At 39.3% G+C, this 57,671-nt stretch carries 58 protein-coding genes and 1 tRNA gene (2 of these 59 cut by a window edge); 20 read left to right on the top strand and 39 right to left on the bottom strand.

Going from position 1 to position 57,671, the window contains the following annotated elements; all coding sequences use genetic code 11:
• The 6 genes from I6J02_RS08075 to I6J02_RS08050 all read right to left on the bottom strand — a co-directional run.
• Positions 1-806, bottom strand: partial view of a nucleotide sugar dehydrogenase gene (locus tag I6J02_RS08075; protein ID WP_236582358.1) — the 5' portion only. 478 nt of this gene lie to the left of the window's left edge; only the first 806 of its 1,284 coding nucleotides appear in the window; the start codon lies at positions 804-806; its stop codon lies off the left edge, out of view.
• A gap of 42 nt (positions 807-848) precedes the next feature.
• Positions 849-1,301 carry an adenylyltransferase/cytidyltransferase family protein gene (locus tag I6J02_RS08070; protein WP_201681215.1) on the bottom strand — a complete coding sequence of 151 codons (453 nt, stop codon included), beginning with the start codon at positions 1,299-1,301 and terminating at the stop codon, positions 849-851.
• A 605-nt stretch (positions 1,302-1,906) separates the two neighbouring features.
• Positions 1,907-3,046, bottom strand: coding sequence for a GDP-mannose 4,6-dehydratase (gmd, locus tag I6J02_RS08065; RefSeq protein ID WP_201681214.1), 1,140 nt, complete (start codon positions 3,044-3,046; stop codon positions 1,907-1,909).
• Between the two features lie 115 nt (positions 3,047-3,161).
• The gene (locus I6J02_RS08060) at positions 3,162-4,124 is read right to left on the bottom strand and encodes a GDP-L-fucose synthase family protein (RefSeq protein WP_201681213.1); all 963 of its coding nucleotides are present in this window, start codon (positions 4,122-4,124) and stop codon (positions 3,162-3,164) included.
• Between the two features lie 60 nt (positions 4,125-4,184).
• Complete coding sequence (locus I6J02_RS08055) at positions 4,185-4,796, bottom strand: 3'-5' exonuclease (protein WP_201681212.1); 612 nt, start codon at positions 4,794-4,796, stop codon at positions 4,185-4,187.
• A 209-nt stretch (positions 4,797-5,005) separates the two neighbouring features.
• Positions 5,006-6,286 carry a replication-associated recombination protein A gene (locus I6J02_RS08050; protein WP_201681211.1) on the bottom strand — a complete coding sequence of 427 codons (1,281 nt, stop codon included), beginning with the start codon at positions 6,284-6,286 and terminating at the stop codon, positions 5,006-5,008.
• Between the two features lie 93 nt (positions 6,287-6,379).
• On the opposite strand from I6J02_RS08050, the gene I6J02_RS08045 reads away from it, so the two are divergent.
• Entirely contained in the window at positions 6,380-7,510 is a 1,131-nt protein-coding gene (locus I6J02_RS08045) for a tetratricopeptide repeat protein (RefSeq protein WP_236582357.1), read from the top strand.
• Positions 7,511-7,605: 95 nt separating this feature from the next.
• On the opposite strand, the gene I6J02_RS08040 is transcribed toward I6J02_RS08045, so the two are convergent.
• The gene (locus I6J02_RS08040) at positions 7,606-8,346 is read right to left on the bottom strand and encodes a dienelactone hydrolase family protein (RefSeq protein ID WP_201681210.1); all 741 of its coding nucleotides are present in this window, start codon (positions 8,344-8,346) and stop codon (positions 7,606-7,608) included.
• A 240-nt stretch (positions 8,347-8,586) separates the two neighbouring features.
• On the opposite strand from I6J02_RS08040, the gene I6J02_RS08035 reads away from it, so the two are divergent.
• A complete protein-coding gene (locus I6J02_RS08035) occupies positions 8,587-10,698 on the top strand; it encodes a carboxy terminal-processing peptidase (RefSeq protein ID WP_236582356.1) in 2,112 nt (703 codons plus the stop codon).
• Between the two features lie 318 nt (positions 10,699-11,016).
• Here the strand turns inward: I6J02_RS08035 and I6J02_RS08030 are convergent, their stop codons facing one another.
• The 8 genes from I6J02_RS08030 to I6J02_RS07995 form a co-directional block, all read right to left on the bottom strand.
• A complete protein-coding gene (locus tag I6J02_RS08030) occupies positions 11,017-12,543 on the bottom strand; it encodes a DUF5689 domain-containing protein (protein ID WP_236582355.1) in 1,527 nt (508 codons plus the stop codon).
• A gap of 26 nt (positions 12,544-12,569) precedes the next feature.
• Entirely contained in the window at positions 12,570-14,099 is a 1,530-nt protein-coding gene (locus I6J02_RS08025) for a SusD/RagB family nutrient-binding outer membrane lipoprotein (RefSeq protein WP_201681207.1), read from the bottom strand.
• Positions 14,100-14,110: 11 nt separating this feature from the next.
• Positions 14,111-17,359: a SusC/RagA family TonB-linked outer membrane protein gene (locus I6J02_RS08020; RefSeq protein ID WP_201681206.1), complete on the bottom strand. Its 3,249-nt coding sequence runs from the start codon at positions 17,357-17,359 to the stop codon at positions 14,111-14,113.
• Positions 17,360-17,737: 378 nt separating this feature from the next.
• Positions 17,738-19,180, bottom strand: a complete 1,443-nt coding sequence (locus I6J02_RS08015; RefSeq protein WP_201681205.1) for a M28 family peptidase — start codon at positions 19,178-19,180, stop codon at positions 17,738-17,740.
• A 69-nt stretch (positions 19,181-19,249) separates the two neighbouring features.
• Complete coding sequence (gene trmB / locus I6J02_RS08010) at positions 19,250-19,903, bottom strand: tRNA (guanosine(46)-N7)-methyltransferase TrmB (protein ID WP_201681204.1); 654 nt, start codon at positions 19,901-19,903, stop codon at positions 19,250-19,252.
• Between the two features lie 73 nt (positions 19,904-19,976).
• On the bottom strand, positions 19,977-20,486 hold the full coding sequence (locus I6J02_RS08005) for a hypothetical protein (RefSeq protein WP_201681203.1): 510 nt from the start codon (positions 20,484-20,486) through the stop codon (positions 19,977-19,979).
• Positions 20,461-20,877, bottom strand: coding sequence for a hypothetical protein (locus tag I6J02_RS08000; protein ID WP_002998088.1), 417 nt, complete (start codon positions 20,875-20,877; stop codon positions 20,461-20,463). The genes I6J02_RS08005 and I6J02_RS08000 overlap by 26 nt, the downstream gene beginning before the upstream one ends.
• A gap of 164 nt (positions 20,878-21,041) precedes the next feature.
• The gene (locus tag I6J02_RS07995) at positions 21,042-21,311 is read right to left on the bottom strand and encodes a YtxH domain-containing protein (RefSeq protein ID WP_002998090.1); all 270 of its coding nucleotides are present in this window, start codon (positions 21,309-21,311) and stop codon (positions 21,042-21,044) included.
• Positions 21,312-21,540: 229 nt separating this feature from the next.
• Here I6J02_RS07995 and I6J02_RS07990 point away from each other — a divergent pair, with 229 nt between their 5' ends.
• Positions 21,541-23,079, top strand: a complete 1,539-nt coding sequence (locus I6J02_RS07990; protein ID WP_201681202.1) for a YifB family Mg chelatase-like AAA ATPase — start codon at positions 21,541-21,543, stop codon at positions 23,077-23,079.
• A 3-nt stretch (positions 23,080-23,082) separates the two neighbouring features.
• Here I6J02_RS07990 and I6J02_RS07985 read toward each other — a convergent pair whose 3' ends face one another.
• From I6J02_RS07985 to rsfS, 5 genes are all read right to left on the bottom strand, one after another.
• Positions 23,083-23,505, bottom strand: a complete 423-nt coding sequence (locus tag I6J02_RS07985; protein ID WP_201681201.1) for a hypothetical protein — start codon at positions 23,503-23,505, stop codon at positions 23,083-23,085.
• A 56-nt stretch (positions 23,506-23,561) separates the two neighbouring features.
• A complete protein-coding gene (locus I6J02_RS07980) occupies positions 23,562-24,188 on the bottom strand; it encodes a rhomboid family intramembrane serine protease (protein WP_201681200.1) in 627 nt (208 codons plus the stop codon).
• 1 nt (position 24,189) lies between these two features.
• On the bottom strand, positions 24,190-24,837 hold the full coding sequence (locus I6J02_RS07975) for a lactate utilization protein C (protein ID WP_201681682.1): 648 nt from the start codon (positions 24,835-24,837) through the stop codon (positions 24,190-24,192).
• A 76-nt stretch (positions 24,838-24,913) separates the two neighbouring features.
• Positions 24,914-26,983 carry an ATP-dependent zinc metalloprotease FtsH gene (gene ftsH, locus I6J02_RS07970; protein ID WP_201681199.1) on the bottom strand — a complete coding sequence of 690 codons (2,070 nt, stop codon included), beginning with the start codon at positions 26,981-26,983 and terminating at the stop codon, positions 24,914-24,916.
• A gap of 41 nt (positions 26,984-27,024) precedes the next feature.
• Positions 27,025-27,399 (bottom strand): ribosome silencing factor, encoded by a 375-nt coding sequence (gene rsfS, locus I6J02_RS07965; protein ID WP_201681198.1) that lies wholly within the window; start codon positions 27,397-27,399, stop codon positions 27,025-27,027.
• Positions 27,400-27,507: 108 nt separating this feature from the next.
• Here rsfS and I6J02_RS07960 point away from each other — a divergent pair, with 108 nt between their 5' ends.
• The 4 genes from I6J02_RS07960 to pfkA all read left to right on the top strand — a co-directional run bounded on the left by I6J02_RS07960 (position 27,508) and on the right by pfkA (position 31,561).
• Positions 27,508-28,224: a biotin--[acetyl-CoA-carboxylase] ligase gene (locus tag I6J02_RS07960; protein ID WP_236582353.1), complete on the top strand. Its 717-nt coding sequence runs from the start codon at positions 27,508-27,510 to the stop codon at positions 28,222-28,224.
• A gap of 128 nt (positions 28,225-28,352) precedes the next feature.
• Positions 28,353-28,802 (top strand): protein-disulfide reductase DsbD domain-containing protein, encoded by a 450-nt coding sequence (locus I6J02_RS07955; protein ID WP_201681196.1) that lies wholly within the window; start codon positions 28,353-28,355, stop codon positions 28,800-28,802.
• 84 nt (positions 28,803-28,886) lie between these two features.
• On the top strand, positions 28,887-30,563 hold the full coding sequence (locus tag I6J02_RS07950; RefSeq protein ID WP_201681195.1) for a protein-disulfide reductase DsbD family protein: 1,677 nt from the start codon (positions 28,887-28,889) through the stop codon (positions 30,561-30,563).
• Positions 30,564-30,586: 23 nt separating this feature from the next.
• Positions 30,587-31,561: a 6-phosphofructokinase gene (gene pfkA, locus I6J02_RS07945; RefSeq protein WP_201681194.1), complete on the top strand. Its 975-nt coding sequence runs from the start codon at positions 30,587-30,589 to the stop codon at positions 31,559-31,561.
• Positions 31,562-31,596: 35 nt separating this feature from the next.
• Here the strand turns inward: pfkA and I6J02_RS07940 are convergent, their stop codons facing one another.
• The 5 genes from I6J02_RS07940 to I6J02_RS07920 form a co-directional block, all read right to left on the bottom strand.
• Positions 31,597-32,079, bottom strand: coding sequence for a hypothetical protein (locus I6J02_RS07940; RefSeq protein WP_236582352.1), 483 nt, complete (start codon positions 32,077-32,079; stop codon positions 31,597-31,599).
• A gap of 40 nt (positions 32,080-32,119) precedes the next feature.
• The gene (locus I6J02_RS07935; RefSeq protein ID WP_201681193.1) at positions 32,120-33,250 is read right to left on the bottom strand and encodes a TlpA disulfide reductase family protein; all 1,131 of its coding nucleotides are present in this window, start codon (positions 33,248-33,250) and stop codon (positions 32,120-32,122) included.
• 93 nt (positions 33,251-33,343) lie between these two features.
• On the bottom strand, positions 33,344-34,183 hold the full coding sequence (locus tag I6J02_RS07930; RefSeq protein WP_201681192.1) for a TPM domain-containing protein: 840 nt from the start codon (positions 34,181-34,183) through the stop codon (positions 33,344-33,346).
• Entirely contained in the window at positions 34,183-34,617 is a 435-nt protein-coding gene (locus I6J02_RS07925; RefSeq protein ID WP_201681191.1) for a TPM domain-containing protein, read from the bottom strand. The genes I6J02_RS07930 and I6J02_RS07925 overlap by 1 nt, the downstream gene beginning before the upstream one ends.
• 70 nt (positions 34,618-34,687) lie before the next feature.
• Entirely contained in the window at positions 34,688-35,266 is a 579-nt protein-coding gene (locus I6J02_RS07920) for a LemA family protein (protein WP_003009126.1), read from the bottom strand.
• A 184-nt stretch (positions 35,267-35,450) separates the two neighbouring features.
• On the opposite strand from I6J02_RS07920, the gene I6J02_RS07915 reads away from it, so the two are divergent.
• The 3 genes from I6J02_RS07915 to I6J02_RS07905 all read left to right on the top strand — a co-directional run bounded on the left by I6J02_RS07915 (position 35,451) and on the right by I6J02_RS07905 (position 37,715).
• Entirely contained in the window at positions 35,451-36,995 is a 1,545-nt protein-coding gene (locus I6J02_RS07915) for an NAD(P)/FAD-dependent oxidoreductase (protein WP_201681190.1), read from the top strand.
• A 56-nt stretch (positions 36,996-37,051) separates the two neighbouring features.
• Positions 37,052-37,124: transfer RNA gene (locus I6J02_RS07910), tRNA-Gly, on the top strand.
• 234 nt (positions 37,125-37,358) lie between these two features.
• Positions 37,359-37,715 (top strand): PH domain-containing protein, encoded by a 357-nt coding sequence (locus I6J02_RS07905; protein WP_201681189.1) that lies wholly within the window; start codon positions 37,359-37,361, stop codon positions 37,713-37,715.
• Positions 37,716-37,752: 37 nt separating this feature from the next.
• Here the strand turns inward: I6J02_RS07905 and sufD are convergent, their stop codons facing one another.
• The 3 genes from sufD to sufB form a co-directional block, all read right to left on the bottom strand.
• Positions 37,753-39,057, bottom strand: a complete 1,305-nt coding sequence (gene sufD / locus I6J02_RS07900) for a Fe-S cluster assembly protein SufD (protein WP_236582351.1) — start codon at positions 39,055-39,057, stop codon at positions 37,753-37,755.
• Between the two features lie 48 nt (positions 39,058-39,105).
• Positions 39,106-39,864, bottom strand: coding sequence for a Fe-S cluster assembly ATPase SufC (gene sufC / locus I6J02_RS07895; protein ID WP_037460381.1), 759 nt, complete (start codon positions 39,862-39,864; stop codon positions 39,106-39,108).
• A 108-nt stretch (positions 39,865-39,972) separates the two neighbouring features.
• Positions 39,973-41,424 carry a Fe-S cluster assembly protein SufB gene (sufB, locus tag I6J02_RS07890; RefSeq protein WP_201681187.1) on the bottom strand — a complete coding sequence of 484 codons (1,452 nt, stop codon included), beginning with the start codon at positions 41,422-41,424 and terminating at the stop codon, positions 39,973-39,975.
• A gap of 332 nt (positions 41,425-41,756) precedes the next feature.
• Between sufB and I6J02_RS07885 the strand changes: the two genes are divergently transcribed.
• Positions 41,757-42,227: an Lrp/AsnC family transcriptional regulator gene (locus I6J02_RS07885; RefSeq protein WP_002998128.1), complete on the top strand. Its 471-nt coding sequence runs from the start codon at positions 41,757-41,759 to the stop codon at positions 42,225-42,227.
• Between the two features lie 3 nt (positions 42,228-42,230).
• Complete coding sequence (locus tag I6J02_RS07880; protein WP_201681186.1) at positions 42,231-43,313, top strand: DUF6695 family protein; 1,083 nt, start codon at positions 42,231-42,233, stop codon at positions 43,311-43,313.
• Here the strand turns inward: I6J02_RS07880 and ung are convergent.
• Positions 43,310-43,990 (bottom strand): uracil-DNA glycosylase, encoded by a 681-nt coding sequence (gene ung / locus I6J02_RS07875; protein ID WP_201681185.1) that lies wholly within the window; start codon positions 43,988-43,990, stop codon positions 43,310-43,312. The two genes, I6J02_RS07880 and ung, sit on opposite strands and share 4 nt — an antisense overlap.
• Before the next feature lie 100 nt (positions 43,991-44,090).
• Here ung and I6J02_RS07870 point away from each other — a divergent pair, with 100 nt between their 5' ends.
• Positions 44,091-44,630: a DUF2892 domain-containing protein gene (locus I6J02_RS07870; protein ID WP_201681184.1), complete on the top strand. Its 540-nt coding sequence runs from the start codon at positions 44,091-44,093 to the stop codon at positions 44,628-44,630.
• A 17-nt stretch (positions 44,631-44,647) separates the two neighbouring features.
• On the opposite strand, the gene I6J02_RS07865 is transcribed toward I6J02_RS07870, so the two are convergent.
• Complete coding sequence (locus I6J02_RS07865; protein ID WP_201681183.1) at positions 44,648-45,115, bottom strand: hypothetical protein; 468 nt, start codon at positions 45,113-45,115, stop codon at positions 44,648-44,650.
• A 230-nt stretch (positions 45,116-45,345) separates the two neighbouring features.
• Between I6J02_RS07865 and I6J02_RS07860 the strand changes: the two genes are divergently transcribed.
• Complete coding sequence (locus I6J02_RS07860; RefSeq protein WP_037460383.1) at positions 45,346-46,125, top strand: NYN domain-containing protein; 780 nt, start codon at positions 45,346-45,348, stop codon at positions 46,123-46,125.
• A gap of 32 nt (positions 46,126-46,157) precedes the next feature.
• Here the strand turns inward: I6J02_RS07860 and I6J02_RS07855 are convergent, their stop codons facing one another.
• Positions 46,158-47,228 carry a fatty acid desaturase family protein gene (locus tag I6J02_RS07855; RefSeq protein ID WP_201681182.1) on the bottom strand — a complete coding sequence of 357 codons (1,071 nt, stop codon included), beginning with the start codon at positions 47,226-47,228 and terminating at the stop codon, positions 46,158-46,160.
• A gap of 379 nt (positions 47,229-47,607) precedes the next feature.
• Between I6J02_RS07855 and I6J02_RS07850 the strand changes: the two genes are divergently transcribed.
• The gene (locus I6J02_RS07850; RefSeq protein ID WP_002998145.1) at positions 47,608-47,799 is read left to right on the top strand and encodes a cold-shock protein; all 192 of its coding nucleotides are present in this window, start codon (positions 47,608-47,610) and stop codon (positions 47,797-47,799) included.
• 79 nt (positions 47,800-47,878) lie between these two features.
• Here the strand turns inward: I6J02_RS07850 and I6J02_RS07845 are convergent, their stop codons facing one another.
• The 5 genes from I6J02_RS07845 to I6J02_RS07825 form a co-directional block, all read right to left on the bottom strand.
• Entirely contained in the window at positions 47,879-48,391 is a 513-nt protein-coding gene (locus I6J02_RS07845; protein WP_201681181.1) for a CinA family protein, read from the bottom strand.
• A gap of 21 nt (positions 48,392-48,412) precedes the next feature.
• Entirely contained in the window at positions 48,413-49,300 is an 888-nt protein-coding gene (locus I6J02_RS07840) for an SDR family oxidoreductase (RefSeq protein ID WP_201681180.1), read from the bottom strand.
• Positions 49,301-49,473: 173 nt separating this feature from the next.
• Positions 49,474-49,686 carry a hypothetical protein gene (locus I6J02_RS07835; protein WP_201681179.1) on the bottom strand — a complete coding sequence of 71 codons (213 nt, stop codon included), beginning with the start codon at positions 49,684-49,686 and terminating at the stop codon, positions 49,474-49,476.
• Positions 49,687-49,826: 140 nt separating this feature from the next.
• A complete protein-coding gene (locus I6J02_RS07830; RefSeq protein ID WP_002998156.1) occupies positions 49,827-50,486 on the bottom strand; it encodes a response regulator transcription factor in 660 nt (219 codons plus the stop codon).
• Positions 50,487-50,488: 2 nt separating this feature from the next.
• Entirely contained in the window at positions 50,489-51,589 is a 1,101-nt protein-coding gene (locus tag I6J02_RS07825) for an ATP-binding protein (protein WP_201681178.1), read from the bottom strand.
• Positions 51,590-52,013: 424 nt separating this feature from the next.
• On the opposite strand from I6J02_RS07825, the gene I6J02_RS07820 reads away from it, so the two are divergent.
• Positions 52,014-52,646: a hypothetical protein gene (locus I6J02_RS07820; protein ID WP_201681177.1), complete on the top strand. Its 633-nt coding sequence runs from the start codon at positions 52,014-52,016 to the stop codon at positions 52,644-52,646.
• A 28-nt stretch (positions 52,647-52,674) separates the two neighbouring features.
• Here I6J02_RS07820 and I6J02_RS07815 read toward each other — a convergent pair whose 3' ends face one another.
• Positions 52,675-53,352 (bottom strand): DUF421 domain-containing protein, encoded by a 678-nt coding sequence (locus I6J02_RS07815; RefSeq protein WP_201681176.1) that lies wholly within the window; start codon positions 53,350-53,352, stop codon positions 52,675-52,677.
• A gap of 5 nt (positions 53,353-53,357) precedes the next feature.
• Positions 53,358-53,573 carry a hypothetical protein gene (locus I6J02_RS07810; RefSeq protein WP_201681175.1) on the bottom strand — a complete coding sequence of 72 codons (216 nt, stop codon included), beginning with the start codon at positions 53,571-53,573 and terminating at the stop codon, positions 53,358-53,360.
• A 190-nt stretch (positions 53,574-53,763) separates the two neighbouring features.
• Here I6J02_RS07810 and I6J02_RS07805 point away from each other — a divergent pair, with 190 nt between their 5' ends.
• On the top strand, positions 53,764-54,297 hold the full coding sequence (locus I6J02_RS07805) for a type 1 glutamine amidotransferase domain-containing protein (protein WP_201681174.1): 534 nt from the start codon (positions 53,764-53,766) through the stop codon (positions 54,295-54,297).
• Positions 54,298-54,373: 76 nt separating this feature from the next.
• On the opposite strand, the gene I6J02_RS07800 is transcribed toward I6J02_RS07805, so the two are convergent.
• Complete coding sequence (locus tag I6J02_RS07800; protein WP_201681173.1) at positions 54,374-54,892, bottom strand: pyridoxamine 5'-phosphate oxidase family protein; 519 nt, start codon at positions 54,890-54,892, stop codon at positions 54,374-54,376.
• A 300-nt stretch (positions 54,893-55,192) separates the two neighbouring features.
• Here I6J02_RS07800 and I6J02_RS07795 point away from each other — a divergent pair, with 300 nt between their 5' ends.
• From I6J02_RS07795 to I6J02_RS07785, 3 genes are all read left to right on the top strand, one after another.
• Positions 55,193-55,654, top strand: a complete 462-nt coding sequence (locus I6J02_RS07795; protein ID WP_201681172.1) for a ferritin-like domain-containing protein — start codon at positions 55,193-55,195, stop codon at positions 55,652-55,654.
• A 67-nt stretch (positions 55,655-55,721) separates the two neighbouring features.
• The gene (locus I6J02_RS07790; protein ID WP_201681171.1) at positions 55,722-56,213 is read left to right on the top strand and encodes a hypothetical protein; all 492 of its coding nucleotides are present in this window, start codon (positions 55,722-55,724) and stop codon (positions 56,211-56,213) included.
• A 390-nt stretch (positions 56,214-56,603) separates the two neighbouring features.
• Positions 56,604-57,671 carry the 5' portion of a glycosyltransferase family 4 protein gene (locus I6J02_RS07785; protein WP_201681170.1) on the top strand. It continues 141 nt past the right edge of the window, so 1,068 of the gene's 1,209 nt are visible here — the first part of the coding sequence; it begins with the start codon at positions 56,604-56,606; its stop codon lies off the right edge, out of view.

Here is a 57,671-nt window from a genome sequence, read left to right as displayed (position 1 = left end):
TCTACAGAAATACAATGTCCACCGACCAATCCGGGCTTATATTTTAAAAAGTTATATTTTGTTCCGGCAGCTTCCAATACCTCATTAGTATCTATTCCCATGCGATCAAAGATCAACGCCAACTCATTTACAAAAGAAATATTGACATCTCGTTGTGCATTCTCAATAGCCTTAGAAGCTTCCGCGACTTTGATAGAAGGAGCAAGATGTGTCCCGGCTGTAATAATCTGCTTATATAACTGATCAATAAAAACGGCTATTTCAGGTGTGGAACCGGAGGTTACTTTTACAACTGAAGACAAGGTGTTTACTTTATCTCCCGGATTAATTCGTTCAGGCGAATATCCCACAAAAAAGTCTCTATTAAATGTGAGTCCGGATTCTCTTTCCAAAAGAGGCACACATTCTTCTTCTGTACAGCCCGGGTAGACAGTAGATTCATAGATTACAATATCTCCTCTCTTTAATACACTCGATACAAGACGTGTAGCGGATAAAAGAGGTTGCAGATTCGGGGTATTAAAGGCATCAACTGGCGTAGGTACAGTAATAATATATACCTGCGCATTTCTTATATCCGTAAGATCACAACTGGCAGAATAACCTATAGCGACAGATGAAGTATTTTCATCTTTAATCAGCTTGAGTAGTTCCTCTTTAGAAATTTCCAAAGTACGATCATATCCGCTATTAAGTTCAGCAACTCTTGTTTCATTGATATCAAATCCGATAACCTGATGGTATTTTGAAAAGGCCAGCGCCAAAGGTAACCCCACATATCCCTGTCCGATAACGGCGATGTTCATACTATCCTGCATATCCGTGTATTATGATTGTACAATCAAGACTTATGATTGTGTGTTTTGCGCTTCCTTCTCCGCTACAATACGACGAAGACCTGAGCTTGAGAACCGGTGGTCACGGCTATTGAAATAGAGCTCAATACCATTCTCTTCACAATATTGGCGCCCGGTAAAATCACGCTCTCTGTATTCATCTCCTACAATACGGACATCAATTTTAAATGCTCGCAAAATATCTTCCAGATCCTGTTCTGTAGCATAGGGAACAATCTGATCGACATATTTACACCCTTTAAGTTGGATATAACGCTCTACAACAGTTTGCGTAGGTTTATTTTTCTCCGGACGATCTATAGTAGGATCTGTCTGCAGTCCGCAGATCAGAAAATCACACTGACGCCGGGCGTCTTCCAGCATTTTGATATGACCGGCATGAAGCAGATCAAATGCACTAAATGTAATGCCTATACGGAGATCTTTATGTTGTATATCTTTCATTTTAATCTTATATCATCTTTTTAAAGTATAAAATTACCGCTTTATACTAATCCACTTATCAAAAGTCCAACAGCAATAAGCAAATTATATGCCTTATATACGCATTTAATAAATAAAGATAATTTAATCTCTTTCAATTGTAAAGTTAGCAATAATGAATTGATTAATTGGCCACGGAATAAGTGAAAACAGCACGTATCTTGCTGAAGCAGCTGCTTAGCTCTCATTCATGAATAGTCAGATTAACAACACTTAGCTCATGGGCCAGCTTAGGCTTCCCCTGTTGTCCTCGCCAATGGAAGTATTGAGGTGAATGACACGCTTGATACGAACAGGATTTAAGCCTTCCTGATAAAAAAGAGGAGAGAAAAACTAATTCGCGAAACCGTTGTCGCTTCTATGACGGGCGTCTATCGACGCCTTTATAGTCTATAACTATACTAAAACCTCTCTGCCCTGCGGGCATCTCTCCTTGAAAAGGAGAGAATTAATCTGGTTTGATCCTTGTCACTTCTTTGGCACAAGTGTCTACTATTGTCTAATCCATTAAACACCCGGATCACAAGCACCGCTTCGCTTATTCTTGCGTTATATAAAATAAAAACTTACTCCGCCTGATTAACAACTTTATGCCCGGCTTTCATCAGTTCGCAGTCTCTTTTAAATAAATCTACGTCTGATGCAACCATCTCCTGTACTAATCCGGCCAGGTCGTATTTAGGTTTCCAGCCTAATTGTGTATTCGCCTTTGTAGGGTCGCCAATCAGCAAATCTACTTCTGTAGGACGGAAATATGCTGGATCAACATGAATCAAAACATCTCCAACCTTGACTGTCGGAGTATAACCTTTTAACAAAACTCTTGTTATAGTTTCGTCTATATGATCCAGAATTCCAACTTCATCGACTCCTTCTCCTTCAAATCGCAGGTGAAAACCGACCTCTGCAAATGCCATACGGATAAATTCACGAACTTTTGTGGTTACACCTGTCGCAATTACAAAATCTTCCGGTTTTTCCTGTTGAAGAATAAGATACATCGCCTCTACATAATCCTTTGCGTGCCCCCAGTCCCGCTGAGCATCCAGATTGCCTATATACAACTTATCCTGCAAACCTAATGCGATCTTAGCCACAGCTCTTGTAATCTTGCGCGTTACAAAAGTTTCTCCACGCAATGGGGACTCGTGATTAAAAAGAATACCATTACAGGCATACATACCATAAGCCTCCCGGTAATTGACCGTAATCCAGTATGCATACATCTTTGCTACAGCATAGGGAGATCTAGGATAGAAAGGTGTAGTTTCCGATTGTGGAACAGCCTGTACAAGACCGTATAATTCTGAAGTGGAAGCCTGATATATCTTTGTCTTTTTTTCCAGGCCTAACAAGCGCACAGCTTCCAGAATACGCAAAGTACCTATTCCATCTGCATTGGCTGTGTATTCAGGGGTATCAAAGCTAACCTTGACATGGCTCATCGCAGCAAGATTGTAGATTTCATCCGGCTGTGTTTCCTGAATAATACGAGTCAGATTCATGGAGTCCGTCAAATCCCCATAATGGAGTTTCATTCGTTGATGCGGATGATGAGGATCCTGATATAAATGATCAATACGGGCAGTATTAAATAATGATGATCTTCTCTTAATCCCATGAACCATATACCCTTTGCTTAAAAGCAATTCGGCTAAATAAGCTCCGTCCTGTCCGGTGATTCCCGTGATTAATGCTGTTTTCATCTTTATATGATTACCGTTTTTTCTGTTATGTGATATCGTTACTTTGTTTGTCTGTTTTACGCTCTGCCTGTGTCCTTAAAACTATTTTGATAAAGTATACTTGAACAAAGCAAAACTACAATTTTACTTCTTTATAGCGATCAGTATTTGCTAAAAACCACTGGTAAGTAGTTTGTATTCCCGTCTCCAGTTCAACCCTATGTTTCCAACCCAGAGCATGCATTTTAGACACATCCATTAATTTACGTGGAGTACCATCCGGTTTTTCTGAATCCCACAAAATTTCACCTTTATGCCCTACGATTTTCTGTATTGTAAAAGCCAGATCACGGATACTCAGATCTTCTCCTGTACCTACATTGTACAAATGCTCGGGCAAAGTGTTTTCCAATGCAAAAATTGTCGCCTCCGCCAGATCATCTACAAATAAAAACTCCCGCAATGGGGTCCCTGATCCCCAAAGTGTAACCGGCTGATCTCCCGCCAGTTTAGCTTCATGAAATTTACGAATCATAGCAGGCAATACATGCGAACTGTTCAGGTCAAAATTATCATTTACTCCGTACAAGTTAGTGGGCATTAGACTGACAAAATCTTTACCATACTGCTTCCTGACAGCTTCGCAGGCTTTTACACCTGCAATCTTTGCTATTGCATAAGCCTCATTAGTCGGCTCCAGTGTATCTGTCAATAAAGAATCTTCCGTCAATGGCTGTGCAGCAAACTTAGGGTAAATACAGGAACTGCCTAAAAATATAAACTTTTCGACATTTCCCTTGACCGCAAAATCAATCAAATTGTTCTGGATCTGAAGATTCTCAATCAGAAATTGATAGGGATAAGTACTATTGGCAAGTATTCCACCTACACGCGCAGCAGCATCAATCACGACCTGAGGATTTTCCTTTTCAAAAAAATCTCCAACCTGTTGCTGATCCCGAAGGTCGAGCTCACTACTGGTTTTGCCAATAATATTGGTATATCCACGGGCACGTAAGACCCGTTCTATTGCCGAACCGACCATTCCCCGGTGCCCTGCAATATATATTTTACTGTTTAATAAGGGATTTGCATCCATATATTCTGATTCAATTGAAACCTATAATCCGGTATTATGAATAAATGTGTTTAGGATCTACTATACAATACCTTCACTTCCATTTTGTGGTTCGCCATTTTTAGCTATCTCATCCGGCTGAATCAATAATTCTTCCGCAGGAAATACACGATCTAACAATTCCTTGGTGACTTCATTTTGCTTCAGGTAAAGGAAAGCAGCTGCTTTTGCATCTGACAGAGCCTCATGATGATTCAGGTCTATACCCATAATCTCACAGCATAAATTAAGCTTGGTTTTTTTAAAGCCCTTATCCCTATAGATTTTGCTTGTACATTCCCACATGACTGGTAAATGAAGTTCACGATAATCCAGACCACATGCTTTCATTGTTTTGGATAGCACCTCCCGATCAAACTTCTCGTTATGAGCGACCATCTTTCTGTCCTGAAGAAGATCTTTAATCTTTGGATAAATCTCCTCAAAAGTAGGTGCATCTGCAGTGTCTTTGGGTTTGATGCCATGAACACGCGTCGTCTGCCACATGTATTCATTCTTAGGAGGTTTGACCAGACTATAAAATTCGTCTGTGATTACTCCCTGATCAACACGTACAATACCAACAGAACATACACTATTGTAAGCAGCAGTTGCCAACTCGAAATCTATTGCAATAAATGATTGTAATGCCATGTAGGTTACAAATCTAGATAAACTTAGTAGGATATACAACTTTCGTAAAATTAACAGATGCTTCAGACATCAGTCAATATTTTACAGATTGAGGTAATGAAGAGTCTTTGATGTGTCCAAGAAAAGGTTAAAATAAAGTTCTTTATCTGATTTAACGGGCTGATCAGTCCAGACGCTGCCGCAACCGCTTATCCTTCACCAAGAAGCTTTTAGTACCCGTATTTATTTTTCCATTTTTCTTTAAGAGACTGGCGAAGCTTCTCCTCTGCCGCATTTTTCCCGGGATCATACAGTAAAGCACCACTGATCTTATCCGGCATAAACTCCTGATCTACAAAATTACCCGGAAACGCATGTGAATATTTATATTCTGTACCATAATTAAGTTCTTTCATCAGTTTAGTAGGTGCATTCCGGAGATGAAGAGGTACGGACAGATCCCCCGTTTGCTTTACAAGAGCCTGAGCTTTATTAATAGCCTCATATGACGCATTGCTTTTTGCTGAACTGGCAAGATATGTCACCGTTTGGGACAATATAATCCGGGATTCCGGCCAGCCTATGACATTTACCGCCTGAAAACAGTTGTTAGCCAGCAATAACGCATTGGGATTGGCATTGCCGATATCTTCTGATGCGAGGATCAACAACCGGCGGGCAATAAAAGAAGGATCTTCTCCACCTTCAATCATACGGGCCAGCCAATAAACAGCAGCATTAGGATCACTCCCTCTTATCGACTTGATAAAAGCTGAAATAATATCATAATGCTGTTCTCCTGTCTTATCATAGATCGCCATATTCTGTTGCACCTGTTTAAGCACAAATTCATTTGTAATAGTCTTATTCAAACTCAGAGATGCATTTACCACAAGTTCCAGAACATTCAGCAGCTTTCGGGCATCTCCTCCCGAAAGACGCAATAAAGCTTCATATTCTTTAACTTCTATTTTCTCTTCTTTCAGAAATTCGTCTTCAGATATAGCCGAGTTTACGATACCGATCAGTTCTTCTTCCGTCAGATGTTTCAATACATACACCTGACACCGGGACAAGAGTGCCGAGATTACTTCAAAAGATGGATTTTCTGTGGTGGCGCCAATTAATGTAACCAGTCCGCGCTCTACAGCTCCCAAAAGTGAGTCCTGTTGAGACTTCGAGAACCGATGAATCTCATCTATAAAAAGTATAGGCTGTTCCTGATTGAACTTTTGCAGTTGATCCGCCTTCTCAATGACTTCCCGGATATCTTTAACACCCGACTGTATTGCACTGAGACTAAAAAACGGCCTGTCCAATGCTTTAGCCATTAACAACGCTAAAGTGGTCTTCCCTACTCCGGGAGGACCCCAGAGTATCATCGAGGGAATATTATTTTGTTCCAGTGCATTTCGCAATACCGCACCTTCTCCTACAATATGCTCCTGTCCGACATATCCGACAATATTTCGGGGACGCATTCGTTCTGCTAATGGAATTCGTGTTGCCATGATAGTAACAAACTTAGCAGATTTTTCATGGACTTTCAACGGATTACAATAACTTTACAGAAGGACCTCTCCTGAAGAGCCCTGTTTTCACATATGATGTTATCTTTTTTTATGACTAAATATAAAATGCATATTACCGGATTAGTCTTATTCTTAACGATTGGTCTGTTTTCAATTTCTACCCCATCCTTTGCACAACAAAAAGATCAGGAAGATCCTGCCGGTTACATCAGCAAATACAACCCTAACTTTGCCGGTATAGGCCCTCCTGTCTATTTTGTTCCCGCACCCCGTACCACAGAAGAAATTCTGCATGATGCATATAAGAACAAACAAACCTTCGCAGATACAATTGCCATCGCGCTTACCTTACAACGCTTTCTGATTGATTATAAGCTGACTTCCAATTCGGCCCAGCTGCAATATCTGATCTCCCCTCTTCCTGCAACACCGCAGGCATGGGAAATCATTATTCAGCAGACCCGCAATGCGGACAATATGAATACGCTGTATGGCCTTTTGAATGAGTCCGCATTGTATGCGATCAAAAACGGAGCCTATCCGCTTGCATTGAAACAACTGGAAGAAGCTCTTTCTACGGTACAAAAGACAGAAAACAAAAATGATCTGTCCATTATTCAGTTCAATCTGGCAAACCTTTATCTGTTTGATCAAAAATTTGAACAGGCGGCCAACTTCCAGGAGCAGTACTATAAAAATGCGATTCAGAATAAAACATACCTGGATCAGGCGAATTCTTTGGTTAAAATTGCTACAATTCAGGCATTTGACAGAGATTTCAAATCTGCAGAGCAAACCATTATCCGAAAAGCCATTCCGCTCTACAACAAAACCCGCTCTTACGAAGGGAAGATACTGGCATGGGAACAACTTGCTCTGATCTATCAGATGCAGAAAAAGCATACACAAGCGCAATGGTTTCTCCTACAGGCACGCGAACTGGCAGAGAAAAAAAGTCTACCCGGAGAACTGGCAGAACTGGAATATATGCTGGCCGAATCCAAATTTGATGATGGCAACCTGAAAGTTTCCAAAAATGAGTTTATAAATGCCCGAAAATTAGCCGAAAAAGAGGATAATAAGCTTTTGCAATTGGCGATTGAAAACAAAATCGGTGAACTGTTTATGAAATTAAAAGACTACAGCTCCGCAAAGGAATCACTCGAAAAATACTGGGCACTACGAGCTGAACTATTCAAATAAACAGGTTTAAGATATATTAAAGCAATCCTTATCATAAAAAAACTCCCCGTTTTCTTATGAAACGGGGAGTTTTTTTATGATAAGGCCTTTATATTTTACTTCTCCAGAACTTCCTCCAGAAACATCATCAAATGTTGCCAGGAGCGTTTTGCAGCCAATGGATTATAATCCTGCGATTTAGGATTAGTGAACGTGTGTTTGCTCGCTGCATAATAGATCATTTGCCAGTCAGCCGCAGCGTCATCCAGTTCTTTTTGTAAAGCCACAATATCACTTGCCGGCACACTTGCATCCGAAGCTCCATGTAATACCAATACTTTAGTACGGACAGGGCCATTGGCTCGTTCACCCTTACCAAGACCGCCATGTATAGATACCACAGCTTTAACAGGTAGTTGCGCGCGTGCAGCTTCTAATGCTCCCGTTCCGCCAAAGCAATACCCAATAACAGCTATGCGTTGCGGATCTGCACCTTGTTTTACCAGTTCATCCAAAGCCGCTTTGATCCGTCGCTGATATAACGCATAATCGGATTTGAACTGCCCTGCAATTTTACCAGCTTCAGCAGAAGTCTTTGGTATATTTCCCTGACCATATATATCAGCAATAAAAGCTGTGTATCCTGCTTTTGCCAGATTTTCAGCAGCAGTCTTTGCTTCTTCATCAATCCCCATCCATGCGGGCAGAATCAATACTCCCGGTTTATTTTTCTGATCTCCCCCGGATAATAATCCCTTTAGCTTTTGTTCCCCATCGCTATAGTCTATGTCCTTAAGCTGAGCAAAGCCTGTCTGTACCATTCCCATTGTAAGTAGTATTAAAAGAATTGTTTTCATATCTGTATTTGAATTAGTCATCATCCTCTATGTTTAACCCTCATGTTTTCATTTTGTTTTTTTATAATGTTACTTCCGTTTAAGACACAGATTTGTAATAATATTTGACTTTGGATGTAAAATAGTTACTATATTTAGTCCTTGTAACATATACATCATACATTTTTATTTAATTTTAACGTTTAAGAGTCGAACAATCAATTTTGTTTCACGCGAATGAATTTTAACAACTATAAATTTATGTTTAAAAATCTAGTATTTGCTCTTTCTATCGTTTCTATTGTAGCCTGTGGCGCAAAGCCAAGGGTCAATCTGGAAGAAGGGGAAGGGGGCGTAAAACCCACCATGCAGCACGAGATTATAGCGAAAGAAGTGGCAAATCTATTAGAGAATGTCAGCTATAAGAAAGTTCCGATGAACGATTCGCTTTCTAATCTCGTCTTTAATAATCTGATCAAATCCATGGATCAGGGCAAAAACTATCTCCTCCAATCGGATGTTGATGAGTTTCAGCAATACAAAAATGAACTAAGTCAGGATTTCAAAAGCGGAGATCTTTCAGCTGCATTTCATATTTTCAATGTGTATTCAAAACGCTACCTGGAAAGAATGAATTATGCATTAGCACAGATTGATGTTCCTCAGGATTTTAATCAGGATGATTATTATACAGGTTATCGCGAAAAGCTCAATTGGTTCAAAACAGATGAAGAAGCTAAAGAGCAATGGCGCAAAAGAGTAAAATATGATCTCCTGAATCTTAAACTCAGCAGCACAGGTAAAGAAGATGATGCCGCCAAACAAAAAGAAACTTTGCGTAAGCGTTACAACAATCTGATTTCTCAGGCAAAAAAAACAAATGCTAATGATGCATTTCAGTTGATCATGTCTGCATTAACAGATGCTGTAGATCCACATACAACATACTATAATCCTTCATTTGCACAAGCGTTTAACGAAGGTATGTCCAATACATTCGAAGGTATAGGAGCCCGACTGATGATAGACAATGAAGCTGTTACTATTTCAGAAGTATTACCGGGAGGGCCTGCTTTCCGCGACAAAAGTCTTCATATGAATGATAAAATCATCGGTGTTGCTCAAGGCGAAAAAGGTGAATTTGAAGATATCATAGGATGGAGATTAGATGCTGCTGTAGCGAAGATCAAAGGACCTAAAGGTACAATTGTAAGGTTAAAAATTATCCCTGCCGGTCAGGAAATGACCGCTCAGCCAAAGATTGTTTCGCTGAAAAGAGAAAAGATCGTTGTGGAAGAAGAATCTGCAAAAAAAGAGATAAAAATGGTAAAGGGAGATGATGGCAAAACCTACAAAATAGGGGTGATCAATCTTCCCAAATTTTATATAGACTTTGATGCTTATCGCAAACGCGATCCAAACTACAAAAGTACAACGCGTGATGTAAGATTAATTCTGGATACATTAAAACAGGAAAAAGTGGATGCTGTAATTCTGGATTTAAGAAGCAACGGCGGTGGATCACTGCAGGAAGCAATCGAATTGACCGGATTATTTATTGATAAGGGCCCGGTAGTACAGGTTCGTGATACACGCAACAGAATAGAAGTAGATAATGATGAAGAAGCAGGCATGGCCTGGAGCGGACCGTTCGGTGTTATTATCAACAGATTCTCAGCTTCAGCCTCAGAAATCTTTGCAGGAGCTATTCAGGATTATGGCAGAGGACTTATCTTAGGCTCTCAGAGTTATGGAAAAGGTACTGTACAATCTGCTGTCGACATGTCCCGTTTTATCAGTGCGACAAGCCGTTTATTGTTAAAGGCAGAAGGTGAAAAAGATCCTGACACCCCTAACGGTGCACCTGAATTCGGACAGATCAATATCACAATGGGTAAATTCTACAGAATCAATGGTAGCAGCACACAACACAAAGGTGTGTCGCCTGACATTACTTTCCCAACGCAGTTCTCCGCAGAAAAATTTGGTGAAAGTTCAGAACCTGCAGCATTGCCTTGGGATCAGATCAAGTCTACAAACTTCAAAAAAGTTGCAAACTTAGATGACGTTGCCAAAAAACTGGAAGCTATCCATAAAGCAAGAATGGAGAAATCACAGGAATATAAATTCTTACTGGAAGATATCGATACTTTTAACAAATTAGACTCTGTTCCTAAAGTCACGCTGAATGAAGCTAAACTGAAAAAAGAACGTGAAGCAAATAAGATTAAAAACCGAAACAGAATCAATGAGGAATTAAAACTGCATGGTAAGCCTGTATGGAAAGAAGGCGAACCTCAGCCAAAAATAGATTTTGACTATGTAATGGATGAAAGTGCCAACATTATGGTAGATTTCCTCAAACATAAATAAATCGATCGCGTATTAGAATGCTTTAAAGCATTTATTGAATCCCCTACAACAAAGAGTGTAAGGGATTTTTTTGTGATAATAGGATGGAAAAAATTAGAACCTCATAAATTCAGGTAGCGTCTGACAGTGTCACCACCGGCAATTTGAAAATTACTAAACCGTTGGTGAGGACACCAACGAACGCAAGTAGATACTATTGAACCTCTCCCTAACCCTCTCCTCAGAAAGGAGAAGGAATTATTTTAGAAAACAGAGCTAAAAAAGGGCAGTACTCAATAGTACCGCCCTTCCGTAATAGTAAGATATTTCTGATAGGTATTATTCAACAAGTTTTGTAGACAATTCAGTCTCAATCTCAGACAACAATGACTGTTTAGTCATTAATATATTATTCTGTGATCTGGCCTTTGTCCATCTTCCGAGTCTTGTATTATACTCGCCACCCAGCATAACAAAATAGCCCAGATCTGCTGTGTTATATTGCAGACCGAGTGTATTGCTGCCGCTCAGATAAAAAGGCTGTGGTTTCAGATCAATAGGATTGATCTTATCATAGTAATCTGAATTTGCTATACGGTAACCTCTGCCATTTCCGTTCAGACTACCACCGCTACCAATCACAAACATCACATCTACCGGATAAGTAGCCTCTGTAACGGTTGTCCCTTTGAAAATCGCAATACCGGAAGCAAAACCGGAATTCGCAAGAAGTCCCCCCGTTTTATTTCCAAAGTCAAAGCCATTTTTATTGACATAATCGTAGTTTAATATCCAGTTTGCAGCTGAAATATCCGTAGAAGCTGATCCGTTGATTAATTTGTATATACCTCCGACATAGAAAAATGTACCCTTTTTAGCAATTCCTTTTGTCAGGTTCAGCTTATATGTACGTTGATTACCTGTAGCCCATCCTTTTTCAGGAAAACCTGTAGGCTGCGATGCTCCCGCATTATTTGTTACAACAACAGCATATGGAGTTACTGAAAAATCAATATCCTGAGTAGCCAGAAACTGAATGTATTCATAATTTCCATCACCTCCTTTTGCATCGCTAACAAATCCGGATATTACTACTGGTGTTTCTTCTTTCTCTGATCCCAGCACTACAATATCCGCAGCACTTCTAACAGCCTCATATGGTTTCAGGGTACCGTCTGCAGCCTGCTCACTGAAGATAATACCATAATAATTAGCCATTCCAGGAGGACGCATCGATGAAAATGATGTATTTGCTTGAGTTTTCAAAGTCATATCGCCAAATCCGTCGTTAATCACTTTATCTCCCGCAAGCGTTGCCTCCGGCCCGGGAACAGGTGTAAAGATTCCTTTCACTATCGCAACGAGTGTACTTTCGTATTGATCCGGCTTATTCAGAATGGCATTGATATTAACACGGTTTAAGGGAATATTAACTCCTTCTGCGACCTTATTGATCTTCGAGTTATCCAAACCTGAGATCTGTAAAATACCATTCACGCGTTCCAGTTTTCCGCCAACTACATTGACAACAATAGAATCGCCAGGAAGATAGTTTTTGGCAGCATCCCCCAAATTAATAGCAATCCCTCTTAGTTTATTAAGACGTCTTTTGTCCTGCATAGTCAACAGACCTGCAGGAAGATTACCTTCTCTGTGATCGGATGTCACGACACCGGTCAGCATATTTGAACCCTCAAGAGACTCTGTATTCAGCTCAACAGCACTCCCTTTATAAAGATTTCTCAAATCATATATCCCATAATAAGGACTTATTTCACCTCCCGGATAATTTCCATCTTTATTGCAAGAAGAAAAGATCATCGTTATAGCAAAGGCGAAAACTATATAGTTTAGAATATTTTTCATCTGTATATATTTTGATATCATGAATATTATGGTTTCTGCCACCAAACCTTCGTATTGATTTCATCCGGTCCCTGTATACCAATAGCTAACTTATAATTAGTTGGGTTAGTAGATTGTATAGCCACAGGGTAGGTCATACGGGATGGCATCTCTCCGTTATTCTGTAATCCTTTACCTTTTGGCAATACCGGATATCCCGTTCTTCTGTATTCAAACCATTGCTGCATATCCACCAGAAATAAACTGTAATATTTCTGCAGGTGTATCTTTTGCATTTTGGCTTCAAAACTTTCACTCTCGCTCCAGTTAAAATCTGCTGCATCCAGATATTCATCAATCGGAACAGACCATGTTGGTAACCACAAGGTAATACTGTTCTTTACTCCACTTTTGAAAAGTTCACCCGCATTCTTGCTTGTCCAGCCTTTCAGTGCAACCTCTGCTTTAATAAACTCCACTTCGGCATAGTTCATAATCATCCCCGTCATCGGGTCTGTCATCAACGTAGTCGCATTATAGTCCCCTACTTTCTGATTTGTAGAGTAGAAATATGCCTTACGGTCAAATCCTTCTCCCGGAGCATACCCGCTTGGCACACCCACAAATCCACCTTGATAAGGAGCAATACTCCATCTGTTTACACCATTCGTCCCTAATGAGGTATTGATACGCGGATCATTCCAGTTAACAAGGTTGTCGATAAAGAAACTTGCAATTCCCGGCTGTCTGAAATCTGCTTCACGTACCGTCGCAAATGGTGAAGTATAGGGAGCAACTCCGGTCCAGCGTAGTATAGCCGAATCATCATTACTCGTCATAATCGGATAGTTTGATGCATTCGTCTCCAGGATCTCTTTAATTTTAGCCTGTACCAAAGCACTGACCTCTGGTTTTCCTGAAACACGCAACAATAATCTGAGATACAATGAATTTCCCAGTTTTCTCCAACGGGAGACATTTCCCTGAAAGACAGGATCCTGACTTGCATTAATAGATTTATTCGCTTTCAACCAGGCATTTGCAGTATCAAGTTTTGCAAAAATAGCCGTGTAAATATCCTTTTGCGTATCAAACTTAGGTTCAATAATCAAGGAATCCTTTCCTAAAAGAGCTTGCGTATATGGAATATCTCCATAGGTGTCTGTTAGGATTGAAAATATCCAGGATTGATTGATCAATGAGATCGCGCGGTATGATGCATTATCATTAATCCCGCCATCTGCCTTTTTATACATTTCTCTCCAGCTGTTGAGTACCGGATATAAATTGTTCCACATATAATCCGCCCAGTTACGTCTGAAATCATAACGGAATACCTTTCCTTCTGAATCTCCAACATTCACTGTCACCTGCATTAATTCATTATTAAAACCCCGGTTACGGTTCATATTATACGATACCGAATTGACCAGTGCCGGAGCCATAAACTGATACGGATAAGCTTCTAACGATTTATTCGGATCTGTATTGATCTCCTGAAAATTCTTATCACATGATTGGAAAAACAAACTCATTCCAACACATGCACATATGATATAAATAATGTTCTTTTTCATCTTTTTAACGCTTAAAATCCAACAACTATGTTAAAACCAAAAGTGCGGGTTGAAGGGAATTGCGCTACCTCAAATCCTTTCACGATATCTGTACCGCTCAATGTTCCGAATTCCGGATCAAAAATTGGCCAATCCGTCCAGATAAATAAATTACGGCCATATACTCCTACTGTAGCACGTTGGATTTTCAGACGCTTGGTAATTTCTTTATTCAGTGTATAATCAAAGCGGGCTTCACGGAACTTGATAAAGTCAGTAGAAAAAACACTTCCTTCGGCATTATCCTGACCATAGTGTGAACGGTAGTATTCATCGATATTCTTAGCAATTACATCATTTTTACGATAAGTACCGTCCGGGTTCTGAACAACCCCGTTCCCAATGATACCGTTATATCTTCCCGGCAATGTATTTGTTGTTTTACCCTGTTCGGCCAGCTTGTAATGGGACAGAGAATGAGATACACCACCAAACTGCGCATCAAATAACACACTTAGTTTAAATCCTTTATAACTGAAATCACTACCAATACTCGCTCTTCCTTTTGGAATCGTATTACCTAAATAGATAATCTCATCAGACAATAGCGCATATCCTGTATTTGCATCATACACAACCTGTCCGTCCGGAGAGCGTTTGTAACCGTATCCGTACAAGTCGCCCATACTTCCTCCTACTTTTGCAACCAGCTGACCTCCGGCTACCGGACCGGTCTGTATTACTACAGAACTATCCAGTAAATTATCTATACGGTTGGTATTACGTGTAAATGTGGCAAACATGTTCCAGTTAAAACCATCTTTGTTCTGAATAGGTTTACCATTCAGACCAATTTCCAGTCCCCTGTTGCTTACTGCTCCGGCATTGATCACGTACCTTCTGTATCCTGTAGACGGATCTATATAGCGTAATAAGTGCTGATCTTTTGTTTCACTCTTATATAAAGCAACGTCAATGCCTATGCGGCTTTTGAAAAACCGTAGATCTGCACCTACCTCATATGAATTTGTCTTCAAAGGTTTCAACCCGCCGTTTCCAAGAGTAGTTGGCATTTGAAGCCCCCCTGAATAAAGACTTCCGGCTGTTTCATAAGAGTATCCTGTCAGGTAAGGATCTGTACCCCCGCTACCAACTCCAGCTATGGAAGCTCTCAATTTTGCATAATTAATCTGTTTAGGAAGAGTGAAATACTCTGAAGCAATAAAACTTAGATTCACAGAAGGATAGAAAAATCCAAGACTCTTATCCGGTACATCGACAGAAGCCAATGTACTTGACCAATCCTGGCGACCTGTTACGTCAAAGAATAAATAGTCTTTGTAACTTGCTGTAAGCAACGCATAAAGTGAATTTACTTCAAATTTGGACGAATAGGGACGTGCATCCAACGGTCCTTTTGCATTTGCAAATGTATACACACCCGGGAAGGTCAGGGAATCGGCACGCAACTCTTCTTTTTTGTATTTATTCTGCATGCGGCTTCCCCCAAAAGTGGCAGACACATTCCAGTCCTTATTAATCTTTTTGTCATACTTTAACAGGAAGTCGATTGTATTTTCATTAGAAAAAATACTTTGTGTCCTGAAACTTCCTTGTGTCAGTTTGCTTCCTGCATCAAAGGGACGCTCCTGCGCTCTGTCTTCATATGCAAAGTCAATAGATGATCGCAACTGCAAGCTCCACTCTTTATTAAACTGGTAGCTAGCCTGCACATTTCCTGTTACCCCCTGACGATTAGATCTGTTGATAAACTCATTTGAGATCGCATACGGGTTCTCAGGATAAGAACTAAAGGGATATCTGATCTTAAGCCCCTCTTCTCCCGGACGCCAGTAATCTTTTAACCAATTCAAATCTGCGTTTGGCTGCCAGAATATAAACCAGTACATCAGTGACTGATTACCATATCCCGCTCCCGGAAGGTTATCACTCCATTTATTCGTATAATTGATTTTGGAACTAATGGTTAATTTATCGCTCACTTTTGAATTTACAGATAGCGCGACCGTATTTCTTTTGAAACCTGTATTAGGCAGGATCCATGAATTATTAACATTTGTTGCTGAAAAACGAGCCGTTGTCCTGTCTGTACCACCATCTATACTCACAGAATTGGTATAGGTACGTCCTACATCAAAAATATCTCTGATTTGGTTTTTGTATGGCACCCATGGCGTACGCTCCTTTCCTGTCGTATTGGTCAGAGGATCATACTGAAAAAACATCTGTCCGTCAAATTTAGGACCGTAGGCCGAACTCGTTCCGCTTGTACTTGTACCATCTGCAGTTGTACCATAAGAGTAATAATCCGAACCATCTAAACCCTGCCCGTACTCATACTGCATATCAGGCCAGCGGTTTACACTTTCAAATGCAGTATTTGAATTTACACTAACTCCTATTCCTTTTTTACCTTTCGAGCCGGATTTTGTAGTAATGATAATGGCTCCGCTGGCACCTCTGGCACCGTAAAGTGCAGCAGCACCCGGACCTTTCAGTACCGTCACGTTTTCGATATCTTCCGGATTGATGTCATCAATACCTGATCCGTAATCTGCCGGCATATTATCGGCTGAGGTTCCATAAGCATTCTCACCTCCTATAGCAGTCTTACGCCCGCTACCATTACTTACGACAATACCATCAACGATAATCAAGGCTCCCGGATCACCATTCAGATTTGATTCTCCACGGAGAATAATCTTTGTAGACCCCGTAGGTCCGGAATTAGAACGCATCAGATTCACACCCGCTACTTTTCCCGAAAGGGCATCCGTCCAGTTGTTGGAAAGGGCATCTGTAAATTGCTCTCCCTTCACTACTGTAGCGGAATATCCCAATGCTTTCTCATCTCTTTTAATCCCCAATGCAGTAACAACAACTTCGGACAAAGCAGTTTCATTTGGCTGCAGACTGATTGTCAGATTATTATTCTCTTTGTTGATGGTTTGATTATGAGTGGTATACCCTATACCACGGAATGAGACCTGCGTTCCTTTAAGAACTGAAAAGCTAAACTTTCCATTTTCATCTGTCTTACTGATAGATTTATTACCAGCCAGAATCGTTACTCCCTCGACAGGATTACCATTGACAGCATCCTTTACGACTCCTTTGATATCAAACAGTTCTTGTTCCACAGCTTTGACAGGAATGACATTCGCCAATACCCCTTCCGCTATCCCGTGCTGAAATGCTCCAAAACAGAAAAGAAGAATAAAGAGAGTTTTCTTCATATTCGAAATGTAGAATTCTTTCATAGTATAAATTGGATTTAGTTTTGTTTACTTTTATTAAAAGTTACGTTTGGTTATTTTTAGTTTTGATTGGTTATTCAAAACAAATATATAATAACAATTGACATTTTCATTAAATAAATTTGTCAAAAGATTTATGGGATTGTGTTGATTTGAAGATACTGACATGTGAGTAAAATAAATAAATGCCCTTTTTTATATTAAAAAAGCGTTTTTTAAGGCAGCACAAAGGTTCAATTCTAATATTAAGCCAATATTAAATCCAAATTAACATTTTATAAAAAGTTTATATATACGTAACTTTTATATAGACAATAAAAGTAAATGAAAGAAAAAGAGCTTATCTTTTGGATAAACTCTTTATACAATTATTATTTTTTGTTACCAAATCCAATCTCCCGAAATCCGGAGAGGAGTTTCAAGTTGATGTTTTATAAGGTAGTTTTTCAATACATCTCCTGACAATATCGCCACAGGCAGATTATCCTCATTAGCCAGTGAATATGCTAATATTAATCCGTTTTTGGTGGTTTGTTTCATTCCTTCTTCAGAAACCAATCCAAATACATCTCCGTCGGAATGATAGTACAAACCGGCATTATTGGGAAGCTTATCTCCGGCTCCTCCTGCGTAAGGTATTCCTTTCAGCAAAAACGGCTGGTGATCGCTATGAAGCCATGCTCCCGAAACAAAGATATTTTTAAATGTAGAATCTGCTTTAGCATACAACGCTCCCCACTTTGCAAATAAATCCTTTACCTCAGAACGGGAACTAAAAAAACCTGTTGGCGCATTAGTCATATCATAATTAATCATGTAACGTACATTTTCCAACTCGTGATGCTTAATCAGATTTTCAACAAAAGCTTTAGAACCCAGCAATCCCTGCTCTTCACCCATGAACAGCACAAATTGTACCGTACGTCCAGTCTTTAGCTGTAATTTTGCAAATGTTCGGATCATATCCAATACTGCAAATGAACCTATTCCATTATCGATTGCACCTGTTGCGAGATCCCAGCTATCTAAATGTCCGCCGACTACAATTTTTTCATCCGGAAATTTTGTCCCTTTGAATGTTGCAATAATGTTTCTTGCTTGTATCATACCGGCTTCATTTTTCATATGAATTCGTATTGTACCCTTTCCATTTTTCTTCAATTCCTCTTTTAACTGCATACCATCCTCCAAACCTATACACACAGCAGGAATTTTAATCAACTCCCCATCAATAGAGGCCATTCCGGTCAATAAAACATTTCCCTTAACCTGATTAATAAAAACAATGCCTGCAGCACCATATTTATAGGCGATGGCTGTCTTCTCTGATCGATGCAGAGAAGCAGTTCCAACCGGAGAACCAGGCAATACGCCCAGATAAACCAAAGCGATTTTTCCTTTTATACTGTTTCCGGCCTTTACATAGTCATCTTCCAGTCCATTTCCAAGATCAACAACTGATGCCTCTACATCACTGGTTACCGGAGCATGCGCCAGACTGACTGCTTTTACAGGTGTGAAATTTTTAGCACTTACTTTTACTTCCACATGTAATGTTCCTCTGTTCCACCCCCGGGCATCAAAAGGTTGAAATTCAACTTGTACACCGTAGGATTTAATGAGGTCATACACATATTGCTCAGCTTTACGGCCATTTACAGACCCCGTAAGCCGATGCCCGATTGTTGAAGTGATATGACGGAGATTATGATATCCCTCGTAATGATGATCTACCTCATCAATAATTTGCTTATATGTAGTCACATAATCCTGCGCATATACAGGACTGACAAATAAAAAAAGAAGAAAAAGGAAACGATTCATACTGAAATAAAAAAGGAGGTCATTATTTACCTCCTTTAAAGTTACAATTTCTATAAAAATTATGCAGGACTATTTTTTAAATGTCCACCTTACATAATTGATATTCTTGTTATGTGCCAGGTACTTCTTCTCATAGTATGTCTTTATAGACAGTACATCATCCACAAGTTCTGAATGATAAAGATCATCAGTCTGCGCTTCTTTGGTCAAACCAAGAAGATCAATCTGTTCTAAAGTATAGGCATAAAAACCGTCATTATCAGTCTTCAAATGCATCAGACCATCCGGTTTCATTATATATTGGTACCGTTCTAAAAATTTAGGATTCGTTAGCCTCTTCTTTTCCCGACTGTCCTGAGGCTGAGGATCCGGAAATGTTATCCAGATTTCATCTACTTCATTTTCTTCAAAGTGTTCCAGTATAGTTTCGATCTGAATTCTCAAAAATCCGACATTGTTAATTCCTTCCTCAAGAGCAGTTTTCGCTCCTCTCCAGATTCTGTTTCCTTTATAGTCTATTCCGATAAAATTCTTTTGCGGAAACAGCTTGGCAAGATTGACGGTGTATTCCCCTTTTCCACAGGCTAGCTCCAGTACTATCGGATTGTTATTACCAAAATGTTGAGTACCCCATTTTCCCTTTAATTCCTTTCCTCCATCTAATTGTACAACATTTTTGAAAGTGGAGACTTCCGCAAATTTCCTTAACTTATCTTTACCCATTTTTAAAAAATATGGGCAAAAATAACGTTAAAATCATAGAAGTCAAATCTTAAAACAAAAACTAAGCTGAAACTTAGTAAGTTTCGCTATCAGGAGGGATACCAAAATGAGGCGCATCTTCCTCAATCACTGGTTTGATTTTTTTTTCTTTCTTTTTTCCGGGACGGATGTAATCAGACAATTTGGATATTGCAGAAGATATCTTGTCTTTATTTACCTGACCAATAGCGGTTTCAGAAGCCAGCAAAACAAGTGCTTTTTTAAGCCATCCAGCCCGCTTCAGAAAAAATTTATTCAATAGAAAAGGTACGCCTATGCGCAATGCTTTTGTTGCCCATCCACTACCTTCACCATCTTCGGTTCCTTTATTGTTTCCGGAAGATGAAAATAACTGCGAGACAATATCAACCCCGGGAATACGGGAAGTAATGGATCTGAAGAAACGCACAGGTGCTTCTATTTTCCTATTTAACAAATGATACTGATCCTTCAAATAGGCTTCCTGCTCAAACTTCAGCTCATTAAGCCTCGCAATTTCAGCTTTTAGCTCGGTGAGATTATTTATTTTTAAAGGTTTCCTCATTACGTTTCCCATTTTCAGATTTTACATCTTCCTCATCCTCTTCATTCCATTTCCCCAATAGTTTTCGGATAGAAAGATCCATAAATTTAGCTTCCAGTTTTGTCTCCGTCAATCGTACTATTACTACCAGAAGAATGAAAATACCGCCGGTGGTTAAAAAGCCCAGCGCATTACTGTTCATTAATTCTCCTAAATAAAATGCAAAAGCCAGACTAAGGAAAAATACAATAAATAGCGTCAATACAACTTTACTGATATCTAAGATAAGACTACCTAACATACGTGATCCGCGAGCGATAGCCTTGAGCTTCAAAAGCTCAATCTGCGAATCCAGGTATTCTTTTGACTTTTGAAAAGTACCGGAAAGAGAAAATTTTTGTTCTTCGTCCATGCATTCCATGTTTAACAGAAAGGTATATGACAATTATAGAAAGACTACCTTTATCAGTAATCCGGAGAATAAGTTAAAATTCTCTGGCTGGCAATTTTCTATAACCAACCATACACCTTTCATAAAAATTTATAAAATTAAAAAAGCAGTATGCCTTTTTATATTCACGCATGCTCTTCCAGCTCCCCTTCTACAGAGTGTCCGGCTTTGTTTATTTTAGATTTGACTGCTGCTACAACTTTATCTTTAAAGTCATTCAATTGGTCAAATTGTTCTTCTGCTCTTTCTTTTAAAGCATCCCCAAGGTCAGAAAGAGATTCATTAATCTTATCTCTTGTTTCAGAACCCTTTTCTGGAGCAAACAATACACCTAAAACTGCCCCAGCCGCAAGACCTGCCAACAAAGCAGCTACTATTTTACCGTTATCATTCATGATTTTTAATTTTAATTGCTGTTAATGATTCTACGTGTTACTTACTAAACAAGTGAAATAGCAAATCGTTTGCCAAACACCCGATTTTTAATTCATTTATGCCGAAATTTCTTCCTTTTCAAAATACAAAATTTATCGATTCTCAACAAGTTTATTTTTCTAAAAGCCTAAACAGCTTGCAGCTTCACTAATATTTTATTAACTTTAGAGAAATCACACCAGCTAAATTATGCTCGTAAAAACCTATTGCAGTGCTGTTTATGGCATTCAGGCCACAACGATTACCGTTGAAGTTAATATATCTCCGGGAGTAAAGTATTATATCGTGGGTCTTCCGGATAACGCCGTCAAAGAAAGTCTTCAGCGTATTGAAACGGCTATATTAACCAGCGGATACCGTATGCCAAGGCAAAAAATAGTGGTCAATCTTGCTCCTGCAGATATACGGAAAGAGGGGTCTTCCTATGATCTGGCTATTGCGACTGCTATTCTTGCCGCATCCGGACAACTGATAGCTGACAAAATGGATCAATATGTCATATTGGGTGAACTTTCACTTGATGGAAAAGTACAACCTGTCAAAGGATCCCTTCCTATAGCTGTTCAGGCATCCAAAGATGGATTCAAAGGAGTAATCCTACCCAGTGCCAATGCCAGAGAAGCTGCTATTGTAGAAGGATTAGAGGCACTGGGAGTTGAATCATTTCAGGATGTTATTGATTTCTTTGATAAAAAGAAAGTGCTTGAGGCGACGCATGTCAATATCAACGATGAATTTCTCCGGAATATTAATAATTACGATGCTGACTTTGCGGAAGTAAAAGGGCAGGAAAACATTAAACGTGCACTGGAGATCGCAGCAGCAGGCGGACATAATGTCATCCTTATCGGCCCTCCCGGATCAGGCAAAACTATGCTCGCTAAGCGACTTCCAACTATATTACCTCCACTCAATATTGACGAATCATTAGAAACAACAAAAATTCACTCTGTTGCGGGTCAGCTTCCTGTCACCGGATCTCTGATGACAGTAAGACCTTTTCGCGCTCCGCACCACACGATATCAGATGTAGCACTTGTAGGTGGAGGAACACACCCTCAACCTGGCGAGATCTCCCTTTCACATAACGGAGTGCTTTTCCTTGACGAGCTTCCTGAATTCAAACGCTCGGTATTAGAAGTCATGCGTCAGCCTTTGGAATCCCGGACCATTACCATATCCAGAGCCCGGTTTTCAGTTGATTACCCGGCTAGTTTTATGCTTATTGCCGCCATGAATCCCTGTCCCTGTGGATTCTATAATCATCCGGAAAAAGAATGTATATGCGCAAAAAATATAGTGAAGAGATACCTGAGTAAAATATCAGGCCCTTTATTAGATCGTATTGATCTGCATGTTGAAGTGACTCCTGTGGATTTTAAAGAACTTTCTTCCGTCAGGATCGCAGAGAAAAGTTCTGTTATCCGTGAACGCGTCATAAAGGCTCGCCATGTGCAGCTACAACGATTTGCACACTTACAAACCATACATAGTAATGCACAGATGAGCACAAAAACAGTTCGTGAAGTGTGTATTCTGGATGAGACAGGGACACAACTACTCAAAGCAGCAATGGACAGACTTGGTTTGTCAGCAAGAGCCTACGACCGTATTCTGAAAGTGGCCCGCACAATAGCAGATATGGAAGAATCTGCACATATCCGAAATGAGCATCTTGCTGAAGCTATCCATTTCAGAAGCCTGGATAGAGAGAATTGGGCTGGTTAGTTCTTATCGGCTTTTTCGCCATTCCTCCAATGGGAGGTAGTCACCATTAACCACATCCATCACCTCAATATCTCCGCAGGTCGCTTTATTGACGTAGAAATGGTAGTAAGGCTCGTATCGTAATTCACCGTTATAGCCGGCAGTAACTGTATAAACCTGTTTGCCATTAATATCGGCACTATCTACCATAAAAGAAATATTAGGCTTATCAGAGAATAAAGAATCCAAAACAGCTTTCTGTTCTTTGATCTCCTCTAACTCACTTAGCTTTCTGACCACCTCTTCAACAGTACACCCTTCTGGTTTCGCAACATGAGCGATAGTCACATTTTTAGTTTTTGGTTTATCATTCCCCTGAGAACTGCTCGAATTACAGGAAGACAATAACAGTATACAGAAAAAGGAGAGGATTATGATTTTTGCCATATAGGTAATGGATTAGATTAGTAAATGTACTTTTCTACGATCAAAAGGAATCGGCATCAAAACTGACTCATAAAGTGTTGTATAACATCCGGGAAGAACAAAACAGTCAGCAACAGTCCTGCAAGGGCACCAAACAGGTGGGCACTATGATTAATCCCGTCATTTGCTTTTCTGGACGCCCAGTAACTATAGCCCATAAACAGTACGGCAAACAAATAAGCTTTCATGGGAATAACAAAAAATATACCCAGTTCTGCCTGAGGGTCAAACAGAATGTAACCAAATAAGACAGCGCTTATTGCTCCGGATGCGCCCAGACTATAATATCCGGGATTGTTCTTTTGTTGTAAAATCGTCGGTATATCACTCAGGACTAGACTTAAAAGGTAAAGTACTGCGAACAAAAAATGCCCCCATACACTGATTCCGGCAAAAATGGACTCAAGTCCGAATCCAAAATAATAGAAGGTAATCATATTGAAGAGCAGGTGCCCCCAGTCTTTGTGGATAAGTCCGCTCGTAAAGATTGTATAAATTCGATGCTTACGGTATACACTGTAAGGATGCAACATCAGTTTACCAAAAAGATGTTGATTAGAAAACAGGTAAAGGCTAAGTCCGATAGTAAGTATAAAAATTACACTGGATACGGGTGATTGTATAAAATAGTTGATGTTTTCCATACTAAAATCTGTCCTCCAGCATGAATACATATAATTCCTTTGGACCATGTGCACCCAGCACCAGCATCTTCTCTATATCTGCTGTACGGCTTGGGCCTGTAATAGTGGTAATCATTGTCGGGAGACGATCTCCGTATTTTTGCTTTATTCCATTAAGCGCATGCTTTACATCCATCACCAATTGAGAGGCTTTGGCAATCACAATATGTACAGGCGGATAAATGCTTAACCGGCGTCCTCCTGCATTTGCATTGGAAATCATAATACTTCCATTCCTTGCAATTAAAGCTTCGCACGCTGTAATGCCGACCTGTGCCTGTTCAAAATTCTGATCATCTTTCATTAACGGGAAGCCATATTGCCCCAAAAGCTGTTTGATACTCTCTTCCCAGCCGTAGATTCGTGTTACATTCTGCTGTTCAGCAAAGGCAATCAGATTTTCAATCAGGTTAATCTCTCCGTCGCAATAAACAAATTTGCCTGATATGGCAGTGAATTCGCGCGCAAAGGTTACATCCAATGATTCCTCCTCATCTTTATACAAAGGGGAGTCTTCAAAATCCGGATGCGGATTTTCTCTTTTCTGTAAAAGAGCCTGCCGAATTTTTTTCAGCATCTTTTCTTTTGCGGTCGTATTCTTGATGTTCATTGGAGAAGTATTGACGGCTATAAAAAACGATGTACCGTAAGCAGAGTTACAGTACATCGTGATCCGTTTTATTTAATTACGAATTAGAGGAATCCTGGTTTTTTTGTTCAGCAATTCCTTCTGCAGACTCTTCCGGTATAGGAGGAATCGGCAACTGTGTCTGCGGAACACCGGAAGACTTACCATTTACAAATTCGTCATAAGTTGTTCTGTTTACGAAAGGGCGTTTACCCAGAATCTCTTCGAGATCAGACTGGAATAAGATTTCTTTCTCAAGAAGTTTTTCTGCAATCTTGATCAATCCTTCCTGATTTTCCAGCAATAGCTCTCTTGTACGCTCATACACTGCAGAAATCAACGTTCTTACTTCTTCATCAATAAGTTCTGCTGTCTGATCAGAATATGGCTTCTGGAATTGAGATTCTCCTGAACTGTCTCTGAAAGATATATTACCCACTTTATGGTTCATACCATAGACAGCAGTCATAGCATATGCCAGCTTTGTAATACGTTCCAGGTCATTCTGAGCTCCGGTAGAAATACGTCCAAATGTGATGTCTTCGGCTACACGTCCGCCCATAGTCATACACATACTATCCAGCAATTGCTCTGTAGTATACAGGAATTGTTCTTTAGGCAGGTACTGCGCATAACCCAGGGCAGCGACTCCACGTGGAACAATAGAAACTTTAACCAAAGGATCAGCGTGCTCCAGAAACCAACCTGCAATAGCATGTCCGGCTTCGTGATAAGCCACAATTTTTTTCTCCTCCGGAGAGATAATTTTATTTTTCTTTTCAAGGCCTCCGATCACGCGGTCTATCGCATCCTGAAAGTCCTGCATATCGATTTCTTTCTTATCCTTACGAGCTGCGATCAAAGCCGCCTCATTACACACATTTGCAATTTCGGCACCGGCAAATCCCGGTGTCTGTGCAGATAATTTTTTGGCATCAACAGAAGCGGAAAGTTTTAATGGTTTCAGGTGAACATTGAAAATCTGCTCTCTACCTATTAAATCCGGCTTATCAATTGAAATCTGACGGTCAAAACGTCCCGGACGCAACAATGCAGTATCTAATACATCAATACGGTTAGTTGCAGCAAGAATAATAACGCCCAGATTTGTTCCGAAACCGTCCATTTCCACTAACAACTGATTCAACGTGTTCTCACGCTCATCATTACCGCCCATGATAGAATTTTTTCCGCGGGCACGACCAATAGCATCGATCTCATCAATAAAAATAATACAAGGAGCCTTTTCTTTCGCCTGTTTGAAGAGGTCACGAACACGGGATGCACCCACGCCGACAAACATCTCCACAAAATCTGATCCCGAAAGTGAAAAGAAAGGAACCTGTGCTTCTCCTGCGACAGCTTTCGCAAGTAAGGTCTTACCTGTACCCGGAGGGCCTACCAAAAGAGCTCCTTTAGGAATTTTACCTCCCAAATTCGTGTATTTCTTAGGGTTTTTCAGGAAATCTACAATTTCCATCACCTCTTGCTTGGCTTCTTCTAATCCGGCAACATCATTGAAGGTGATATTAACCTGAGATTCCTTATCGAATAATTGCGCTTTAGATTTACCGATGTTAAAAATAGCACCACCCGCACCGCCAGCTCCGCCATTCATTCTGCGCATCAGGAACAACCAGATCACGACAATAATAAGCAAAGGAAGCATAAAAGTCACGAACCAACCCGTCCATGGATTGGAACGATCTTCAGGGATAACGCGAATCCGTTGTGACGCATCAACATTAGCCTGAGAAGCTTCTAGTTTCTTCTCTAAAGCATCAAAGGAACCATCTGTAAAAGTATACTGAGGACCCGGAGAATTCCCTAATTTAAGGGCATTCGGTGTTGGCGCCACATCTTTATATTTACTATCTTCTTTTAGTTTATTGGGTTTAATATATACTTCGACCTGAACTAAATCATTTTTCTTATAGGCAACGAGTTTCTCCACGTCTCCCGTATTGAGCATCTTCGACTCGAACTCGCTATAGGTAGTTTGCTTTGCTGTCTCTCCGTTTAAAAAATACTGCAATCCAAAAAATCCCAAAATCATAGCGATCCACAACCACATCATATTGAACTTCGGTGGCATGGGTGTTACTTTTTTACTGGGTATTTTATTCATTATATTCTCTTGTTTGTGAAATTATGTTTTTCTAAAATCTATTAAGCACTCTGATAAGTCTTGACATCAGCATCTCCCCATAAATCTTCTATGCCATAATGGCTTCTTTTTTCTGTTTTGAAGATATGCACGACGACATCTACAAAGTCAATCAGAATCCATTCTCCGTTTCCATGACCTTCCTTATGCCAGGGATCCTGACCCAGCGCTTTGAAAATCTCTTCTTCTACACTTTTAGCGATCGCATTGACCTGCGTAGTTGAGTCTGCATGGCAAATTACAAAATAATCGGAGACGGAACTGTTAATATTTCTCAAATCAAGCCGCACTATTTCATTTCCTTTTTTCTCCTGCATTCCATGAACAGCAATCTCGGCCAGCTTTGAAGATAATCCTGCGTTTTTATTTTTAACCATTAAAAATTATTATAGTTTTGATCTTTTAATTCTTTAATCCTCTTTTCTGTGCAAAATAACACATTTCTGCGACTTTACATGGGTCTAAACTTAATAAAGTTGGACCGGGTGGCTTCTACAAATGATTATTTCAAAGAACAACTGTCAAATTTCAAGCCACTTGAAGAGGGTTCTGCCATTATGGCAACAGAACAATTTCAGGGAAAAGGCCAAAGAGGTAATGTCTGGAGATCAGAACCTGGCAAAAACCTCACTTTAAGCATCTTACTTTATCCTTCTTTTTTAGAGGTGTCCAAACATTTTTTTTTAAATGTGGCAATAAGTCTGGGGATTGCAAAATGGTTACAGACTCAAACAAAGGCACAAATAAGTGTAAAATGGCCAAATGACATCATGGCTGACCAAAAAAAAATCTGCGGAATTCTTATAGAAAATCAAGTTAAAAAAGATGTTTTTTCGAGTAGTATTATCGGAATGGGGATAAATATCAATCAAACTGATTTTCCTGCTGAAATCAGTCATAAAGTCTGTTCTTTAAAAAAAATACTGCAACAAACAGAAGACATTTGTATAGAAAGCCTTCTTCCTGAACTCTTTTATTATTTAGAAAGACAGTATAACCGGTTAAAAGACGGGGAGGAGACCGAATTATTAAATGACTATAATTCAATCCTCATGTGGCGTAATGAAAAACATAATTTTCTTATTGACAATGTAAAAGTTGAAGGAACTATAACAGAGGTAGACATGGACGGATTACTATGGGTTGATTTCGGCAAAAAGGTCGTATCTTTTAATTTAAAAGAGATCGCCTATCAGTTATAGGCAACGACAATTTTACTTTGATATTAGTTTAAGAAAGAACTTTTACGTTATTTTTGTAGAAGGTTAATTAAACCTTTTAATGAGATTCGTATTCATAAATAGAGGTATAACATATTTAAAAGATAAAAATGAAAAAATTAAGTTTATTAATCGTTGCTATATTATTTACGGTAGTAAGTGCGCAGGCACAAATTCTGAATCCTGTTAAGTGGTCTGTTGCCACTAAAAAGACAAGCAATACAGAAGCAACAGTGTATATAAAAGCAACTATTGACAAAGGATGGCACATTTATTCTCAGAATGTGGGAGAAGGCGGCCCTGTAGCTACTTCTTTTACTTTTACCCCTTCTAAAGACTTTACATTAGCAGGTAAAACAGTAGAGCCGACTCCAAAATCAAAATATGAGGATGCCTTTAAAATGAATGTGAAATTCTTTGAGAAAGAAGTTATTTTTGCTCAAAAAGTCAAACTTAAAAAAGGACAGACAGCAGTAAAGGGTAAGGTCGAATTTATGGTGTGTGATGATTCCCGTTGTCTTCCACCGGACGAATATGCTTTTACTGCACAGATCAAGTAATTTAAAAATATTAAGTTAATATGAATTTGGCGGTAAACTCGTTTACTGCCTTTTTTTTATTTTTACTATTTCTTATTCATAAACATGAAAAAACTTCATTTTCTTTTACTTACGTTATTTCTAACATTTTCAACGGCTTCATTTGCATTGAATGTACAGGATAGCAGCTCCACTGATAGCTCTGTATTGACGGAGATTCCTTCAGATCTGGAGTTTTCAGATGGTCAGGATGAAGCACCTTCTACAGATACTATTACAGCAGATACGACCGTCGCAAAGCAGATTACACAGGCTAATACAACCGACAGTAGTCAGGAGAAATCGCTCTGGACTATTTTTATTGCCGGATTGGTTGGCGGATTTCTTGCCTTTCTGATGCCATGTATCTTCCCTATGGTTCCGTTAACAGTGAGTTTTTTCACAAAGAAAGCCGGTAGCAGAGCAAAAGCTGTACAGCAGGCGCTCTTGTATGGTTTCTTTATTATTGTTATCTATGTTGCGTTAGGAATGCTGGTCACCATAACCTTTGGTTCTGATGCACTGAATGCCTTATCAACAAACGGATTCTTTAATTTCTTCTTTTTTATTTTGTTGGTTGTTTTCGCAGCCTCCTTCTTCGGAGCGTTTGAAATTACACTGCCAAGCTCATTTGTTAATAAGATAGATTCGAAATCGGATAAAGGCGGTCTTATAGGATTATTTTTCATGGCTTTTAGTCTTGCAGTCGTATCCTTCTCCTGTACCGGCCCTATTATCGGAACATTACTTGTCGATGCTGCCTCCAAAGGAGATCGTCTGGGTCCGGCGATTGGGATGTTAGGGTTTTCGGTTGCATTGGCTATACCTTTTGCATTGTTTGCCTTATTCCCATCCCTGTTAAAGTCAATGCCAAAATCAGGTGGATGGCTGAACAGTGTTAAAGTAGTTCTGGGATTTTTAGAACTAGCATTAGCCTTAAAGTTTCTTTCCAATGTAGATCTGGCTTACCACTGGAACTGGCTTGACCGGGAAGTATTTCTTTCTCTTTGGATTGTGATCTTTGGCCTTATGGGACTTTATTTGATCGGTAAGATCAAGTTTTCCCATGACAGTGACCTAGCTTATATGTCTGTGCCCCGCACGCTGTTAGCTATCATTGTATTTTCTTTTGTTGTCTACATGGTTCCAGGACTGTGGGGAGCTCCGCTGAAATCTATTTCTGCTTTTCTTCCTCCTTCAGCAACTCAGGATTTTGATCTTAGTACAGGTGTAGCAGCAGGCCCGGCGGCACACGATGGTAAGGTAAAGAAATATGCAGAGATCTTCCATGAGCGTGGTACACCAAAAGGATTTGATCCGTACTACGATTATGATCAGGCGCTGCAGACTGCAAAGGAAGTAAACAAGCCGGTAATGATTGACTTTACAGGATGGAACTGTGTCAATTGCAGACAAATGGAAGCTAATGTATGGACAGATCCAAGAGTTGCCAAACTGTTAAAAGAAAAATTTGTTATGGCAGAATTATTTGTGGATGACAAGACCGAGCTGTCTACTGAAGAACAATATGTTTCTAAATTCAGCGGCAAAAAGATTCGTACTATAGGTAATAAAAACAGTGACTTTCAAGCCTCTGCATTCAATAGTAATTCACAACCGCTATATGTTATTGTAGATACGGAAGGTAATGTATTAGTACCTCCAAGCGGGGCAGATTATAATATTGACAGCTACATCAAATTTTTACAAAGCGGTTTAGATGCTTTTAATGCCAAAAAATAAGATTTCTTATTATCTTTGAATATATGAGTAAGATCCAGAATATTGCCGTATTAACATCAGGAGGAGACGCTCCCGGAATGAACGCTGCCATCCGTGCAGTTGTCCGTACAGGTATCTATTATAATTTAAATGTTTTTGGTATCCGTAGAGGATATGATGGAATGGTAAGTGGAGATATTATCAGTATGGATGCCAAATCCGTAGCTAATATTATCCAAAGAGGCGGAACGATACTTAAAACTGCCCGAAGTGATGAATTTCGCACAATAGAGGGCCGACAGAAAGCCTATGAAAATCTGAGAAAGCACGAAATCGATGCATTAGTCGTGATCGGAGGAGATGGAACATTCACCGGAGCTTCAAAATTTATTGAAGAGTTTGATTTTCCGGTCATGGGTTTACCGGGAACTATCGATAACGACTTATTAGGAACTGATTTTACAATTGGTTACGATACAGCTATCAATACTGTTGTAGATGCTGTAGATAAAATCAGAGACACTGCAGAATCACACGATCGTCTTTTTGTCATTGAAGTAATGGGTCGTGATTCAGGTTTAATAGCTCTTCGCTCCGGAATAAGCACTGGAGCTGAGGCGGTATTGATTCCGGAAATCAAAGTCGATTATGATGCCATTATGACTCGTCTTGATAAAACACGTAAGAATAAAGCTTCCCGTATTATCATTGTCGCCGAGGGAGATCAGGAAGGCGGAATGGTTGTGGCAGATAAGATCAAAGAAAGCTTTCCTTCATACGATGTGCGCCTTTCGATATTAGGTCATATACAGCGCGGTGGATCACCAACATGTATGGATCGTGTATTAGCGAGCCGTGTAGGTGTAGGAGCTGTCGAAGGACTGATCGAAGGCCGAAGAGGTGAAATGGTGGGATTGATACACGGAGAGGTCAAATACACCCCGTTCAGCAAAGCAATTAAACACATTGATAAAATTGATGACAATCTGACAAGAATTGTCGAGATTCTATCTCTATAAAATAAGAAAGGAGGAGCAAAAATGCTCCTCCTTTCTTATTTTAACAATGTATTTCTATACGCATCTGTTATCTCAGGCAGCTTAATATCCTGTCCTTCTTTTTGCAGTGAATCCGCAAAATTATTAGTTTCTCCAAGAGCCTTAATGTAGGCTTGCACTACATCGTCCTCTACATTGATTTCCTTTCCTTCCCTAATATCGACCTGATAGCGGTTATTTACCAGTTTGACATGACCATAAAACCGATAGGCAGCAGCTTTCAGCAGGGATAAATCTTTCTGTGACAACTGATCGATTCTCGCATCAGCAGGGAGGTTAACTTCAATAAATTCGCCATCCTTTGCCAGCTGATCAATGGGTATATCTAAGGGTACACTGGCCAAAGCAGAAAGGTTAATAATAGCCACTCCTTCTTTCTTAGGAGATTGACAAGCTGAAGTTAGAAACAAAGCAATTAATAAGGAATAGAATATCCGCATCTTAAATAGTATTTTGAATGAATACAAAAGGCTTTCCATAATTGAAAAGCCTTTTTGTATGGTTCTTACTTTTGATTTATTATTTCAGAATCTCAGAGAGTTTAGCGACAAGAGCTTCTCCTCTCAGATTGGACGCCACGATTTTACCCTGAGGGTCAAGTAAAAAGTTCTGAGGAATACCCCGGATTGAATACAATTCAACAACAGCTGATCCCCATCCTTTTAAGTCAGAAACATGTGGCCATGCCTGAAGATTATCTGCTTTAATTGCATTTACCCAGGCATCCTTTTTTCCCTCCTGATCCAAAGAAACGCCAAGTACTGTGAAATTTTTGTCTTTAAACTGATTAAATGCTGCTACGACATTTGGATTTTCATGTCTGCAAGGTCCACACCAGCTTGCCCAAAAATCAACCAGCACATATTTACCTCTCAATGAAGAGAGTGCCAAAGGTTTGCCTGTTGTATCAGGAAGCGTAAAGTCCGGCGCTACAGATCCAACCGCTAATTTCTTCAGATCTGCAATTTTCTGTTCCAGCGCTTTTCCTTTTTTACTGTTTTTCAGTTCAGCTGACAGGGATTTGAACTGAGGTTCTACAAACTCACTTACGGATTCCGGATCAAGTTTTTCTTCCAGGAGACTTAAGGAAATAAAGCTATTAGGGTTTGCTTTTACATATTCATCATTGACTACCTGCTGTTTTTCAAAGATAGCCTGTGCTTTTTCCTGAAGAGCTCCTACAAATTCCTGATCATTTTTCTGCTCGGCAGTAGCTGCCATATATTCATTATTCAAGGCCGCAAACTGTTCCTCAAAGGGCTTAATCACCTGCTTGTACGCAACAAGATTATCATTGATCTGATTGCCACTGATTTTCGCATCCTTCAGGATCTTATCTCCTTCAATCTTCACCACTCCTTTTGAAAGGTATACTGCTGTCAGATCAGGTTGCGGAAGAGACTGAGGATCGAGACCTTCCGGAGAAAGAACTACAAATGCCTGAACCGGCTCTGTAACAGTACCATGAAACTTAAATTCACCTTTCACAACTGCTGTAGAATCGAGAAATGCCTGGCCATTATCTCTATATTGAATATATGCCTTAGCTTTATCACCAACATTGGCAAGTTTTCCATGAACAGTAAAGTCCTCTTGCGCAAATACCAGTGCAGGAATAAGGCTAAGTCCTAAAAAAATTGATTTCTTCATTATTATTAATTCTAATTTGTTTAAAATCTATGTCCGCTATCTATTATAACGGTTATTAAAGAGTTTTCTGCGGATATCTTTACAAAAATTTTGTTACCATCTTCCACTTGCTCCGCCGCCGCCAAAGCCGCCGCCACCGAAACCTCCAAAGCCACCGCCACCTCCGCCGCCGAAGTCACCTCCGGAAGAACCGCCACGGCCACCTCCGCCTAACATACCATTCAACAATGTCCACCAGATCAGATCGTTAGCACCACGGCCGCCAATTACTCGACCGCCACCATTACCGCCGCCACCGCCACCTTTTCGGGCAGCCAGCACAATAATGACGATAACTACAAAAATAATAATCTTTAATATACCTCCTCCTGAAGGTTGTCCCTGAGTCCTGTCAGACGGATCACTCCGATACTCACCTTTTGTATAAGAGATCAATGCACTCGTAGCCCGGTCAATTCCTGCATAATAGTCACGCTGCCGGAATGCAGGTTTGATTTCATTCTCAATGATTCTGTATGCTATAGCATCCGGCACTGCACCTTCTATTCCGTATCCGGTCTGTATAGTCACCGCCCGGTCTCCCAAAGCTACTAACAGTAAAATACCATTATTGTACTTTTTATTACCTACTCCCCACTTTTGTCCCAGTCTTACAGCGTAATCCGCAATATCGTAATCACCGGTTGTATTCATCACCACTACAGCAATCTGTATGGAAGTAGAATCCTCAAAAGCCAGCAACTTACGTTCAAGCTCCTGTACTTGTGTACTATTTAATGTGTTTGTATAATCATTAACCAGACGATTAGGAGTTGCAGGAAAATCCTGAGCTCCTGCTCTCAACAATAGCATAAAGAAGAGCGAAAGCAGGAACATCGATCTTAAATATGCTTTTTTAATTTTAGACATATTATCTATACGTATATGAGTCATTAGTTATCACCAAAATAAACCTCATTCGGCAATTCATTGATATCATCTGAACGACGAGGGTAAAAATGCTGAAGTTTTTTCGCCACATTGTGTACACCGGCAATTAAACCATTGGCAAGTTCACCTTTCCTAAATGATTCTGCCATTAATTCCTTTGTAGACTCCCAGAAATCACCTTCTACCCGCTCGTTAATACCTGCGTCACCTATGATAGCAAAGACATGGTCGTCTGCAGCCATATAGATGAGGACACCATTTCGCTGAACGGTATTATGCATTTCCAGTTTCCCGAAATAAGATACTGCTCTTTTTATAGGATCCTTGTCTTTACACACACGTTCCATAACAATCCGTATCTCCCCGGAGGTCATATTTTCAGCCAGACTTATCGCGTGAGCGATCTTTTCCTGTTCTTCGCTATTTAATATCTGCATCTGCAAGATTAAAAAAAGATGAACAATCCGGATCTGGGATCCGGATCGTCCATCTTATGTATGATTTTCATTAAAATGATACCTGAGGAGCTTTATCAGATCCCTCAGCAGCTTTAAATGTCCCTTTTGATTTAAACCCGAAGATTCCGGCCATAATATTATTCGGAAAACTTCTTACAGTAGTATTGTAATCCTGGACAGCTTCATTGAACGCTCTTCTTTCTACAGAAATACGGTTTTCTGTTCCTTCAAGCTGCGCCTGAAGTTCCAGAAAGTTTTGATTTGCTTTCAGATCCGGATAAGCCTCTACACTCACTAATAATCGTCCGATAGACTGAGAAAGTGCATCCTGAGTCTGTTGGTAATTAGCGATTGATTCTTCTGTAAGGTTAGAAGGATCTACTGTTACAGATGTTGCTTTGGCGCGAGCTTCGACAACCGCAGTCAAGGTTCCCTCTTCATGCTTTGCGGCACCTTTAACGGTATTAACCAAATTAGGGATCAAATCTGCACGACGCTGGTAGGCATTTTCGACCTGAGCCCATTTTGCTTTTACATTCTCATCTTTGGAAACCATTGTATTGTAACCGCAGGAACTGAATGACAATGCTGTGAATAAGCCCACAATTGCTACTAATAATCTTTTCATGTGTAAAGTTTTAATCTAATTAACTTTTAAATATACTAAAATGTTTTTATACCACATGGGTATAGCAAAGCACATACCAATAGCATTCTTCTCCAGCTTATTTATAACACCGCTATCCCTGGGTGAAATATTGTCAGTGAATCCTTATCTTTGTGTCGTTTTGGGATAAAAACCCAGCCAGACCATGCAAAAAGAAATAGAATTAGCCATTGCTCCGGAGTATATACAGGATGAGGCTTATATCCTCGAAAAAGGAATTAAAGAATTGCGCCTGCCGGCAGGACGTATCAAAGGATTCAAAGTAAGAAAACGCTCTATTGATGCCCGGGGCAGGAATGTTGTCTTTCGCATCAGGGTAATCTTTTTTATTGACGAAGAGCCTGTTAACAGTATTTTTCATTCAACTCTTTCTACTGTAAAAGACGCCAAACCGGTCATTATCATAGGTGCAGGCCCCGCAGGCTTGTTTGCGGCGTACAGATGTATTGAACGAGGCCTGAAACCTATTGTTATCGAACGTGGGAAGCCCGTCCGTGAGCGACGCCGGGACTTAGCAAAGATTACGCGCGAAGGTGCGGTCAATCCTGAATCCAATTATTGTTTTGGGGAAGGAGGAGCTGGCACATATTCCGATGGAAAGCTCTATACCCGGTCTGACAAACGTGGTGATGTACAAAATGTATTACAGATTTTTGTCAATCACGGAGCAACATCGGATATTCTGGTGGATGCACGTCCACACATCGGCACCAACAAACTGCCCCATATTATAGAAGCGATGCGGGACACCATTCTGGAATATGGCGGAGAATTTATCTTTGACCAGCGTGTCACTGATATCAACGAATCCTTTGGCAATGCTAGAGGAGTCACACTGGCAAACGGATCGCAACTCAAAGCTGAACATGTGATTCTGGCTACGGGACATTCCGCACGCGATATTTTTGAACTTTTCAGACAAAAGAACTGGTTAGTAGAAGCAAAAGCTTTTGCACTGGGTGTACGGATCGAACATCCGCAGGAAATTATTGATCAGGCGCAGTACCATTGCAGCACCCGCCATGAAAATCTTCCTCCAGCCTATTACAGTTTGGTAGAACAGGTCGATAACCGGGGTGTATTTTCATTCTGTATGTGTCCCGGAGGGATAATTGCACCCTGCGCCACAGATGAAAATGAAATCGTTGTAAATGGCTGGTCTCCTTCCAGGCGTAATAATCCGCATGCAAATTCAGGTACAGTTACACAAATCAATCTGGAGGATGTACCCAATGCTGCCACTGATCCCTTTGCTTTATTGGATTTCCAACGTCAGATCGAACAGAAGGCATTCCGCTTAGGCGGAGGCAATCTCGTTGCACCAGCTCAACGTATGGTCGACTTTGTAGAAAAGAGAGTTTCCAAAGATCTGCCCTCAAATTCATACAAGCCTGGTACTGGAAGCGTAGATCTGGATGAAGTGCTTCCTGATTTTGTGTTTAAGGCTTTGCGGGGAGCATTACCTGTATTTGGCAAAAAGATGAAAGGATATTATACTAATGAGGCCATATTAGTAGGTGTCGAGTCTCGGACTTCTTCTCCTGTACGTATTCCCAGAGATAAGGAAACCTTACAACATCCACAAATAAAAGGACTTTATCCATGTGGTGAAGGAGCAGGATATGCCGGCGGTATTGTTTCGGCAGCTATTGATGGCATTAACTGTGTGAATGCCATATCATTACTATAAAGTTGAAATTTTATTTGTCAGAATAAAGCACAAACCGTATTTTTGCATTACCAAAAGCGAAAGTAGCTCAGTTGGTAGAGCACAACCTTGCCAAGGTTGGGGTCGCGAGTTCGAATCTCGTCTTTCGCTCAAAAGGAAAGCCTTTGAAGATCTTCAAAGGCTTTTCTTTTTTATATAACCTTCTACGAATCTACACTTTCTGCTAAAATTTGTTTTCCGTTTAACTTTAGAATTCTTACTTTGACGGCCTAATCTTTATTATAAAAATTCTATCCCGACATGATCTTCAAAAGCAGAAAAGACCCGTTAGTTCTTGGAATTATTTTCACCTGTTGTCTAACAATAATAGTCTTCTTACTGATAATGTATATCAAAGAAAGGGCTACTCTGTTTCAAATCCTTATTTCGCTTACCCCTGCTTTGACAGCAACAGGGATATTACTTTGGATGACTTTCCGTATAACGTATACCATCGGGCCGGAATCCATTGATTGTATAGCGGGATTTTATAAAGAACGAATACAGATAGATGCTATAAGAAGAATTGATAGAGATACCACTATGTGGATGGGATTTAAACTTGCAGGAGCAAGAAAAGGCATCATTATTTATTACAATACATACGAGGAAGTATACCTGAGCCCTGACAATAACGATCAATTTATAAGGGAATTAATCAAAGTAAATCCTGCTATAGACATTCATAAAAAAAGCGTTTAAGATTGCTCTTAAACGCTTTTTGAAATCTTTATATTTCTTAGTCTCTCAATCCGGCATCTACCAGATTTTCGACATATTGACGTACTACCGGATTAGAAAATCTTGTTGTTACATCAAATGCAAACGCATGTACCAAAAGCAGTCGGGCCGACTCTTCGCCGATACCACGGGCTCTCAAATAAAACAATGCATCATTATCAAATTGTCCCATTGTACAACCGTGCGAACATTTTACATCATCTGCAAAGATCTCCAGCTGAGGTTTGGTATATACCGTCGATTTATCACCAATCAACATATTATTGTTTTGTTGAAAAGCATTCGTTTTCTGTGCATCCTCGCGAACAAAGATTTTACCATTAAAAACGGCAGTAGAAGTATCCTGAGGTATGTTTTTATACCACTCATACGATTCACAATGTGGTTTCATATGATCTACTACGGTATGATTATCGACAAACTGGTTATCAGCAGTCAGATTAATTCCGTACAGGTGACTTTCTACATATTCAGCATCTAATCTTACGTTGATATCATTACGGACAAAAGTTGCTCCCGGGAAATTACAGTTATAATTATTATATAAACTATATTTTTCCTGATATACTTCAGTATGATTGAAATAATGACTTACAGATTCCGAAACCTGAAGATAGTAGTGTTGTAATTTTGCATTTTCCTGCACTACAATTTCAGTTACTTTATTCTGTACATTCTTCGCTGCTCCTTCTAAAGTAATGAAGGATTCGATAATCTCGGCTTCTGCATTAGGCTCCAGTACGATCAGATTACGGGTTTGCGTGAAAAAATCTTCCGCTCCGGTCGCTACGTGCACTATATGAATAGGCTTTTGCAGTGCTTTGCCTTTTGCCACATCTATATATAAACCTGATGTATACAACGCTGTGTTCAACGCTACAAAAGGATTCTGTGTCTTATCGGCATATTGTGCAAAATGCGCAATAAAATTACGTTCCTGTGCTGCATCATCAATAGGCTTCACTGTCAATCCGATCTCTTCTTCAAGTGAAGAAAATGCCAGTACATACTGACCGTTTACCAAGACTATGCGATGTGCATCCAGATCCGGAATATCAGCTTTACTGAAATCCAAACCATCAATATCCACATCCGGATTCAAAACATATGTTTTGTTTACCAGACTGTGAACATTTGTATATTTCCAATCTTCATTTTTCACAGTTGGAAAACCAACCTGACGAAATTTGTCAAAAGCATCCTGACGTAATTTAGTCAAGGCTACAGTTTCGGAAGCACTTTCCTGCTCCTGAAAACCGTCTACCAATTGTTGAAATAATGAATCTGCTATCAATGTACTCATGTTATTATCTATCCGTCTGCTTGCTACTTCATCCATCCGCTAAGATCCTCAAGCATTTTGTGTGTCTAATTCTTTTAACCAATCGTAACCTTTTTCTTCCAGCTCCAAAGCAAGTTCTTTCGGACCCGATTTCACAATACGTCCATTGTAAAGTACGTGAACAAAATCCGGAACAATATAATCTAATAAACGCTGGTAGTGTGTGATCACAACAAAAGCATTGTCTTTTGAACGTAATTGGTTAACACCGTTTGCGACAACGCGTAATGCATCAATATCCAAACCGGAATCTGTTTCATCCAGAATAGATAATTTTGGATTCAACATCGCCAATTGAAATATTTCATTACGTTTTTTTTCACCACCTGAAAATCCTTCGTTTAATGAACGGTTGGCAAGATTTGCAGAAAACTCTACAAGCTTCTGTTTTTCTTTTACCATCTGTAAGAATTCTTTAGCTTCCATCGGCGCTAAGCCTTTATAAGCACGAATATCATTTACAGCTGTCTTCAGAAAATTAATGTTTGAAACTCCGGGAATTTCTACCGGATACTGAAAAGCCAGAAACAAGCCTTCACGGGCGCGATCTTCCGGAGAAAGATCCAATAAATCTACACCATCCAATAAGGCTGTACCATCTGTTACTTCGTAGCTTTCACGACCAGCCAATACATTTCCCAATGTGCTTTTTCCGGCACCATTAGGCCCCATAATAGCATGAACCTCTCCTGCTTTCACTTCAAGATTTAAGCCTTTTAATATTTGTTTGTCTTCAACAGACGCATGTAAATTCTTAATACTTAACATATTCTTTATCATTTGGAGATCAGCGGTATTGTTCGGCAAATTGCTCTACTTCTGCTGACAGCTCCTTATATTTTTGTCGATATTTAATTTTATATATGATTCCGCTTACTATCCAACACTTCCCTCTAAGGAAATAGCCAGTAACTTCTGTGCTTCTACAGCAAACTCCATCGGCAATTGATTCAGTACCTCTTTGGCATACCCATTAACAATAAGCCCTACCGCCTTCTCCGAATCAATTCCTCTTTGATTAAGATAGAACACCTGATCTTCCCCGATCTTAGAAGTCGTGGCTTCATGCTCCAGTACGGCTGTTCTGTTTTTATTTTCGATATAAGGGAAAGTATGCGCTCCACATTTGTCTCCTATCAATAAAGAGTCACACTGTGTGAAATTTCTGGAATTGTCCGCATTGGGACCGATCTTCACCAATCCTCTGTAGCTGTTGTGGCTTTTCCCAGCGGAAATCCCTTTAGAAACAATCTTAGAACGTGTATTTTTTCCCAGGTGAATCATTTTTGTACCTGTATCAGCGACCTGCATATTACGTGTCAATGCTACAGAATAAAATTCACCGACAGAATTATCTCCTTTGAGAATGACTCCGGGATATTTCCATGTAATAGCTGATCCTGTTTCTACCTGTGTCCAGGAAATCTTACTGTTATCACCTTTACAGATACCTCTTTTTGTTACAAAGTTGTAGATACCACCTTTACCGTCCTTGTCACCAGGGTACCAGTTTTGAACAGTAGAATATTTAATTTCAGCATCTCTTTGAGCAACCAGTTCTACTACTGCAGCATGTAACTGATTTTCATCACGTGTAGGAGCAGTACATCCCTCCAAATATGAAACGTATGATCCTTCATCTGCAATAATCAGCGTACGTTCAAACTGCCCGGTATTCTGCGCATTGATACGGAAGTAAGTTGACAGCTCCATCGGGCATCTTACGCCTTTAGGAATGTAAACGAAAGATCCGTCCGAAAATACTGCAGAATTCAATGCAGCATAAATATTATCTGTCTGAGGAACCACTGTTCCCAGGTATTCTTTTACTAATTCAGGATATTCCTGCACAGCTTCTCCAAAAGAACAGAAAATAACGCCTTGTTCTTTTAGTTTTTCACGGAATGTAGTCTTGACAGATACAGAGTCAAAAACAGCATCTACCGCTACTACACCGGCCAATATCTTTTGTTCATCCAATGGAATTCCCAGCTTTGCGAAGGTAGCCAGCAATTCAGGATCCACTTCATCCAGGGAATTCAACTGTGGTTTTGCTTTAGGGGCAGCGTAGTATGAAATAGCCTGAAAATCAACCTCCGGATTTCTAAAATTTTGCCAGGTAGGCATCTTTAACGTCAAAAAATGACGGAAAGCTTTCAAACGCCACTCCAATAACCACTCCGGCTCATTCTTCTTTTCGGAAATAAGTCGAACCGTATCTTCTGTCAAGCCTGTCGGAGCAATATCCATTTCAATATCAGTTGTAAAACCGTATTTATACTCCTCCTGCTCCAGCTCTTTTAAAATATCGTCATCTTTGGTACTCATATCTCTGCTCTTAATCAAAAATCTTCTGAGCATTATCACTCAGTTTCAAGCTACAAAGGTACGACTTTAGAACCTAAAAAAATACTTTTTAATCGGTTAGATGGCTTATTTATGACAAAAAATATGACTTACATCACTTTTGTTCTTTCTTATCCACTGCAATCTCACTCCACAAGGGTAAAAATAACATAAACACCTAAAAACAAAATAGTTAAGCGAAAATTTAAACTTTTTATGTCAAGAATAATTGTTTATATAAAGAACCTATAACCAAATATTATTCGGATATTTTTTATTATCTTTACATTTAATCATAAAACTAAATTGAAAATATGCCTTTTCAGCCTGACAAAACTGACTTAAAAATTTTGAAGCTTCTTCAAGAGAACGGTCGGGTGACCAACCTGCAGTTAGCTTCAAGCATTGGCCTTTCTCCTGCCCCAACGCTGGAACGCGTACGTAAGTTGGAGAATTCCGGATTCATCAAAAGCTATCATGCTTTTGTGGATGAGGAGAAGCTTGGGCTGGGAATCAAATCTTTTATACAGATTTCTTTAGATTTTCATACCCATAATGCAATTCCTGAATTTGTGGAAGCTGTAAAGGGAATTCCGGAAGTAACAGAGTGTCACCACGTGACCGGAAATTGTGATTTTATCTTAAAAGTGTATGTCAAAGACATTAAAGCTTATGAAGCTGTCATCATGGAAAAGATATCTAAAATCCCTTTTGTAAAGACATTCCAGACGATGATGATCATGTCTACCAGTAAAAAGGAGCCTATCATCCCTTTGGAGTATTAGCCTATGGATAAGACTGTACCTGAGTTTAAAGATTTTGCATTAATTCTTGCCTGGCCCGATTCAACAATACGGGGCGATGAGGCCTGGATGATGTTTTTCAAAAAAATAGGGATCGTAAAAAATTTAAATTTCAAAGTCGGTCATACTGGCATCGTACTGGTCAGTGCATCCTCCGGAGAGCTGTTGTATTATGATTTTGGCAGGTATATCTCCCCACGAGGACATGGAAGAGCCCGATCTAAAGAATCAGATCCAAGACTGACCATCGACTTTAAAGCCCGGTTTGACAAGGAGGGAAAAATAAGCAATCTGGAAAACATTGTCCACTACTTTGAGTCTATGCGGGAAGATATGCAGGGGTTCGGGGAATTGTATTTCTCAGTAGCAGAAGATATCAACTTTGATCAGGCGAAAAATTATGCGGATACTGTTGTACTTCAGGGATCTACACCCTACGGAGCAGTAGCTCGTGGAAATAATAACTGTTCCCGGTTTATTACCCGACTTCTATTCAATTCCTCTCAGAAATACACCTGGTTGCACTGGATTAATTTTCCGGAAACAATCAAGTGCAGCCCCATTAGTAATGTTGTAAATGCAAATAACTGCAGATCTGTTTACTCCTACAGTCCGGCAAATGGTTTAAAAAACTTCAGAATGAACCGCTGGCAATCGTTTTTATTCCTACTCAGCAAGTTGGCAGATAATGTACGGAGCAAGAAAGCAGCTTTACTACCTGATGATCTTATCATTGGCGGAATGGAGTGTGACGCTAAACCGACTTCTATTCCGGAACATGCTCAATATCTGGGTGGAGTGGGTGAAGGAGCATGGTATGCTTTCCGTATCATGGAAGATCGGAAAATAACCGTCTCCCGTTATACCCCTACAGGGGAGTGGGAATATGCAGTAGTCGGAGTGGCCGATCCGGCTTTGGATCCGGAACTCCCCTTTCAAATTACGTATGACAGTCATCTCCTGACAACACATGTTATCCAGGCTGGTGTGAAATTTAACATCAGGCATGTGAAGAGACTTTCAAACACGGAGCTTCCATTTCCGAGAACTGCAGAACAATCTGCCTAATCCGTTTCTATCCGCCAGTCTATCGGCAATCTTCCATGACCTTTTAAATATTCATTGGCCTGTGAGAAATGTTTACAACCAAAAAAGCCACGGTACACAGACAAAGGTGAGGGATGCACTGCAGTCAGAATCAGGTGCTTACTTTTATCAATCAGAACTGCCTTTTTCTGAGCATAACTTCCCCACAGAATGAATACGACATGCTCGCACTGTTCCGAGATTTTTTGTATGATCTGATCTGTAAATAATTCCCACCCTCTTTTTTGGTGCGAACCCGCCTCATGCGCTCTTACAGTAAGAGTTGCATTAAGCAACAGCACCCCCTGCCTGGCCCATTTCGTGAGGTTGCCAGTTGCAGGATATTTAAATCCCGGAATATCTGTCTGCAATTCTGAATAAATATTGCGCAGAGAAGGGGGAAGAGCAATACCATCCGGCACAGAAAAAGAAAGACCATGCGCCTGGCCATCATTGTGATAGGGATCCTGCCCCAATATAACAACCTTAACCTGATCCAGAGGAGTCAGTTTAAAAGCATTTAAAACCAGATCTTCCGGGGGAAAGATAAGGCAACGTTGCCGTTCCTGCTGTACAAATTGTGACAATGACCGCATATAAGGTTCTTTAAAGAGTGGCTTCAAAATCACATCCCAACTTTCATCATAACGCTTTTCCATATTTCAAATTTACAATTTTTACAATTTTATGCTGCCAACAAGTTGTACTTGCGGCTAAATTAACGGATATTTGCAATTTAAAGTACAAAATCAAAGACACATGTCAAATCTAATTCGAATTATTATCAGCTGTCTGCTGTTAGTCGGTACCGTCGTCCTTTTTTGGTCTGGACAATGGGGATGGGGAGTTTTAGGCATTCTGATCACTATATTAGCCTGGGTAACGGTATTTTTCAATGAAAATATGCTGTTAGCTCAGTGGTTTATGCGTAAGGAAAAAATGGAAAAGGCAGAACAGTGGTTAAACAGAATTACAAACTATGAAAAACAACTGATCCCTGCACAGCACGGATATTACAATATGCTAATCGGGCTTATCGAATCCAGAAGAGCACCTTTACAATCTGAAAAATTCTTTAAGAAGGCCCTATCACTGGGACTTCATATGGATCATAATATAGCCCTTGCAAAATTGAGTCTGGCAGGTATCGCCATGGCTAAGCGCAACAAAAGAGAGGCTGAGAAGTACTTACAGGAAGCGAAGAAAGCGGATAAAAATAAATTGCTGACCGAGCAGATCAAGATGATGAAAGATCAGATGGGTATGATGGATCGTCAACAAATCCGATATTCAAGATAACACAAAAAGGCTGTCATTTACAAATTGACAGCCTTTTCTATAAATTTACCAGCTTCAGTGCTATCCTCAAAAACGAGCTTCACAACTTTCGCTTTATTTCCTTTCGCCCAGTTATCTACTGTAATCTTAAAAGCTACCGGAACTTCATCTTCCATGAAATAGTGAAGGTAATTCTGTCTGTCGGACAGCTTAATCAACACTTTTCCCATCTGCATTGTGGAATACATATACGTCTGCCCCTTAGCGTCCAGCACTTGAGTTGCAAATGTATTCAGCTTAAATTCTCTCGGATTTTTTTGATAGGAGATTAAAAAAAGATCCAATGTCAGTGTTTTGGTCTTTGCATCCACACTTACATTTTTAACATCGACCTGAATATCATCGACCAATTCGGGCACAGTATCGGATTCCTGCGCTGAAGACAGATCAGGAATGACCAGCATTCCCAAAAGAAGGATACAGTAACATATTACATTTTTCTTCATAACTATTATTAACGTTTTAACGCCGGCTTCATTGCGCTGCCGGGTTGAATCACTAAAAATAGTAATTTATCACAAAAAACAACAAGACTCTGTTTCGTAAAGTATTATAGTCTGATCCATATCAGCATATATACTCAATAAATTTTCATAAATTAGAAACTATTGAGGGTGGAGTAAAAGGATGTTATTATTCTAATCTACTATCCTGATGCAGTAACAGACACAAAGAAATGAACGATTCCAAATTTAATATTGCTGTTCTAATAGATGGAGACAATGCTCAGGCGAGTCTGATTAAAGAATTAATAGCTGAAGTCTCCAAATACGGGAAGGCTACAATCAGACGTATTTACGGAGACTGGACAAGTCCGCAAATGAATAGCTGGAAAGATATATTAAACGAATATTCAATAAATCCAATTCAAAAATTCTCTTACACTTCCGGAAAAAACTCTACTGACAGTTCCCTTATCATAGATGCGATGGATATTCTGCACGGTAAGAGTGTGGATGGCTTCTGTATTGTATCCAGTGACAGTGACTATACCGGATTAGCGAAGCGGATCAGGGAAGAGGGGCTGTTTGTTATGGGAATAGGCCGAAAGATTACGCCTATCGCATTTGTTAACTCTTGTGAGATTTTCACTTTCACAGAGAATCTGGTAGAAGTAGAAGAAATTGCTGCTATTCCTGCGGATAATAAAAAAAGACCGGCAAGAGCCATTGCTGAAAAGATTAACAAAAAACCGGAGTCTGTTAAAATCACCAAAGCTACCTTACCCAAATCAGAAATGATCAAAATTGATAAAGCATTCTCAATTGCGACAAATGAGGATGATGAAACTTTTATTGCTAAAATAGGACTGGCTTTACGAAAGATTGATCCGAGTTTTGACGCCCGTACTTTTGGATTCAAAAATCTTACCCAGCTATTAGACAGTCTGGATAAATATGAAATTATAAAAAATGAAGTTAACGGATTAAATCATCCTCTTGTTAAGCTGAAATAGCTTAAAAAACCTTTATAAGCAAGTACAAAGCATTATGCATTTACGGACATTTTATGAATATGCCGTATGTGAGACCACACGGCTTGCCCTAAGCTTTTAAACTCGATATATCCTATTCCATGATCCTTGCAGGTCTGCTTTACAAGTTTATTGATTTCCGGATAATGAATATGGCTGATCTTAGGAAACAGATGGTGTTCAACCTGATAATTAAGCCCTCCGAGTAACCAGGAAAGCAATTTATTATTTGTTGAGAAATTGGCTGTTGTTTCAAGCTGGTGAACCATCCACTCTTCTTTTATATCTTCATGTTCCTTTACAGTAGGGAAATGGGTTTCACCTACAACATGCGCTAACTGAAACACAAATGCAAGGCATAAACCACAGCTCACAAAAGCGATAACAAGACCTATGCATGCGGCCTGCCAACCGGCAAAGCAGACTGGTAAGACAATAAAAATCCCCAGATGAAAAACCTTGGTTATCCAAAAAATAGCCTTCTCTTTTGTGGGAAAGCGAAAACTTTCGCCTCCTTTATTCATTGTTCCTCTGAAATATTTCTCATAATCCTGATAGAATACCCAGGCCATATACGATATGGAATAAAGCAGAATAAAGTAGATATATTGAAATCTATGATACCAGCGAAAGGGCTGGTCATCGTGCAGCCGCATAAACTTTACATCTATATCGTGATCGTGCCCTTGTACGTTGGTATAGGTATGGTGAGCAATATTATGTTTGAGTTTCCAGAAGAAGATACTCCCTCCCAAGAGATTGAGACTGTAGGAGAATACACGATTAACTTTTTTATTTGCAGAAAAAGTATCATGCCCTGCATCATGCATAATATTAAAACCAATACCAGCCAGATTGCATCCGAATATGATACTTAATATAATTCCTAACCAGGCTGGATAAGAGAAAAAAACAAGAAATACATATATGGACAGGGCCGATACAATAAGCAGAATTGCTTTTAGAAAGAGACGAAAATCTCCAACTTTTTCTTTAGAAGTCGTACCGAAATATTGATTTACTCTGTTACGGAGGTCTTTGGAAAATAATGAGCTACCATTATTTATGAATTTTATTTTTGACATTAGATAAAATTACGCTCCGAATAGAGCACTGATATTAATGATCTTGTCAGAATGTAGTGTTCAAAGATAACAAAATAAAAGAGCTAAGGATCCATTTCAAAGTTAAATATATGTTAATAACGTTTTGACCGGTGAACCATTTTGCTGACAAATGCCCTGTCCAATTAAATAAAACAGAGACAATTGTATAAAAGTGCATTTTTTCAGATATAGCTGATTTCCAACTTTTTTAGTTTTTTTTGTTACAATTGCAATATGTTAAAATGGCATAAAACAACAATTAAGGCCTTTTACCATAATGAAAACTTTTTTTAAAAGTATTTCGAAATTTAACCAAAATAAAACCGTACTCTTGTATAAATAATTTTAATACAATACAATGAATACAGGAACTGTAAAGTTTTTTAATGAAACTAAAGGATTTGGTTTTATTACTCCTCAAGATGGTAGTGCTGATGTTTTCGTACACACTACAGGACTTAAAAACCAAGTTAGAGAAGGTGACGAAGTTACCTACGAAGTAGAGCGCACTCCAAAAGGATTGAACGCTATCAATGTGAGATTAAGCTAATTACTACTATAGTTTTTTTTGCATAAGCAGTTTTTTTTATTAAGAACTGCTTTTTTTGTTTCCTGTTAGTGCTTCAACGCTAAATCTTATCTTTCTCCTGCGTCTCTGAAAGCAACACCATTTCGTACAGATTCTCAATAATCTCATTGGCTGTCGCCATTATGATGTCATGTGCTTCCCCTGCAAAGAGACATTTTTTATTTATGAATGAATTTTGATATTGGATCTGAAGGAAAACCGTTCCTACTGGATTCTCAGCACTAATGGCTCTATCTTCAAATGCAAATCCCGTGACAGCAACAGCGATGTGCGCTTCATACCTATCCTTTAGGCCATTTAATAAGGCATTTGTAACCTCTTCAGATACAGCACCGGCTTTTTGGATGAGATCCGGCTCAACACCCAGACTCAATATTTTCATATCATCATGATAACAGACAATTGAACCTAAGAAGTAATCTCCGGAATTAATTTCCAGACTTATCACGGATGCTACAAATCCTGCTGTCATACTTTCTGCAAGAATGAGTTTAAGATTTTTTTTAGAAAAGTAAGCCCCGCAGAAGTTCAGTTTATCGTTATTAATCTCCATGTGCAATGTTAAGTTTATGTGCTAAAAGGCTATTTTACCTCCTGTAGCCGGAATAGTTGCTCCCGAGATATAAGAAGCGGCAGCAGAGGCCAGGAATACAAAAACAGGTGCAATCTCAGCTGGCTGCCCCGGTCTTTCCATAGGTGTATCTTTACCAAAATTCTCATGATCGGGAATCGTGGAAGGTATTAGCGGGGTCCATACCGGACCTGGAGCTACTGCATTTACACGAATGCCATTATCAGCTTCCAGCATCATCTGCGCCATATTGGCTGTAAAGTTTTGTATAGCAGCTTTTGTCGCAGCATAAGGTAAGAGTATCGGATTAGGGTGATACGCGTTTACAGATGTTGTATTAATGATGCTGCTTCCTTCCGCCATATAAGGCAAAGCCTCATGACATAAGTAAAACATCGCATGTACATTTGTGTCAAATACCTCCCGCCATTCGTCAGCTGGTATGGAGTCGAAATCCTTATAAGTCCGCTGATAAGCGGCATTGTTTACTAAAATATCTATTCCACCCCATTCCTCTACAGCTTTCGAAATCAGTAACTGACAATGTCTCTCATCTCTAATATCACCCGGCATTAATATCGCATTTGCTCCGGCCGCTTCAACCCAGTTTTTGGTATCGATGGCATCTTCGTCTTCATTGAGATAGGAGATTATTACATCTGCACCTTCTCTGGCAAAAGCGATGGCAATAGCTTTACCTATTCCCGAATCTCCACCTGTGATTAACGCTTTCTTGCCTTGCAGGAGTCCATTTCCCTTATACGAATTCTCTCCGTGATCAGCCTGAGGATCTAATCCTTTTTCAAGACCGGGTGGATATTGTTCCTGTTTTCTAAACGGTGGCCCGGGATATTTATGAATAGGATTTACGGGCTTATTAATTTCTTCCATAACATAATTTTTACTACCCTATCTATCCTTAAAAAAGACAAAATAGAGTATTGCCAGAATTACTACTGCAATTAAGATGGTCCAGTATATCGCATATCCTGCTGGTTGATCATCCGGTTCTTCCAAGATAGTCTTTGCTACTTTTTTCTTTCTGAATAACATGGCGTTCCTTTCTATCTAATATCCGTGTTAGAGGTATCGGTTACATTCGAATCGATAGGCATTACCAAAGAGTCCGCCTGATTCTGATTATAACGCGTGTCTTCTCCATTTGTAGGCGGTACAGTAGTCGATTGTCCGCTATTATCTGTTTTAGAATTTCCACATGCAGCCACAGAAAGCATACAGCCTGCAGCGAGCATCAATATTAATTTTGTCTTTTTCATAGTATTATGATTTTTAATGGGTAAAAATCTGTATACTATAAAAACACCCTTTATCAACAGTAAGTTTACAACTGTGTCGATAAAGGGTGTTTATACTGAAATTCTGCGTATTTATACGGGGGAATCTATTTTGCTGATTTTTAATCAATTAATCCATTAAGAATAGCAAATTTAATCAATGCAGGAGTATTTTTAGATTTTGTCTTATCGATTAGACTTTGTCTGTGTCCTTCTACAGTTCGCTTACTCAGAAACAAACGTTTTGATATTTCCAGATTTGTAAGGCCTTCGCCCAACAATTCCAGAACTTCCAGTTCACGAGAGGAAAGGTCGAGTTCAGCAGGATCAATTTTGGTAGGTTGTGTTACTGATTTTTCAATAAGCTTATCAATAAACTTCATTGTCAATTCTTCACACAGGAATCTTCCTCCCTTTGCGACGTGATTGATGCAGAAGATCATTTCTTCCGCAGCCACATTTTTTACCAGATAAGCTTTAGCTCCGCTTTGGAAAGATTTGGAGACATGCTGATCACAATCCAGCATGGTAAGAACAATAACCTTAAGAGCAATATTACGGGATTCTATCTCTTTCATGAGTTGAAGACCGTCAATATTATGCATACTCAGATCGGTAATCAGGATATCGGCCTCTGTTCCTGAAGTCAAAAGATCTAATACTTCTTTTCCGCTTCCCACCTCCCCTACAACTTCAAAATTGTCCTGAGAATCCAACAATAATTTGATTCCATTTCTGACCACCAGGTGGTCTTCTGCTAATATTATTCTGATTTTTCTCATATTCATATTACTTGCAATGTTACAAGCACGGTAGTTCCGGTATTTTCTGTTTTTATTTTTATATTTCCATTATAGAAATTGATTCTGCTCTGAATATTTCTCAATCCAGACCCTTTTTCCATACATTCCTGTACATCTTTCTTAAATCCTTTTCCATTATCTCCAACTTCCACATTTACCCAATCATCTTTCATTGTTACTTTTACCCGGATTCTTGTGGCTACAGCATGCTTCATGCAATTGTTCAGGAGTTCCTGTACAATCCGGTAAACAGCGAGTTTCATCTCATCAGATAATTGTTCGCATTTCTCCTGTACCAGCGGAATGACCTGAAAATCCGGAATAGTAATCCGTTCAGACATAGAGCCAATAGCTGCTTTCAATCCAAAATCATTCAGTACAGATGGAACAAGATCCATGGATATATTCCTGATCTGAAAAATAGCTTCATTTAACATTTCTTTGATAGGTAGCATCCAATCTTTTTCTCCCGATTTTAAAGTCTGGTGTTGAAGATTAAGCCGGATTGCATACAGTAGCTGTGCAGTACTGTCATGTAATAAATGTCCAATATTTTGTCTTTCCTGTTCCTGAGTAGCAATAATAGTATGGTAGATCTCTTGCTTTAATTCCAGCAACTGACCATTTGGACTAAACTCTTTATCAAAGATAAGCAAACAATATTGCTCATCGCCAACCTTTGTTTTGTACTTACGAACATAAGTATCTGTCATTAACACCTTGTTTTTGTCCTTTACAAATCTCAAACTTACCAGTAACGGAGTCTTTAATGCCTGACTATTCTGTAAAACAGATTTTAAACTAAGCGCATCCTCTCCTGCCAGAAATTCAAAAACCTGCCGACCCAACATTTCTTTCGGTTTATACTCCAGCATCTTTTCCAGCTTCTGATTGAGACGTCCTATTTGAAAATACCGGTCAAGAAGCAGAATCCCAAACGGCCCTTCTTTGAAAAAAATATCGAAACAGAGTTGGTCCCGATCAAAATCTTCCTCGAACAGCGAATACTGCCCTTTGATGTAGTCAGACTCATTCTTTTGATCGCTAAAGTTATTTGCTCCGTTCTCTATTTTTTTGTTCATATATTTCCGATGATTCCGCCTTTTAAGATTAGGTATACTATCCTTTTTCTCATGGTATCCGTCGTAATACAACAACTCTTGTTTTTAAATGTTTTACATCTTATCCTAATAATTTAAGTATAGCTTTTATCTAAAGAGAATTTCCTTAAAACCTTTTTTAATCGATTCATTAGAAGATGCTGCCTGCTCCGTAAAGTAAACCGCTCTGTGGCATCCAGCCCCTCCTGTAAAAATAAATCGGACTAAATATAATTGTTAAGTCTGTAAGAGATATAGCGATACCCTATATTTTCCCTGCTATTTATATAAATTACGTATTTAACGCTGCTTTTTTCTGCTTAATTGCGACAAATACCTGACTTTAATTATTATAAAACATGAGCATCTTGTCGCCGTTTTTATAGGACATCTAATCTCTAAAATTATGAAACATCAAATTCCTATTCAACATACTGGCCGTAGTATGGATGCTTCAGAGTCTGTATGCTTCCCTGAGAAAGTGGATGCTAAAGATTTTTATGAAATAGTCCATAACCGACTACTTAGGATAGATAAGTGGTATGAGTTAGCGGATCTTCCGATTGCTTCTTTCGTACAAATTGATCAAAATGGAAAGGAGACCTTCGATTTAGCAAAAGTTGGCAACTACATTAAAATTGACATTCCGGGACCAGATCTATTAAGTACTCAAGGTTTTGATTTCGTAAGAATTGAACGCATTGACGAAACAGATGAGGATAACCTTCAGGAGGTAACTTTAACATTACGCCCAAGCTCGGATCCTAATGATGAGTCAGATAATGAAACTAAGCACTTTTTCAAGAATGTAGCGACGTCCACCATACAGATTAAACGTATCAATGCGAGTATAAATGCAAATTATTTTGGTCGGAATGAACTCCTGAATTTAGAAACAGAAGCGCTTACAGATAAACTACGTAATTTTTTTGTTGGGATGGGAGCCCGTTTGGGCGCTTCTTATCCACAATGGAAATTATTGCTTAAAGGATTAATAAACAGCAATATTATTCAGGGAAACCGAAATAAACCTCTCTAGCATCATTACAGCTCAGAAGACTTTTTATTTAAATTCTCCTGCTGTCCATTGCTTGCGTCCATTTAGTTCGGTTACAGCGTTTACAAAAGTCTTCGTCTGGTATTGTTTCCTCTACTCTTCCACAATACATACAGGCAAACGGACCAGATTGAAACTCCTCCTTTACCTGCCGGTAATCATCCGGGAATAGGGGTAATCCGTACTTTACTTCCTTATCTGCATAAAAAAGTATACTCATTGTTCCATCTATTTCTAATACTGCCATTTTTACCTGACCCAGATGCTCTACGGATTGATTGCGCAATTCAGAGAAAAACTCCATCTTCGAAAAATCTCCGTCATGCTCATGTTTCAGATCAAACTCGCCTGCTCTGACCACAACCATAGCCTGACCTTCCAGCATTTTATTGAGGAAGGCAGATTTTGACGAAGCCCATGTCACGAATTTATAAATCAGTATTACTGAAAATAACACTACAAAAGCATACAGCACGGGCAGCTCTTCCTGAAACATCGGATCTCCTGCAGCAGAACCGAGACTCAGGATGATCGCCACTTCAAAAAGGGTCAACTGCCGTACACCTTTCTTGCCTGATAACCTAAGGATAATCAGGATCAAAGCAAACATAATAACAGAGCGCACAACAATCTCTCCGAGAAAACCCCATTCCACTCCCTCTAAAAAGATTTTTCTAAAGCCGTCCATAGATACTATTTTTTAGACGTTTTTTTCTTCGGTTCTTTAGGGTAGGTATGCATATCAGGCATAGTATGAAGCTGCCCGATCTGAGGATCTACCCCTGCTTCTCCATCTTCCTCTTGTTTTTTATCCCTTTTTTCAACTACTGACGTAATGGTTTTTTCCTTCTTGGGTTGTCTGTCTTTATTAATGATTCCAACTTTTGCATTCTCCTTTTTAATAGCCATGATCTTTAAGTTTTAATGATAATCTGTTTTAGTAAAACACAGATATTACGGTGAAAGTTTTTAAGGGCCTGTCTCAGGCAAAGGTTTATGTGATATACCTGATCACATAGGATTAATACGCAATGTATGCTGTATCCTAAACATTCTCTTACAGGAGGCTGTTTAATACATACATCTATACACATATATTATGAACAAAATAGCCATATTAGCTGCAGACGGTTTTGAGGAAATTGAATTAAAATCACCAAAAATATATTTGCAGAATAAGGGATATCAGGCAGACATTGTATCGCCAAAAGATATAGAATTTGTACGGTCATGGAATCATTTTGACTGGGGTCCTTCCTACCCGATTGATGTACATCTTGCAGAGGCTGATCCGTCAGTTTATGAAGCACTGATTTTACCCGGAGGAACACTGAGTCCTGATGCTCTTCGTGTCTTACCTAAAGCACTAGATTTTATCAGGCATTTTATTGAACAAAATAAACTGATAGCTGCAATCTGTCACGGTGCCTGGCCGCTTATAGAACTTGACTTTGTAAAAGGAAAGAGAATGACTTCTGTCAGCAATATCCGCTCCGATCTGAAAAATGCAGGGGCAATCTGGGAAGATGATGCGGTCATTCAGGATGGCAACCTGATCAGTAGCCGCACTCCGGATGATCTCGAATTCTTCAATAGCGCTATTACAGCATATCTGGAAGAAGTATTACTTTAAATTTAACCATTAACATAAATGCGGGCTTTTCATAAACAGAAGAGCCCGCATTTTTATTTTTAGACGTTTATAAGAACTACACCGTAAGATCTCCATGTATACCATCATGATCTGGCTTTCCGGTTAGCAAAGATTTTAGCATTTTGAATGCTGCTACAGGAGCAATATTCTTATTATCCCAATAATGACCTTCTAAAATTTCTACTCTCAATAAAACAATCCGGGGATCTTCCGGTCCATCAAACCAGATTTCTAATGCGGGACTCCAAAGTTCATTGATCTTCTCCTGATTTTCCAGTTCTTCGGCTATCCCATATAAATTCAGAAAGCCTGCTCTCTTACCACTTTGCATCATAAGATTAACAAAAGGATCTTTAGCAACTTCTTCATCCTTGTGTGTCTGCGAAGAAGTCATAAACCACAGATAACCATTATCATCTACCTGTAACACTGTCATTGGCCGTACAGAAAGTGGCACTCCTGTACGTATATCTGTACAGAAAAAGCATGTTTTGGCATCATCTACAATTTCTCTTATTTTTTCTAAGGCCTTCTGTCCGTCTAGATTTTCTTCTCTGTTTTGTTCTGTGTTCATATTATTTCTCCTGTTTATTTAATATTCTGTGTTGTAAAAATTACAGACTAAGCTGTCTAAAAAAAACAATTGCTCAGGGGATAAGTTTCCATATCAGGATCAATCAGGTATAAAGAAATCTAATTCGTATTAATACGGAAATAATAATAATTAATACCCCTTCTGAAGCTTTGAAATAATTATAAATAACTGAATATCAATATATTAAATCAATTTTTTAAAATTTCAAAATAAACTTTTCGTCAGATTTTACGTTTCTTCTTTACATCGCTATTTATTCATTATTAAAAAGGAGAAGATATGACTACGGAAAACAAAACAGCTGAAATTGTGAATGATCTTATTGAAATCAATAATGACAGAATTGAAGGATATACCAGAGCATTAGAAGATCTTAAAGACGAAGAAAATCTTGATCTGAGATCTCTGTTTGAAGATTATATCCAACAAACCCGTCAATTCAACAGCGAACTTAATCCATTGGTTGTCATCAATGGTGAGGAGCCAACTACAGGTACACGTACATCAGGCAAATTGCACCGTTTATGGCTGGATGTAAAGGCTACATTCAGCGGTAATGATCGTAAGAGTATTCTTGAGGAATGTGAACGTGGAGAAGATGCAAGCAAAAAAGCTTACCAGGAGGCATTACGTGAAGCACCACATCTTCCTATTAACGTGGTAGATGTGATCAGAAGTCAGGCTGAAAAACAATTGCAGGCTCATGATCGCATACGTGATCTTAGAGACAGCAGTAGATAAAATTTAAGTTATTTGCTTCGGTCTAACCGTATATCCAAACGACAAATTCAGATTAAATAATCAGACTATGGATACGACATACAATTATATTCATGAATTAAGAAATCGTCAGATGGCTTTACGTGCCAAGATCGAAGCAAGTACAATTGCAGGAGAGATCCAATTCTCCTATGGACAGGATTGTTATCAAGAAGAAGCCAGATCTATGGGGCTACGCATGATTCGGGACGGTCTTGACTTGAAAGGTGAACAAATAATCCTTGGGTTTGTGAGGGAACATTATCCGGATTATGTGGAGGAAGAATTAAGATGGATCAGCAAGATGATGCGCTATCTGAATAAGATTACAGATACCCTTATTGATAATTTGCTTGCTGAGGGATACATCGCTCTTCATGGTAATATTGATCTTCCAAATGAAAACACCTTATTTTATCCGCTCAAAATATTAGATGAGGAGAGTCTTTTATATTATAAACTGAATATCAATACGCTCGTTGATCTAAGCCGTTCTCAGGATCTGGAACATCTGGAAGGTTGGGTATATTATAAGTCCTAGCATTCTCTAAATATCAATCATTATAGGTAAAGTAAGGCAAAGGAATTGCCTACTTATATGCACCGCTGCTGGAATGAGGTTCCAGACAGTAATTCAGGATATAGTCAACGGTACAATTTTAACGATTGTACCGTTTTTATTTCCGGAAGCTTCTTTTGTTTATTCTGATCTTTTTATAGTTCGTTTATGAAATTAACCTTCCTTTGAGCTTAATAAAAGTTGAAAAAGTGATTGTAAAAAATACTTCTCCCGAAGTATTAATACCTGTTCCAAAAGAATTAATCCTCTTTTAATACGATATGTTCTTTTGCTCAGGAACATTATGTTGACTTCGCTGTTTATATACTTACAGCACATAACAGTTGCCGGCAAATTTAACATTATCTACACATGAGAACTGCTATCATCGGAACATACCCACCCAGACAGTGTGGTATCGCCACTTTCACACAAGATCTTTATAAAGCGATGGTAAAATCATCTGCTGAAACACACAGTATATTTGCAATGTCGGATGGATCAGAAGATTCCTTTCCGGAAGAAGTCGCTTTTGTAATAGACCGAAACAATGTGGATAGTTATAAGAATGCAGCTCACCTGATTAATTCGTATTATGATGCTTGTATTATTCAGCATGAGTACGGAATTTTTGGAGGAGACACCGGTGAATTCATTCTCGAGCTTCTGTATAAATTACAAGTTCCGGTAATAACCAATTTACACACGGTACTCCAGCAGCCTAATGCTAATGAACAGCGTATTTTGCAACAACTGTCTATGTATAGCAGTAAAATAACAGTGATGACTGAACGCGCAATTCATATGTTGAGCGATATTTATCAGGTTGATACTCAACTGGTCGAACTCATTCCACATGGAGTGCCGGATTTCAATTACGACCAGGAGGAAGCGAAAGCAAAACTTGGATTAAGTGATAAAAAAGTCATGCTTAGCTTTGGTTTTCTTGGAAGAAGTAAGGGTTTTGAAACCGCTATTGATGCAGTCGCATCTGTGAAGGATAGTGATTTTAAATATATAATACTTGGATCTACTCACCCCAATATTATACGCCATGAAGGGGAAATATACAGACAGTCTCTTATGGATAAGGTCAAAGAACTGGGTATAGAAGACAAAGTAGAGTTTGTCGATACGTTTGCCACAGAAGAATTACTGGTTCAATATCTGAGCGCCTGTGATATTTATGTAACACCATATCCTAATGAAAATCAGATAAGTAGCGGTACATTGTCATTCGCAATTGGTGCAGGTGCGGCAGTGCTTTCGACTCCATACTGGTATGCTAAAGATCTGCTGGCAGATGATCGGGGAATATTGTTTGACTTTAAAGATTCGGAAGGCCTGGCTACTATTATCAATCTTTTACTGGAAGAACCTTTACTTATGGCCAGATACAGATCCAATGCGCAACTATATGGACAGGAAATGTCATGGACT

Source organism: Sphingobacterium spiritivorum, assembly GCF_016725325.1.
GTDB lineage: Bacteria > Bacteroidota > Bacteroidia > Sphingobacteriales > Sphingobacteriaceae > Sphingobacterium.
The sequence above is the reverse complement of the archived record's forward strand: the minus strand, read 5'-3'. Positions and strand labels throughout refer to the sequence as shown.

What these genes read in the sequence shown, in the direction of transcription:
- I6J02_RS08070 (WP_201681215.1), bottom strand. Translation starts at nt 1,301, where the DNA reads ATGAAAGATATACAACATAAAGATCTCCGTATAGGCATTACATTTAGT.
- gmd (WP_201681214.1), bottom strand. Translation starts at nt 3,046, where the DNA reads ATGAAAACAGCATTAATCACGGGAATCACCGGACAGGACGGAGCTTAT.
- I6J02_RS08060 (WP_201681213.1), bottom strand. Translation starts at nt 4,124, where the DNA reads ATGGATGCAAATCCCTTATTAAACAGTAAAATATATATTGCAGGGCAC.
- I6J02_RS08055 (WP_201681212.1), bottom strand. Translation starts at nt 4,796, where the DNA reads ATGGCATTACAATCATTTATTGCAATAGATTTCGAGTTGGCAACTGCT.
- I6J02_RS08050 (WP_201681211.1), bottom strand. Translation starts at nt 6,286, where the DNA reads ATGGCAACACGAATTCCATTAGCAGAACGAATGCGTCCCCGAAATATT.
- I6J02_RS08045 (WP_236582357.1), top strand. Translation starts at nt 6,380, where the DNA reads ATGATGTTATCTTTTTTTATGACTAAATATAAAATGCATATTACCGGA.
- I6J02_RS08040 (WP_201681210.1), bottom strand. Translation starts at nt 8,346, where the DNA reads ATGAAAACAATTCTTTTAATACTACTTACAATGGGAATGGTACAGACA.
- I6J02_RS08035 (WP_236582356.1), top strand. Translation starts at nt 8,587, where the DNA reads ATGTTTAAAAATCTAGTATTTGCTCTTTCTATCGTTTCTATTGTAGCC.
- I6J02_RS08030 (WP_236582355.1), bottom strand. Translation starts at nt 12,543, where the DNA reads ATGAAAAATATTCTAAACTATATAGTTTTCGCCTTTGCTATAACGATG.
- I6J02_RS08025 (WP_201681207.1), bottom strand. Translation starts at nt 14,099, where the DNA reads ATGAAAAAGAACATTATTTATATCATATGTGCATGTGTTGGAATGAGT.
- I6J02_RS08020 (WP_201681206.1), bottom strand. Translation starts at nt 17,359, where the DNA reads ATGAAAGAATTCTACATTTCGAATATGAAGAAAACTCTCTTTATTCTT.
- I6J02_RS08015 (WP_201681205.1), bottom strand. Translation starts at nt 19,180, where the DNA reads ATGAATCGTTTCCTTTTTCTTCTTTTTTTATTTGTCAGTCCTGTATAT.
- trmB (WP_201681204.1), bottom strand. Translation starts at nt 19,903, where the DNA reads ATGGGTAAAGATAAGTTAAGGAAATTTGCGGAAGTCTCCACTTTCAAA.
- I6J02_RS08005 (WP_201681203.1), bottom strand. Translation starts at nt 20,486, where the DNA reads ATGAGGAAACCTTTAAAAATAAATAATCTCACCGAGCTAAAAGCTGAA.
- I6J02_RS08000 (WP_002998088.1), bottom strand. Translation starts at nt 20,877, where the DNA reads ATGGACGAAGAACAAAAATTTTCTCTTTCCGGTACTTTTCAAAAGTCA.
- I6J02_RS07995 (WP_002998090.1), bottom strand. Translation starts at nt 21,311, where the DNA reads ATGAATGATAACGGTAAAATAGTAGCTGCTTTGTTGGCAGGTCTTGCG.
- I6J02_RS07990 (WP_201681202.1), top strand. Translation starts at nt 21,541, where the DNA reads ATGCTCGTAAAAACCTATTGCAGTGCTGTTTATGGCATTCAGGCCACA.
- I6J02_RS07985 (WP_201681201.1), bottom strand. Translation starts at nt 23,505, where the DNA reads ATGGCAAAAATCATAATCCTCTCCTTTTTCTGTATACTGTTATTGTCT.
- I6J02_RS07980 (WP_201681200.1), bottom strand. Translation starts at nt 24,188, where the DNA reads ATGGAAAACATCAACTATTTTATACAATCACCCGTATCCAGTGTAATT.
- I6J02_RS07975 (WP_201681682.1), bottom strand. Translation starts at nt 24,837, where the DNA reads ATGAACATCAAGAATACGACCGCAAAAGAAAAGATGCTGAAAAAAATT.
- ftsH (WP_201681199.1), bottom strand. Translation starts at nt 26,983, where the DNA reads ATGAATAAAATACCCAGTAAAAAAGTAACACCCATGCCACCGAAGTTC.
- rsfS (WP_201681198.1), bottom strand. Translation starts at nt 27,399, where the DNA reads ATGGTTAAAAATAAAAACGCAGGATTATCTTCAAAGCTGGCCGAGATT.
- I6J02_RS07955 (WP_201681196.1), top strand. Translation starts at nt 28,353, where the DNA reads ATGAAAAAATTAAGTTTATTAATCGTTGCTATATTATTTACGGTAGTA.
- I6J02_RS07950 (WP_201681195.1), top strand. Translation starts at nt 28,887, where the DNA reads ATGAAAAAACTTCATTTTCTTTTACTTACGTTATTTCTAACATTTTCA.
- pfkA (WP_201681194.1), top strand. Translation starts at nt 30,587, where the DNA reads ATGAGTAAGATCCAGAATATTGCCGTATTAACATCAGGAGGAGACGCT.
- I6J02_RS07940 (WP_236582352.1), bottom strand. Translation starts at nt 32,079, where the DNA reads ATGGAAAGCCTTTTGTATTCATTCAAAATACTATTTAAGATGCGGATA.
- I6J02_RS07935 (WP_201681193.1), bottom strand. Translation starts at nt 33,250, where the DNA reads ATGAAGAAATCAATTTTTTTAGGACTTAGCCTTATTCCTGCACTGGTA.
- I6J02_RS07930 (WP_201681192.1), bottom strand. Translation starts at nt 34,183, where the DNA reads ATGACTCATATACGTATAGATAATATGTCTAAAATTAAAAAAGCATAT.
- I6J02_RS07925 (WP_201681191.1), bottom strand. Translation starts at nt 34,617, where the DNA reads ATGCAGATATTAAATAGCGAAGAACAGGAAAAGATCGCTCACGCGATA.
- I6J02_RS07920 (WP_003009126.1), bottom strand. Translation starts at nt 35,266, where the DNA reads ATGAAAAGATTATTAGTAGCAATTGTGGGCTTATTCACAGCATTGTCA.
- I6J02_RS07915 (WP_201681190.1), top strand. Translation starts at nt 35,451, where the DNA reads ATGCAAAAAGAAATAGAATTAGCCATTGCTCCGGAGTATATACAGGAT.
- I6J02_RS07905 (WP_201681189.1), top strand. Translation starts at nt 37,359, where the DNA reads ATGTATATCAAAGAAAGGGCTACTCTGTTTCAAATCCTTATTTCGCTT.
- sufD (WP_236582351.1), bottom strand. Translation starts at nt 39,057, where the DNA reads ATGAGTACATTGATAGCAGATTCATTATTTCAACAATTGGTAGACGGT.
- sufC (WP_037460381.1), bottom strand. Translation starts at nt 39,864, where the DNA reads ATGTTAAGTATTAAGAATTTACATGCGTCTGTTGAAGACAAACAAATA.
- sufB (WP_201681187.1), bottom strand. Translation starts at nt 41,424, where the DNA reads ATGAGTACCAAAGATGACGATATTTTAAAAGAGCTGGAGCAGGAGGAG.
- I6J02_RS07885 (WP_002998128.1), top strand. Translation starts at nt 41,757, where the DNA reads ATGCCTTTTCAGCCTGACAAAACTGACTTAAAAATTTTGAAGCTTCTT.
- I6J02_RS07880 (WP_201681186.1), top strand. Translation starts at nt 42,231, where the DNA reads ATGGATAAGACTGTACCTGAGTTTAAAGATTTTGCATTAATTCTTGCC.
- ung (WP_201681185.1), bottom strand. Translation starts at nt 43,990, where the DNA reads ATGGAAAAGCGTTATGATGAAAGTTGGGATGTGATTTTGAAGCCACTC.
- I6J02_RS07870 (WP_201681184.1), top strand. Translation starts at nt 44,091, where the DNA reads ATGTCAAATCTAATTCGAATTATTATCAGCTGTCTGCTGTTAGTCGGT.
- I6J02_RS07865 (WP_201681183.1), bottom strand. Translation starts at nt 45,115, where the DNA reads ATGAAGAAAAATGTAATATGTTACTGTATCCTTCTTTTGGGAATGCTG.
- I6J02_RS07860 (WP_037460383.1), top strand. Translation starts at nt 45,346, where the DNA reads ATGAACGATTCCAAATTTAATATTGCTGTTCTAATAGATGGAGACAAT.
- I6J02_RS07855 (WP_201681182.1), bottom strand. Translation starts at nt 47,228, where the DNA reads ATGTCAAAAATAAAATTCATAAATAATGGTAGCTCATTATTTTCCAAA.
- I6J02_RS07850 (WP_002998145.1), top strand. Translation starts at nt 47,608, where the DNA reads ATGAATACAGGAACTGTAAAGTTTTTTAATGAAACTAAAGGATTTGGT.
- I6J02_RS07845 (WP_201681181.1), bottom strand. Translation starts at nt 48,391, where the DNA reads ATGGAGATTAATAACGATAAACTGAACTTCTGCGGGGCTTACTTTTCT.
- I6J02_RS07840 (WP_201681180.1), bottom strand. Translation starts at nt 49,300, where the DNA reads ATGGAAGAAATTAATAAGCCCGTAAATCCTATTCATAAATATCCCGGG.
- I6J02_RS07835 (WP_201681179.1), bottom strand. Translation starts at nt 49,686, where the DNA reads ATGAAAAAGACAAAATTAATATTGATGCTCGCTGCAGGCTGTATGCTT.
- I6J02_RS07830 (WP_002998156.1), bottom strand. Translation starts at nt 50,486, where the DNA reads ATGAGAAAAATCAGAATAATATTAGCAGAAGACCACCTGGTGGTCAGA.
- I6J02_RS07825 (WP_201681178.1), bottom strand. Translation starts at nt 51,589, where the DNA reads ATGAACAAAAAAATAGAGAACGGAGCAAATAACTTTAGCGATCAAAAG.
- I6J02_RS07820 (WP_201681177.1), top strand. Translation starts at nt 52,014, where the DNA reads ATGAAACATCAAATTCCTATTCAACATACTGGCCGTAGTATGGATGCT.
- I6J02_RS07815 (WP_201681176.1), bottom strand. Translation starts at nt 53,352, where the DNA reads ATGGACGGCTTTAGAAAAATCTTTTTAGAGGGAGTGGAATGGGGTTTT.
- I6J02_RS07810 (WP_201681175.1), bottom strand. Translation starts at nt 53,573, where the DNA reads ATGGCTATTAAAAAGGAGAATGCAAAAGTTGGAATCATTAATAAAGAC.
- I6J02_RS07805 (WP_201681174.1), top strand. Translation starts at nt 53,764, where the DNA reads ATGAACAAAATAGCCATATTAGCTGCAGACGGTTTTGAGGAAATTGAA.
- I6J02_RS07800 (WP_201681173.1), bottom strand. Translation starts at nt 54,892, where the DNA reads ATGAACACAGAACAAAACAGAGAAGAAAATCTAGACGGACAGAAGGCC.
- I6J02_RS07795 (WP_201681172.1), top strand. Translation starts at nt 55,193, where the DNA reads ATGACTACGGAAAACAAAACAGCTGAAATTGTGAATGATCTTATTGAA.
- I6J02_RS07790 (WP_201681171.1), top strand. Translation starts at nt 55,722, where the DNA reads ATGGATACGACATACAATTATATTCATGAATTAAGAAATCGTCAGATG.